Raw genomic sequence first — 57,671 nt, 5'->3', positions numbered from 1 at the left:
AAAAATTCAGCGTCAGCGCCTGGGGAGAAGCGGTGACTTCCGCATTCGCCGCCGGGCTTTGTTTTGTCAGGTGAGCATGCGCCAATGCAGCGGGTGTTGCGAGGAGGCTGGCGAGTACGATGATAGTATTACGTAGCGAAGATGCAGATGAAGCCATTTCAACTATTCCTTTTTGTTATGTCTAATCTATAGAGAATAACCTTCTACAATGATCGAGTCGAGAATCATCAATTCTGTCTTGCCATTAATGCGCGCTCTTAGTAACTTTGCGCGCCGGAAGACAGAGAAAAGGAGCAGCCTATGAACATCAATCTGGCCAAACTTGAGCAAGCCGAAATGGATAAGGTCAATGTTGACCTGGCCGCGGCGGGTGTCGCATTTAAAGAACGCTACAATATGCCGATCGTTGCCGAAGTGGTTGAACGTGAACAGCCCGAACATTTACGCGACTGGTTTCGTGAAAGACTCATCGCACATCGCCTGGCATCCGTCTCCCTTTCACGTTTACCGTACGAGCCGAAAGTTAAATAAAACTTATATTACGTTACGATTCCTTACATGATGCCTGCTACAGTATAAGTATATTCTTAATCTATACTTTAAAGATGGTTGTAGACACTATGAAAAGGAAATCATTATGTCACACTGGAAAATCGCAGCAGCACAATACGAACCCCTTCACACGTCAGTGACCGAAAACGTTGCCCATCACCTGCAATTCATTCAGGCAGCCGCACAATGCCAATGTGAATTGCTGGTCTTCCCCGCCCTCTCCTTGTTGGGCTGCGTTGATGAGAATGACTCCCTCCCAGCGCCACCTGATGAAGCGTTGCTGGAACCGCTGGCGCATGCCGCAGCGACTTACCGCATGACCATTATCGCGGGATTGCCGGTAGAGCATAACAATCGTTTTGTGAAAGGCATTGCGCTTTTCTCTCCCTGGATGACCTCACCATTAACGTTTCATCAGAGCCACGGGGCCTGTATTGCCAGACAGCGCAATACCATCAGCGTTGTGGATAGTCAGCCGGAAGGTATCGATATCGACCCGAATTTTTCGCTGTTTACCAGTAGCCAGTCCGTCAGCGAACCTGAATTGCTCTCCTCCACATCTCGTCTACAACGTTTCTCGCATAAATTCGCCATCGCAGTATTAATGGCCAATGCGCGCGGGAGTAGTGCGTTATGGGACGAGCGAGGCCAATTGATTGTCCGCGCCGACAGCGGTTCTTTGCTCTTAACCGGTCAACGCACGCCACGGGGTTGGCAAGGTGATATCATTCCATTACGCTAGTCGTTTTGGTCGGGAGCATGGCATGTTGCGCATAATAGATACAGAAACCTGTGGTCTGCAGGGAGGCATTGTTGAGATTGCTTCTGTCGATGTGGTTGATGGAAAGATAGTTAACCCAATGAGCCATCTGGTGCGTCCTGACCGCCCTATTAGTCCCCAGGCGATGGCTATTCATCGCATTACTGAAGCAATGGTGGCCGATAAGCCATGGATTGAAGATATCATTCCGCACTATTACGGTAGCGAGTGGTACGTGGCGCACAACGCAAGCTTCGACCGCCGCGTATTGCCAGAGATGCCCGGTGAGTGGATCTGCACCATGAAGCTCTCCCGTCGATTGTGGCCTGGAATCAAATACAGCAATATGGCGCTGTATAAATCACGTAAGCTGAGCGTTCAGACGCCCGCAGGCCTGCATCATCACCGTGCTCTGTACGACTGCTACATCACTGCGGCTTTGCTGATCGACATCATGCAAACTTCAGGCTGGACTGCAGAGCAGATGGTCGACATTACCGGTCGCCCCGCGTTACTCACGACCTTCACATTTGGTAAGTACCGTGGAAAACCGGTATCAGAGGTGGCTGAACGCGATCCGGGCTATCTGCGTTGGTTATTTAATAATCTCGACAGTATGAGCCCGGAGCTGCGATTAACGCTGAAGCACTATCTGGATAACGCCTGATCTGAAGACTTTCCAGGCAGCGTTCCCTGTGCCAGCCCAATCAAAAATGCGTACTCAAGGGCCACGCCTTCGTAAGATTTAAAACGTCCGGACTTGCCGCCGTGCCCGGAATCCATATCCGTGCACAGTAACAGCAAGCGATCATCCGTTTTTAACTCACGCAATTTTGCCACCCACTTTGCCGGTTCCCAGTATTGCACCTGGGAGTCGTGTAATCCTGTCGTGACCAGCAGATGTGGATAATCCTGCGCGGTGACGTTGTCATAGGGGCTGTAGCTTTTCATATACGCATAGTACTGCGGATCCTGCGGATTACCCCATTCCTCAAATTCACCGGTGGTCAGGGGAATTGACTCATCCAGCATCGTGGTCACCACGTCGACAAACGGCACCTGGGCAATCACGCCATGGAACAAGTCCGGGCGTTCATTAATGGCTACGCCCATTAACATTCCTCCGGCGCTTCCCCCCATGCCGTAGCATAACGATGGCGCACCATAACCCATTCTTAGCAGCGCATCGCAGACATCGAGGTAATCATTGAAGGTATTTTTCTTGTGCAGAAACTTACCGTCTTCGTACCATTGCTGACCCAATTCACCGCCGCCACGCACATGGGCAATGGCGTAAACAAAGCCGCGATCCAATAAGCTTAAACGGCTGCTACTGAAATCAGCATCCATGCTGGCACCATACGAGCCATAGCCGTAAACCAGTAGAGGATTTTTCCCTTTCAGGAAATACTTTTGATGATAAACCAGCGAGACCGGAACCTCGGTACCATCACGGGCGGTGATCCAGACATGTTCGCTGCGGTAATTCGCCGCATCAAATCCGGGGACCTCCGTCTGCTTAAGCACGCGACGCTCCCCGGTGTCCATATCGAGTTCAAACAACGTGTCCGGCGTGGTCATGGAGGAATAGCCATAGCGCAGGCGCGATGTCTCCGGTTCCGGGTTATAGGCAAGCCAGGTCACATACGCCGGATCGTCAAAGGCGATACCGATCACTTCGCGCGTTTTGCGATTGATCTGACGCAGACTGGTTAAACCCTGCTGGCGTTCTTCCACCACCAGCCAGTCGGTAAACAGGGTAAACCCCTCCAGCATGACGTTCTCGCGCGGCGGGATCAGCACCTCCCACGCTTGTTCATTGCGTACGCGCGTGCGGTACAGACCAAAGTTTTTACCTTCACGATTAGAACGCAGATAAAACTTGTGCTGATAGTGATCGAGGCTGTACTCGTGGTCTTTACGCCGCGCTAAAAAAAGCAAAGGTTCGGCGTCGGCCAGTTCTGCATCCAACAGCAGAACCTCGCTGGTCGTCGCGCTGGCGATATGGATCACCACATAATGTAACGAGGTGGTTTTATGCAGACTGACATAAAACATGTCATCGGCTTCTTCGTACACCAATTCGTCCAGTGACGAGGGAGATCCAACGGTATGCCGCCAGACCTGGTACGGCAGTAACGTCGTGGCGTGTTTGCGAACGTAATAGAAGGTCTGGGAATCATTCGCCCAGACCAGATCCGCTTCAACGTTATCCAGTACTTCCGGATACCAGTTGCCGCTTTCCAGGTTGCGAAAGCGAACGCCATATTGCCGACGAGAGAGGTAATCTTCGGCCAGCGCCATAATGCTATTATCGGGTGATATCGCCAGCCCTCCCAGCGTATAAAATTCACTGTGGGCTGCGCGCTGGTTGCCGTCCAGCAGAGTATTCCATTCATCCCACTCTTCGCTGAGAACCGACTGGCGCTGATAAATGGCATATTCACATCCCGGTTCATAAATATGGCGGTAACGATAACCATTTTTCACATAGGGAGCGGATGCATCCTGTGGGGGAATACGGTCGATAATTTCTTTCAGAACACGCTCCTGCAAAGCCTGCTGCGAAGCCATAACCTGATGGCCATACGCATTTTCCTGTTGCAGGTATTCGAGCACGTCCGGCTGCGAGCGGGTGTCGTCTCGCAGCCAGTAATAATTATCAACACGTGTATCGCCATGCTGCGTCATGGCGTGGGGAATACGAGAAGCTTTTGGTAGCATGTCATTGTTCTTTTGCTTAAACATCCTATAAGGGTGGCAAAAGACAGCGATGATGCAAGCGAAACATGCACCTTAGCGATAAGTAATTAACCCGGTAAAGCCTGTTTTTGCGCCTTGAGATCCTGTTCAATGCCGTCACGAACATCCAGTGGGATCTTCAACGCGTCACCCAGCGCATTCAGATAGCTGCGCTCCATAAAGTGGTCGATATCAATCGCCGCACAGCTCAGGAAGTATATTTCCAGCGCCTCTTCTTCGTTGCGGATCCCTTGCGCCAGGCGCTGAGGATCCAGCGGTTGTTCAATCGCCCGCTCAATCAGAACGCGGCCTTGTTCTTCAACACCCGCCTCACGAAGCTGCTGTTCAATGGCGGTACGCTCTTTAGCATCAATATGACCATCGCTTTTAGCCGCAAAAACCAGCGCCAGGATCAGGCGTTCAGTTCGCTCATCCAGCGGCGAGCTTTGTACGCCGAACTGCGGCTCATCCTGATGCGCGGCGCGAACTTTATCTTTGTATTTGTTCCACAGCACGGTTCCGGCAACTGCACCGCCACCCATCAGAAGCGCGCTGGTGCCATATTTACTCAGTAACTTACGTGAGGATTTGTTGGCAACCAGTAATCCCGCCAGACCGCCTAACGCGCCAGGGACCAGAAGTTTACTCAGCCCTTGCTCGGCGGAAGATGATGCGGAGGATCCTTTTTGCCCAAGAAGAGATTGTAGTTGGTTCAGCCAGTTAGCCATTTTGCCCCTCAAGTACAGACGAATAATCGTCAAAGCGTACCCGAGGGGATGTCAGGAAGTGTTCAGCTCATCAAAAGATGTGCAAATACGCTCGTTACTGCGGTTGATACTCCGCCGTTCCGGCTTTGCAGTCTACTTTTACCTGATAGTGAATATCCGCACTTTTCCCACGGACCGTCAGCGGGACCGACCACTTGCCATCTTTGCCCGTAATATCGGGGGTATTAACCCAGGCAACAGGATCGGCTTGCCCAACACGCTTTTGATCGTCAGCCCAGCGCGCGATGCGATTTTGCTGATAATCACGTTTCACGCTCGCCGCAATACCATCAGCATTCAGCCCTTCACACTTGGGAAACTGAACATTTTTGCTTTCCATATTTGCCGCAAGTACAGATACGCTGGCAGATAACAACAGCAGGCTTAACAACGCTCTTTTTTTATACATTCTTTTCTCCTTTATCTCCCCTTCGTCCTTCCGGTTGCATGTAGCAACGCGAAAGAACGTCAGGGATTGCACAATGATTCAGGGAAAAGCATGGTACAAAACGTCAGGAGCGCAAGTTGTTTCAGGCAGCCTGGGTATCATCCTCAGCGTGTGCGTCATTTTCAACGACCTGCGGAGAAGGCAGTTTGCCGTTTTTCAGGATGGCGCTCAGCACATCTTTTTGCTCAGCCAGCCACAGGGAAAGCGCTTCACGCTGCTCGTCTTCAAGCGCTACCGGTGACTGCTCCAGCCATGTGTCGAGCAAATCCGCTGTATCAAGCATTTTGTCATACGCATCGGCTTCCTTTTTGCTGGTAAACGACATTTTTTCCTCACCTTCCCGAATGACTACGTATTTAACTTCAACCGCCATTTTTGCAGCCTCTTAAATTACCTGTATTTATGTACAGTATATTCTTTTTGAACCCCAAAATCAACCTGGTAATAAAGACAGACGCAAACGTTTTCGTATATACTACGCCCAGATAAAACAGGGGATTAATTTATGACGTTATTAGGCACAGCGCTGCGTCCCGCAGCAACGCGAGTGATGTTATTAGGCTCAGGTGAACTGGGTAAAGAAGTGGCGATCGAATGCCAACGCCTGGGTGTGGAAGTCATTGCAGTGGATCGTTACCCCGACGCGCCAGCCATGCACGTTGCCCATCGCTCATACGTTATCAACATGCTGGATGGCGAAGCATTGCGCGAGGTTGTCGGGCGCGAAAAGCCACATTATATCGTGCCGGAAATAGAGGCGATTGCCACGGATATGCTGGTAAAACTGGAACAGGAAGGGCAACACGTTGTGCCGTGCGCACGAGCGACCCAACTGACCATGAACCGCGAAGGGATCCGTCGCCTCGCCGCAGAGGAGCTGTCTTTACCAACCTCTTCTTTCCGCTTTGCAGACAGCGAAACTCGCTTTCGCGAGGCCGTCGCCGAAATAGGCTTTCCTTGCATCGTGAAGCCAGTAATGAGTTCCTCAGGTAAGGGGCAAAGCTTTATTCGTTCAGCCGATCGACTCACCGAAGCCTGGAACTATGCTCTACAGGGAGGCCGGGCAGGCGCCGGGCGTGTTATCGTCGAAGGCGTGGTAGATTTTGATTTTGAAATTACCCTGCTTACCGTTAGCGCCGTTGATGGCGTGCACTTTTGCGCGCCAGTAGGGCATCGTCAGGAAGATGGCGATTATCGTGAATCCTGGCAGCCTCAGCAGATGAGCGACCTGGCGCTGGCGCGCGCGCAGGATATTGCCCGTAAAGTCGTGCTGGCGTTAGGTGGCTACGGTCTGTTTGGCGTGGAGCTATTTGTCTGCGGTGATGAGGTGATTTTTAGCGAAGTCTCCCCTCGCCCACACGATACCGGAATGGTGACCTTAATATCGCAGGACCTGTCTGAGTTTGCCCTGCACGTTCGCGCATTTCTCGGTCTGCCCGTTGGCGAAATCCGTCAGTACGGGCCTTCCGCTTCCGCCGTTATTCTGCCGCAACTTACCAGCCAGAATGTGTCGTTTGATAACGTACAGGCCGCCGTGGGCGCTGGTCTGCAAGTACGATTCTTTGGTAAGCCGGAGATCGACGGGAGTCGTCGTTTAGGCGTGGTACTGGCTACAGCGCAGACCATTGAAGAGGCGGTTGAACGTGCGAAAAATGCCGCCGCACAGGTGAAAGTTACAGGATAAAAACCAGATCCGTAGGCCGGATAAGGCGTTGACGCGCCTTATCCGGCCTACGGTATACGCATTAACGGCTTACTGCTTCGCGCCTTCTACTGCTTCACGCGCCAGTTTAGTAATGCGATCGTAATCACCAGCTTCCAGCGCATCTGCTGGAACCAGCCAGGAACCCCCGATGCACAGCACGCTTTTCAGCGCCAGGTAGTCACGGTAGTTCGCCGGGGAGATACCACCGGTTGGGCAGAAACGCACCTGAGAGAACGGACCCGCAATCGCCTGCAGCGCTTTAGTACCGCCGTTCGCTTCTGCCGGGAAGAATTTGAACTCTTTTAATCCGTAGTCCATACCCAACATCAGTTCAGAAACGGTGCTGATACCTGGGATCAGCGGAATAGTCCCTTCCGTTGCGGCTTTTAACAGCGGCTCGGTCAGACCCGGGCTGATAGCAAACTGCGCACCGGCTTCAGTGACTTCAGCCAGTTGTTGCGGATTCAGTACAGTACCTGCGCCGACGATGGCGTCCGGAACTTCTTTCGCGATCGCGCGAATGGCATCCATCGCACATGCGGTACGTAAGGTCACTTCCAGAACGCGCACGCCACCTGCAACCAGCGCTTTTGCCATCGGCACCGCATGTTCCAGTTTATTAACCACAATAACCGGTACAACCGGGCCAGTGGTCAGGATTGCTTCTGCACTTGTCTTCCAGTTTTTCATCAGAGTTTTCTCTCGCCTGATTACAAAATAAGTCTTAAAAAGTGATACAGGTTGCGCCCTGCTCCGCTCCGGACAGCTTCTCACGCAACGCGCTGAACATTTCACGTCCAGTACCCACGCGCGATACGCTAAGGTCTGGAATGTGAGGCTGACGTGAAGCAAGTTCTTCTTCGTCAACCAGCAGCGTCAATTCACCTGTCTGTCCATTCACACGAATGATGTCGCCATCACGTACTTTTGCCAGCAGACCGCCATCATAGGCTTCTGGGGTTACATGGATTGCTGAAGGCACTTTACCTGAAGCACCTGAAAGTCGTCCATCGGTAACTAACGCAATTTTGAAACAACGGTCCAATAATACACCAAGTGGCGGCATGAGTTTATGTAATTCTGGCATTCCGTTCGCTTTTGGCCCCTGATGACGCACAACAACTACGCAATCGCGGTCAAGCAGACCCGCATCAAAGGCCGGTAACACATCGTGCTGACTTTCAAAAACAACTGCCGGGGCTTCTATAACCTGATTTTCGACCGGTACTGCCGACGTTTTCATCACTGCACGCCCGAGGTTACCGCTCAGCACTTTGGTACCGCCGTGGTGGGAGAAAGGTTGGTCAAAAGAGGCAATCACGTTGCTGTCCAGCGATTTCGCCGCCCCTTCGCGCCAGTCCAGTTCACCGTTGTTGAGCCACGGCTCCATGGTGTAACGCGATAAACCGAATCCGGCAACGGTATTCACATCTTCGTGCAGCAAACCCGCGTTCAGCAGCTCACGCATTAGAACCGGTACGCCGCCCGCCGCCTGGAAATGGTTAATATCCGCCGGACCGTTCGGGTACAAACGCGCCATCAGCGGCACGATATCGGACAGATCGGAGAAGTCATCCCAGTTAATCAGAATCCCGGCCGCACGCGCCATGGCCACCAGATGCATCGTATGGTTAGTTGAGCCCCCGGTCGCCAGCAGCGCCACAATTCCGTTCACCACCACTTTTTCATCGATCATTTTACCGATCGGCATCCATTCATTGCCGTTCCCGGTAAGACGCGTAACCTGACGGGCTGCAGCAGCGGTCAACGCTTCACGCAGCGGCGCATCCGGATGGACGAATGAAGAACCTGGCAGTTGCATCCCCATGAACTCCACGACCATCTGGTTAGTATTCGCCGTGCCGTAGAACGTACAGGTACCCGGTGCGTGATAGGACGCCGCCTCGGACTCAAGCAGCGCCATGCGATCAACTTTGCCTTCCGCATAGAGTTGACGAATACGCACTTTTTCTTTGTTCGCCAGGCCACTCGCCATCGGGCCGGAAGGAATGAAGATTGACGGCAGGTGACCGAATGACAGCGCCGCCATTACCAGGCCCGGGACAATTTTATCGCACACGCCGAGGAACAGTGCGCCATCGAACATATTGTGAGAGAGACCTACAGCGGCTGACATCGCAATCACTTCACGACTCAGCAGCGAAAGTTCCATCCCATCCTGTCCCTGGGTAACACCGTCACACATGGCCGGCACACCACCGGCAACCTGACCTACCGCATTGGCTTCATGCAGTGCTTTGCGAATGATCGCCGGATAATGTTCATACGGTTGATGCGCGGAAAGCATGTCGTTGTAGGAGGTAATGATCGCGATATTGTTACGCAGCATGCTTTTCAGCGATGCCTTGTCGTCCGGCTGACACGCGGCAAAGCCATGCGCCAGGTTACCGCATGCCAGTTGCGAACGATGAACGGTGGTCGATTTAGCTTGTTCAATACGGGCGAGATAGGCAGAACGTGTGTCGCGAGAACGTTCGACGATACGCTGTGTTACGCGTAACAAATTCGGATTCATAGAGGCTCCTAAAATTTATCTGTCAGAGCGGTAGGATTAACAATGCTTATCAGTCAGATTAAAAGTGCTGAATCGCTTGTTTGCCGTAGCTCAGGGGCAAAATCGTTTCAGGCAGTGTAATAAAAAAAGCCCCGCGGGTGAATCCACGCGAGGCTTAAAAGTGCAAAAATTATTCTGCAATCTGTGTTAGATCATGTTACCGGTAAAATAACCACTATGGGCTAGATGATATTTTACTCGAATTCGTTCCAGGAACGGCCATCACGGGTGATCATTGCCACAGAGGCAACCGGTCCCCAGGTCCCTGCCTGATACGGCTTCGGCGCATCGTTGTCCATTGCCCATGCTTCGGTAATTGAGTCGACCCACTTCCAGGCTTCTTCAACTTCATCACGACGCACAAACAGTGCCTGAATACCGCGCATCGTTTCAAGCAGCAGACGCTCATAGGCGTCAGCCAGGTGCGTCTGGTTGAAAGTTTCGGAATAGCTCAGATCAAGCTTAGTAATTTGCAGGTTATGCTTGTGATCCAGACCCGGCACTTTGTTCAGCACCTGGATATCAACACCTTCATCAGGCTGCAAACGAATAGTCAGCTTGTTCTGCGGCAGATCCTGCCAGGACTCTCTGAACAGATTCAGCTCAGGCGTTTTGAAGTAGACCACGACTTCAGAGCACTTCGTCGGTAAACGTTTACCGGTACGCAGGTAGAACGGAACGCCCGCCCAGCGCCAGTTATCGATATCCACACGGATCGCCACAAACGTTTCTGTATTGCTGCTCTTGTTCGCGCCCTCTTCTTCCAGATATCCCGGGACTTTTTTGCCCTGGGCAAAACCCGCGGTGTACTGACCGCGAACCGTTTTTTCACGCACGTTCGAGCGATCGATGCGACGCAGTGATTTCAGTACCTTCACTTTTTCATCGCGGATGCTGTCGGCGCTCAGGTCCGACGGCGGAGACATCGCAATCATGCACAAGATCTGCAGTAGGTGGTTTTGGATCATGTCGCGCATTTGACCGGCCTGGTCAAAATAGCCCCAGCGACCTTCAATACCCACTTCTTCCGCGACGGTAATTTCAACGTGATCGATCGTGCGGTTATCCCAGTTGTTTACAAACAGGGAGTTGGCAAAGCGCAGTGCCAGCAGGTTCAACACCGTCTCTTTGCCGAGATAGTGGTCGATACGATAAACCTGACACTCTTCGAAATATTCGCCGACCTGATCGTTGATCTCGCGGGATGTTGCCAGTGATGTTCCTAACGGTTTTTCCATCACGACGCGGGCAGGTTTAGCATTCAGCTTTGCTTCACCCAAACCTTTGCAGATTGCGCCAAAAGTGCTTGGCGGCATCGCGAAATAGTTAATAGTGGTACGTGATTTCTGATCCAGCATTTCACCCAGACGGCTAAATGCGGCGGTATCATTGACGTCCAGATTACAAAATTCCAGACGACCGCTGAGGGTCTCCCACAAACCTTCATCAATTTTTTCTTTCATGAAGGTTTCGAGCGCTTCGCGCACAACCTTGGTATAGGCTGCCTTGTCCCAGTCGGCACGCCCTACCCCGATAATACGGGTTTCCGGGTTAATCTGGCCGGCCTTTTCCAGTTGATACAGGGAAGGCAGCAATTTCCGCCGCGCCAGGTCACCCTTCGCGCCGAAAATGACCAGGTCACATGCCTGGGCTGTTTGCGTTACCGCCATGTCATTCTCCTCAATTAAGTGTCTGGTGCTTTTGCCAGACACTGGTTGTAATTTTATTACAGTGCACTGTACTGCTTTTACGTGAATCCGGAAACCGTAAACGCTTATCCAGCCGTGCTGTTACCGCGAACAGGCGTTTGATTGGCGTTTACCTCTGCAAAATGGATAAAAAAGTCGCTTTTTTTCGTACCTATGAAGAAGTAAGAAAACCAGACTCCGATCATGTAATGAAAAAAAACAACAACTATTCTGTCCATTTTGCCCCGTTCCTTCCTTAGCAGGGGTAATATCTAACAAATGTATCTCCCGATTTCCCCGTATCGCTGAAATCGCTTTTTCCCATGAGCCATGAGTCGACCTACATCATGAATATGCTGGAAAAAATCCAGTTAAAACTGGAACATTTGAGCAAGTCAGAACGTAAAGTCGCTGACATTATTCTTGCCTCACCCGACCGGGCAATCCATTCAAGCATCGCCGCGCTTGCGCTGGAAGCCAATGTTAGCGAGCCAACGGTGAACCGATTCTGTCGCAGTATGGATACGCGCGGCTTTCCTGATTTTAAACTGCATCTGGCGCAAAGTCTGGCAAATGGCACCCCATATGTTAATCGTAATGTGGATGAGGATGACAGCGTAGAATCATACACGGGAAAAATCTTCGAGTCGGCGATGGCAAGTCTTGACCACGTACGCCAGTCTCTGGATAACACCGCGGTAAACAGAGCGGTGGATTTGTTAACCCAAGCAAAGAAAATTGCCTTTTTTGGCCTTGGGTCTTCCGCCGCAGTAGCGCACGACGCGATGAACAAATTTTTTCGTTTTAACGTACCGGTGATCTATTCCGACGATATTGTACTGCAGCGCATGAGTTGCATGAATTGTAGCGACGACGACGTTATTGTGTTGATTTCGCATACCGGAAGAACCAAGAGTCTGGTTGAACTGGCGCAGTTGGCGAGGGAAAACGACGCGATGGTTATCGCCTTGACCTCTCCCGGTACGCCGCTGGCGCGTGAAGCAACGCTGGCCATTACCCTCGACGTACCGGAAGATACTGACATTTATATGCCCATGGTCTCTCGACTTGCTCAACTGACCGTGATAGATGTGCTGGCTACAGGATTTACTTTGCGCCGCGGGGCAAAATTTAGAGATAACTTGAAGCGTGTCAAGGAAGCACTCAAGGAATCGCGTTTTGATAAAGAATTACTCATCAAGAGTGATGATCGCTAAAAGCAATAACAATGTTCTACCCTTTTATCATCCGGGTCGTTCATTTACCGTCAATGTTTGAGAACGGCCGGATTAATGTTCACGCAACACCTAGTTGTTTCAGTCAACGGAGTATTACATGTCCAGAAGGCTTCGCAGAACCAAAATCGTTACCACGTTAGGCCCGGCAACTGATCGCGATAACAACCTCGAAAAAATTATCGCTGCGGGTGCGAACGTCGTACGTATGAACTTTTCGCACGGCTCTCCAGAAGATCACAAAATGCGGGCGGATAAGGTCCGTGAAATTGCCGCAAAACTGGGACGTCATGTAGCTATTTTGGGTGACCTGCAGGGACCTAAAATCCGCGTATCAACCTTTAAAGAAGGTAAAGTTTTTCTTAATGTTGGCGACAAGTTCCTGTTAGATGCCAACCTCGGCAAAGGCGAAGGCGACAAAGAAAAAGTCGGGATCGATTATAAAGGTCTGCCTGCTGACGTTGTGCCAGGCGATATCCTGCTACTTGACGACGGCCGCGTACAGCTTAAGGTGCTGGAAGTTCAGGGTATGAAAGTCTTCACCGAAGTCACCGTCGGTGGCCCGCTGTCCAACAATAAAGGCATCAACAAACTGGGCGGCGGTCTTTCTGCTGAAGCCCTGACCGAAAAAGATAAAGCTGACATCGTCACTGCAGCGCAAATCAGCGTTGACTACCTGGCAGTCTCCTTCCCTCGCTGCGGCGAAGATCTGAACTATGCCCGCCGTCTGGCGCGCGACGCTGGCTGCGACGCGAAAATTGTCGCCAAGGTAGAACGTGCGGAAGCTGTCTGCGACCAGAATGCGATGGATGACATCATCCTGGCTTCTGACGTGGTGATGGTGGCGCGTGGCGACCTGGGCGTTGAAATCGGCGATCCTGAGCTGGTAGGTATTCAAAAAGCGTTGATTCGTCGCGCGCGTCAGCTGAACCGTGCGGTCATTACCGCCACACAGATGATGGAGTCGATGATTACCAACCCAATGCCGACCCGTGCGGAAGTGATGGACGTGGCTAACGCCGTTCTGGACGGTACCGATGCCGTTATGCTCTCTGCAGAAACGGCAGCAGGCCAGTACCCGGCAGAAACCGTCGCGGCAATGGCTCGCGTATGCCTGGGTGCCGAGAAGATCCCGAGCATCAATGTCTCCAAACACCGTCTTGACGTGCAGTTTGACAACGTCGAAGAAGCGATTGCTATGTCAGCGATGTATGCCGCTAACCACCTGAAAGGGGTAACCGCTATCATCGCGATGACTGAGTCTGGTCGTACCGCGCTGATGACCTCTCGTATCAGTTCTGGTCTGCCGATTTTCGCGATGTCTCGTCATGAGCGTACGCTGAATCTGACCTCTCTGTATCGCGGTGTCACCCCGGTTCACTTTGACAGCGAAACTGATGGCGTGGTTGCCGCCAATCAAGCGGTGAACCTGCTGCGCGATAAAGGTTATCTGGTCTCCGGTGATCTGGTGATTGTGACCCAGGGCGATGTCATGAGCACCATTGGCTCCACCAACACTACGCGTATTCTGACTGTCGAATAACGCCAGCGTTTGATGTAAAAAAGCCTCTCGTTTGAGAGGCTTTTTTTTATTTCTTCGGATAGAGATCTTTGCGTTTATATGGCTCAATTTCACCGGGTTTACGCGTCTTAAGCAGCTTTAAAATCCAGGTGTATTGCTCAAGGTGTGGCGCAACAAAAATTTCCACCTCTTCGTTCATTCGTCTGGCAATGGTGTGATCATCCGCAGTCAGAATGTCATCCATCGGAGGACGTACCTGGATCGTCAGGCGGTGCGTTTTACCATCATATACCGGGAACAGAGGCACCACGCGCGCATGGCACACCTTCATCAGACGGCCAATCGCCGGTAACGTTGCTTTATAGGTAGCAAAAAAGTCCACAAACTCGCTGTGTTCAGGACCATGGTCCTGATCCGGCAGATAGTATCCCCAATATCCCTGACGTACAGACTGAATAAATGGTTTGATACCGTCGTTACGCGCATGCAGGCGACCACCGAAACGACGGCGCACTGTGTTCCATACGTAATCGAATACCGGGTTTCCCTGGTTGTGGAACATCGCCGCCATTTTCTGCCCCTGAGAGGCCATCAACATCGCCGGGATGTCCACCCCCCAGCCATGAGGAACGAGAAAAATCACCTTTTCATCGTTGCGACGCATCTCTTCGATGATATCCAGGCCTTGCCAGTCAACCCGACTCTGAATTTTCTCCGGGCCGCGTATCGCCAGTTCCGCCATCATGACCATCGCCTGAGGCGCGGTCGCGAACATTTCATCGACAATAGCATCGCACTCGGCTTCACTACGCTCAGGAAAGCAGAGAGACAAATTGATTAATGCTCTGCGACGTGAGCTTTTTCCCAGTCTTCCGGCGAGCCGTCCGAGCTTCGCCAGAACAGGATCGCGGAATGATGCTGGCGTTAACGCAATCCCGGCTATCGCCGCCACGCCAAGCCAGGCGCCCCAGTAGCGCGGATGGCGAAATGATTTGTGAAACTCAGGGATATACTCAATATTCTTTTTTTTCGTTTCCATGCTCTTCCAGTGTCTGGTATCGCGAAAAGTAAATCTGCTGATAGTGTAGCGGCGCACCGTGCGCCGTACAAAATAAAAAAGCCGGCACGCATCGCGTACCGGCTCTGTCAGTGTGCTAATTAATCGAAACGCAGCTGAGGAACAACTTCTTTCACCTGTGCCAGGTAATCAGTGCGATCTGAGCCAGTCAACCCTTCTGTACGCGGCAGTTTCGCCGTCAGTGGGTTAACAGCCTGCTGGTTGATCCACACTTCGTAATGCAGGTGCGGACCCGTTGAGCGTCCGGTATTGCCTGACAGCGCGATACGGTCGCCACGTTTCACTTTTTGTCCTGGCTTAACCAACAGCTTACGCAAGTGCATATAACGTGTGGTGTAGGTGCGACCATGACGTACCGCAACATAATAGCCAGCGGCGCCGCTGCGCTTCGCGACAACAACTTCACCATCACCTACCGACAGCACTGGCGTGCCCTGCGGCATCGCAAAGTCGACACCTTTATGCGGTGCCACGCGTCCCGTTACCGGGTTCAGGCGACGCGGGTTAAAGTTCGAGGAGATGCGGAACTGTTTCGCCGTTGGGAAACGCATAAAGCCTTTCGCCAGTCCGGTACCATTACGGTCATAGAACTTACCGTCTTCAGCACGGATGGCGTAATAATCTTTGCCTTCAGAACGCAAACGCACACCCAACAGCTGGCTTTGCTCACGTTTGCCGTCGAGCATTTCGCGAGACATCAGCACCGAGAACTCATCGCCTTTTTTCAGTTTGCGGAAATCCATCTGCCACTGCATGGCCTTGATCACCGCACTGATTTCAGAGCTGGTCAGCCCGGCATCTTTAGCACTGGCGACGAAGCTCCCACCGACTATGCCTTTGATACGGCTGTTAACCCAGTCGCCCTGCTGCATTTCGCTACTCATTTTGAAACCCGTCGCGGTGCGATCGTAAGTACGGGTTTCGCGACGAGAGACTTCCCAGGTCAGGCGTTGCAGGTCACCTTCCGCACTTAGCGTCCAGGAAAGTTGCTGACCAATTTTCAGGTTACGCAACTCTTTATCGGAAGCAGCAAGCTGGCTGATGTCACCCATATCGATGCCGTACTGATTCAGAATACTGCTCAGCGTATCGCCCGTAGAGACGACATACTCATGCACACCGGCCTCACCAGACGTTTTGTCATCCAGTTCATCCTGGGGGATAGCTTCATCTTCCTGAGCGGCCTGATCGATAGGTTCGCTGGCCTCAGGCAACAGTGAACGAATCTCGCTTTTTTCCAGCTCGATAGTTTTGACGATGGGTGCAGAATCGGGGTGGTAAACATAGGGCCGCCACACAGCGACGGCCAATGTCAGTACAGTAAGCGACCCCAGCATAACGCGATGGGGTCGAGGCAGATTATTAAATGCCAGAGCGACAGAGCGGGCTATCTGTTGCACGTATTCACTTCCTCATTAATCTCCTTTCAGGCAGCTCGCATACTGGTTGGCTAATTGGTTCAAAAACGCTGAATAGCTTGTTTTACCCAGTTTGATATTCGTTCCGAGCGGATCCAACGTTCCCATTCGAACGGTTGTCCCTCTCGCGACGGCTTCAACGACCGCTGGCCTGAACTGTGGCTCAGCAAAAACGCAGGTTGCTTTTTGCTCAACCAACTGTGTTCTTATTTCATGTAAACGCTGCGCACCAGGTTGAATCTCAGGGTTCACGGTAAAGTGACCAAGCGGCGTTAGTCCGTAGTGTTTCTCGTAGTAGCCATAGGCGTCATGAAAAACGAAATAACCTTTACCCTTGAGCGGCGCGAGCTCGTTACCTACCTGCTTATCGGTTGCGGCTAATTGTGCCTCAAAATCCTTCAGGTTGGCGTCAAGTTTGGCTCGACTTTGCGGCATAAGTTCCACTAATTTTTCATGGATTGCAACCGCTGAGGCCCGCGCTATCTCTGGGGAGAGCCAAAGATGCATGTTGTAATCGCCATGATGGTGATGCTCGTCACTTTTTTCACCACCAGCATCATTGTGTCCATGATCGTCATCGTCGTCGTCAGCACCTTTCATGAGTAACGGTTTCACGTCATTAAGCTGCGCAATCGTTACCTGTTTCGCGTTAGGAATATTCTTGACTGACTTTTCCATAAACGCTTCCATCTCAGGTCCAATCCACACGACTAAGTCCGCGCCCTGTAAGCGTTTTACGTCTGAAGGACGGAGTGAGTAATCGTGTTCGGAAGCCCCGTCAGGCAGCAGAACCTGGGTATCAGTTACCCCATCAGCAATGGCTGAAGCAATAAATCCCAGCGGCTTAAGAGACGCCACGACAGCGGCATTTGCCACCTGTGTTGCACTACCCCAAAGAGCAGCGGATAATGCTGCGAAAAGAAGCGTATTTTTATGTAACATAATGCGACCAATCATCGTAATGAATGTAAGAAATGTGATATTATAACATTCTATAACTTCTGCAAGACTAAAATTGATATGACGACTTTGGTTTCACTGGAAAATGTCTCGGTCTCTTATGGTCAACGCCGCGTCCTTTCTGACGTATCGCTTGAACTTCGACCCGGTAAAATTTTGACGCTTCTCGGCCCGAATGGCGCCGGCAAGTCTACGCTGGTGCGCGTTGTTTTAGGGCTGGTAGCGGCTGATGAGGGAGTTATCAAGCGTAATGGTCAATTGCGGATTGGCTATGTGCCGCAAAAGCTATACCTCGATACCACGCTTCCGCTGACGGTAAGTCGTTTTCTGCGCTTACGTCCAGGCACCAAAAAAGAGGATATCCTTCCGGCGCTGAAGCGCGTTCAGGCCGGGCATCTGATGAATGCACCGATGCAAAAACTCTCTGGCGGGGAAACGCAACGCGTCCTGTTGGCCCGGGCTTTATTGAATAAGCCTCAACTACTAGTCCTTGATGAGCCAACTCAGGGTGTGGATGTCAATGGTCAGGTCGCACTGTACGATCTTATCGACCAGTTACGACGCGAACTGGATTGCGCCGTACTGATGGTTTCCCATGACCTGCATCTGGTGATGGCTAAAACCGATGAAGTGCTGTGCCTCAACCATCATATTTGCTGTTCCGGCGCGCCGGAAGTGGTTTCCATGCACCCGGAATTCATCTCAATGTTCGGGCAACGCGGCGCCGAACAACTCGGAATTTACCGTCATAATCATAATCATCGCCACGATTTACAGGGTCGTATCGTCTTACGCCGGGGAAATGGTCACTCATGATTGAATTGTTATTACCCGGTTGGTTAGCCGGGATCATGCTGGCCTGTGCCGCTGGCCCACTCGGCTCGTTCGTCGTCTGGCGTCGCATGTCTTATTTTGGTGATACGCTGGCCCACGCCTCACTGCTGGGTGTCGCTTTTGGTCTGCTGTTGAATGTAAATCCTTTCTATGCCGTCATTGCCGTGACCCTGCTGCTGGCGGCCGGTCTGGTATGGCTGGAGAAGCGCCCTCACCTCGCGATCGATACCTTGCTCGGTATTATGGCGCACAGCGCGTTGTCATTGGGGCTGGTTGTCGTCAGCTTGATGTCAAACATCCGCGTGGATCTGATGGCCTACCTGTTTGGTGATTTACTCGCCGTGACGCCAGAAGATCTCATCTCCATCGCTATTGGCGTGGTTATCGTTCTGGCGATTCTGTTCTGGCAGTGGCGCAACCTGCTGTCAATGACAATCAGTCCGGACCTGGCCTTTGTTGATGGCGTGAAGCTGCAACGCGTTAAGCTGCTGCTGATGCTGGTTACAGCTTTAACTATCGGTGTGGCGATGAAGTTTGTCGGGGCGCTGATTATCACCTCGCTGCTGATCATCCCTGCGGCAACCGCCCGTCGTTTCGCCCGTACGCCGGAACAGATGGCCGGCGTCGCCGTTGGTGTGGGTATGATAGCGGTTACAGGGGGTCTGACCTTCTCAGCCTTTTATGATACCCCAGCAGGGCCATCCGTTGTGCTGTGTGCCGCGCTGCTGTTTATCTTCAGTATGATGAAAAAGCAGGCAAGCTAAACGTGTGTTGCCCGGTGGCATTGCGCTTACCGGGCCTACAAAATCGCCCAGGCCTGATGAATGTAGCGACTTCAGGCGTTAAGGCATCTCTGGCGGCGTGATCCCGAAATGGTTCCAGGCGCGCACCGTTGCCATTCTTCCGCGCGGCGTACGTTGCAGAAAACCTTGCTGAATCAGATACGGCTCCAGCACATCCTCAATGGTTTCACGTTCTTCCCCGATTGCCGCTGCCAGGTTATCCAGGCCGACCGGTCCACCGAAGAATTTATCGATCACCGCCAGCAGCAGCTTGCGGTCCATATAATCGAAGCCTTCCGCGTCGACGTTGAGCATATCCAGCGCCTGAGCGGCGATATCCGCCGAAATGGTGCCGTCATGCTTCACCTCGGCAAAATCACGTACCCGGCGTAATAAACGGTTGGCGATACGCGGCGTACCGCGGGCGCGACGCGCCACTTCCAACGCCCCTTCATCGCTCATTTCAAGTCCCATGAAGCGGGCGCTACGTCCGACAATGTGCTGCAGATCGGCAACCTGATAGAACTCCAGGCGCTGCACAATACCAAAGCGATCACGCAGCGGGGACGTTAACGACCCGGCGCGCGTCGTCGCCCCAATCAGGGTAAACGGTGGCAGATCGATCTTAATTGAACGTGCAGCAGGCCCTTCGCCAATCATGATATCCAGCTGATAATCTTCCATCGCCGGATACAGCACCTCTTCCACCACCGGTGACAGGCGATGGATCTCATCGATAAACAGCACATCGTGGGGTTCAAGGTTAGTGAGCATAGCCGCCAGATCGCCCGCTTTCTCCAGTACCGGTCCGGATGTGGTACGCAGGTTGACGCCCATTTCATTGGCAACAATATTGGCAAGCGTGGTTTTACCGAGGCCAGGAGGGCCGAAAATCAGCAGGTGATCGAGGGCATCACCACGCAGCTTAGCCGCCTGGATAAAAATCTCCATTTGCGAGCGTACCTGAGGCTGGCCAATATACTCTTCCAGCAATTTAGGGCGGATCGCACGATCCACCAGGTCTTCAGGTGTCGTGCTGACAGCCGAAATCAGGCGATCTGCTTCAATCATCCTTTACCTCACAATGCCGCGCGAAGCGCTTCACGAATCAGGGTTTCACTGCTGGCATCAGGGCGGGCAATTTTGCTCACCATGCGGCTGGCTTCCTGTGGTTTATAGCCTAACGCCACCAACGCAGCAACCGCTTCCTGCTCGGCGTCCTCCGTTGCCGGACTTGCCGGAGAGGTAAGGACGAGATCTGCCGCCGGGGTGAAGAGATCACCATGCAGACCTTTAAAGCGGTCCTTCATTTCAACAATCAAACGCTCGGCAGTTTTCTTTCCAATACCAGGTAGCTTCACCAGCGCGCCAAGCTCTTCACGTTCAACGGCATTCACGAACTGCTGGGCAGACATACCGGAAAGGATCGCCAGTGCCAGCTTCGGGCCTACGCCGTTGGTTTTAATTAACTCTTTAAATAGCGTGCGTTCTTGCTTGTTGTTGAAGCCATACAGCAACTGCGCGTCTTCACGAACTACAAAATGGGTGAAGATAATCGCTTCCTGTCCGGCTTCCGGCAGCTCGTAAAAACAGGTCATGGGCATATGCACTTCATAGCCGACGCCGCCGGTTTCCAGAAGGACCAGCGGGGGTTGTTTTTCAAGAATGATGCCTCTGAGTCTGCCTATCACGTGACGCTCCTGCGTTAAGGGCTAAAAGGTAATGCGCTATCATAAAAAAAGGCTGGATAGATATCCAGCCTCATTTGTCACTAACGTAACCGACCTCGCGCCAGATTCAGCCTCGACTCGCTCATTTGCATGGCATTCTGACTGACATGGCAGTGGGTAATGGCAATCGCCAACGCATCCGCGGCGTCCGCCTGCGGGTTGGCGGGCAGCTTCAGCAGCGTACGCACCATGTGCTGTACCTGGCTTTTTTCCGCACTACCGATACCAACCACGGTCTGTTTTACCTGGCGGGCCGCGTATTCAAAGACCGGAAGTTCCTGATTGGTCGCCGCAACGATTGCCACGCCGCGCGCCTGCCCCAGCTTTAGCGCCGAGTCGGCATTCTTCGCCATAAAAACCTGCTCAATGGCAAAATAGTCCGGCTGGAACTGGGTGATGATCTCCGTCACGCCCGCATAAATTAGCTTCAAACGTGACGGAAGATCGTCGACTTTGGTGCGAATACAGCCGCTGCCGAGGTAGGTCAGTTGCCTGCCGACCTGACGGATTACGCCATAACCGGTAATGCGTGACCCCGGGTCAATGCCGAGAATAATAGACATCACGCATCTCCTGTTACTTTATGGCTTAACCACATCATTCTAAGGTCGCAGCGACCTCATCGGAGATTTCACCGTTGTGGTAAACTTCCTGTACGTCGTCGCAGTCTTCCAGCATATCGATCAGACGCATCAGTTTCGGTGCCGTTTCAGCATCCATGTCCGCTTTAGTGGATGGGATCATCGTCACTTCAGCGCTGTCTGCTTTCAGGCCAGCCGCTTCCAGCGCGTCACGCACTTTGCCCATCTCTTCCCAGGCAGTGTAAACATCAATCGCGCCATCATCATAGGTCACAACATCTTCCGCGCCAGCTTCCAGAGCTGCTTCCATGATGGTGTCTTCATCGCCTTTCTCAAAAGAGATCACGCCTTTTTTGCTGAACAGGTAAGCCACGGAGCCGTCGGTGCCCAGATTACCGCCGGTTTTGCTGAACGCATGACGCACTTCAGCCACGGTACGGTTACGGTTGTCAGACAGGCATTCAATCATCACGGCGGTGCCGCCAGGACCGTAACCTTCATAGATGATGGTTTCCATGTTCGAGTCTTCATCACCGCCCACGCCACGCGCGATGGCACGGTTCAGGGTGTCACGGGTCATGTTGTTGGACAGCGCTTTATCCACCGCCGCGCGCAGACGCGGGTTAGCATCCGGATCGCCACCGCCCAGTTTAGCCGCCGTTACCAGCTCGCGAATGATTTTGGTAAAAATTTTACCGCGTTTAGCATCCTGAGCGGCTTTACGATGTCTGGTGTTGGCCCATTTACTATGACCTGCCATAAATAATATCTCCAAAAAGCGCGCCTTCTCAGGCGACGTTAATCACAAATTCTTCAATCGCCTGCCGATTACTCCACGACTTGGTTAACTGGGCGGCTTCAACCGCATTAACCCAACGATAGGTCAGATGTTCGGTGAACACGATCTCTCGTTCTGAGGGAAGAGCCAGGCAAAACCAGGATTCAGTATTACGCTCAATTCCCGGCGCATAGCGATGACGTAAATGGCGAAAAATCTCAAACTCCACCGTGCGCTGACAGTCAATTAAGGTCAGTTGCTCAGTCGCAACATCAATGGCGACCTCTTCCTTTACTTCGCGCATGGCGGCCTGCGACGCGGTTTCACCCTCTTCCAGGCTGCCGGTGACCGACTGCCAGAAGTCAGGATCGTCGCGTCGCTGTAACATCAGCACTCTCCCGGTGTCCTTTGCATAAATCACGACCAACACCGAGACAGGCTGTTTGTACTTCATATCAGTTATTCTCGGCCTTCTTCACAACCTGAATGCTCAGTTCCGCCAGCGCAGCTTCGTTAGCGAAACTTGGCGCTTCAGTCATCAGACACGCGGCTGCCGTCGTTTTCGGGAAGGCAATAACGTCTCGAATGTTATCAGTACCCGTCAGCAACATGGTCAGACGATCCAGACCAAATGCCAGGCCCGCATGCGGCGGTGTACCATATTTTAGCGCATCCAGCAGGAAGCCGAATTTCTCGCGCTGCTCTTGCTCGTTAATGCCCAGAATACCGAATACGGTCTGCTGCATATCACCGTTGTGAATACGGACGGAACCACCACCTACTTCATAGCCGTTGATAACCATATCGTAAGCGTTGGCAACCGCATCTTCCGGCGCAGCTTTCAGCTCAGCAGCGGTCATGTCTTTCGGCGAGGTGAACGGGTGGTGCATCGCGGTCAGACCGCCTTCACCATCGTCTTCAAACATCGGGAAGTCGATGACCCACAGCGGCGCCCATTTCGACTCGTCGGTAATGCTCAGATCTTTACCCAGTTTCAGACGCAGCGCGCCCATCGCGTCGGCAACCACTTTCTTGTTGTCGGCACCGAAGAAAATCATGTCGCCGTCTTGCGCACCGGTACGCGCCAGAATCGCTTCCACGATTTCTGCGTTCAGGAACTTAGCCACCGGGCTGGTGATACCTTCCAGACCTTTCGCGCGCTCGGTGACTTTGATGTAAGCCAGGCCTTTCGCGCCGTAGATCTTAATAAAGTTACCGTAATCATCGATCTGCTTACGGCTTAAGCTCGCACCGCCCGGTACGCGCAGGGCTGCGACACGGCCTTTCGGATCGTTCGCCGGACCAGAGAACACCGCGAACTCAACGTCTTTTACCAGATCGGCGACGTCAACCAGCTCCATTGGGTTACGCAGGTCTGGTTTATCGGAGCCGTAACGGCGCTCAGCCTCGGCAAAGGTCATGATCGGGAAATCACCGAGATCCACACCTTTCACTTCCAGCCACAGATTACGCACTAACGCTTCCATCACTTCTCGCACCTGCGGCGCAGTCATGAAGGATGTCTCCACATCGATCTGGGTAAATTCAGGCTGACGGTCAGCACGTAAGTCTTCATCGCGGAAGCATTTTACGATCTGATAGTAGCGGTCAAAGCCAGACATCATCAGCAGCTGTTTGAACAGCTGAGGAGACTGCGGCAGCGCGTAAAACTTGCCTTTATGAACGCGGGAAGGCACCAGATAGTCGCGCGCGCCTTCCGGCGTCGCTTTGGTCAACATCGGGGTTTCGATGTCGAGGAAGCCGTGATCGTCCATAAAACGACGAACCAGGCTGGTAATTTTGGCGCGTGTTTTCAGGCGCTGCGCCATTTCAGGACGACGCAGATCCAGATAACGATACTTCAGACGCGCTTCTTCGGTATTGACGTGGTTAGAGTCCAGCGGCAGTGAGTCTGAGCGGTTGATGATGGTCAGATCGGACGCCAGTACTTCAATTTCGCCAGTCGCCATATCGGCATTGACGTTTTTCGCATCACGCGCACGCACGGTGCCCGTAACCTGGATGCAGAACTCATTACGCAGTTCGGAGGCCAGCTTTAACGCGTCCGCACGGTCCGGATCGAAAAATACCTGCACGATACCTTCGCGGTCGCGCATATCGATAAAGATCAGGCTACCAAGATCACGACGACGGTTGACCCAACCACACAGAGTCACCTGCTGCCCCTCGTGGGACAGACGTAGCTGCCCGCAATATTCTGTACGCATGAGATATCCCTTAACTTTGCCGCAGGCGGATTGTCACCTGTCTCGCAGATGACGAAGTCGCAGCTTTAGCTGAATGTCACAACTGAATGAAAAAAGGCGGCTATTATACTGGAAATTCTGCCGCACGATAAGTCCGGTACTGACTGTACGCCTGTTTCCTCGACGGGCATTGCGTAATCTCACAAAAAATAACAAAAATTGTCGTCCCTTTCACACTGATTCGCGATTAAGGTGTAACGGAATTCTTATTTTTTACTGGAGTGACCATGCTGGAACTGAACGCAAAAACAACCGCCCTTGTCGTTATTGACTTACAGGAAGGGATCCTGCCTTTCGCTGGCGGACCACATACGGCACACGATGTGGTTACCCGCGCCGCACGGTTGGCGGAAAAATTTCGTGCTAAGGGTTCTCCAGTAGTAATGGTACGCGTTGGCTGGTCTGACGATTACGCCGAAGCGCTGAAACAACCGGTTGATGCCCAGGCCCCGGCCAAAGCGTTACCCGACAACTGGTGGGATTATCCGCAAGCTTTGGGCAAATGCGCCAGCGATCTGGAAGTCACCAAGCGTCAGTGGGGAGCGTTCTACGGTACCGATCTCGAGCTACAGTTGCGCCGCCGGGGTATCAATACCATCGTTCTGTGTGGCATCTCCACGAATATTGGCGTGGAATCCACCGCACGAAACGCGTGGGAGCTAGGTTTTAATCTGATCGTTGCGGAAGATGCCTGTAGCGCCGCCAGTGCTGATCAGCATCAGGGCAGCATGACACACATTTTCCCACGTATTGCGCGCGTTCGCAGCGTGGACGAGATCCTGCAAGCGTTATGATCTATATCGGCTTACCCCAGTGGTCGCACCCGAAATGGGTGCGACTTGGGATCACCAGCCTGGAAGAGTATGCCCGCCACTTTAACTGCGTTGAGGGCAACACCACGCTGTATGCGCTGCCAAAAGCCGAGATTGTCACCCGCTGGCATGCACAAACCACCGATGCGTTTCGATTTTGTTTTAAGTTTCCGGCCACTATTTCACATCAGGCCGCGTTGCGTAACTGTGATGATTTGGTACAGGAATTTTTCACGCGCATGTCACCGCTGGAAGCGCGCATCGGGCAATACTGGTTGCAATTACCCGCCACCTTCGCCCCACGCGACCTGTCTGCTCTGTGGCCGTTTCTCGACGCGCTCCCCAAATCCTTTACCTACGGTGTCGAAGTTCGCCATCCGGATTTCTTTGCCAAAGGCGAAGCCGAGCAGCAACTGAACCGCGGCCTGCATGAGCGAGGTGTAAATAGGGTTATCCTGGACAGTCGCCCGGTGCATGCCGCCATCCCGCATACTGAAGCGATACGCGAAGCACAACGTAAAAAACCGAAGGTTCCGGTTCATGTAGTGGTAACGGCCAATCATCCGATGGTGCGTTTTATCGGTAGCGATGATATGGCACAAAACCGGCAGTTATTTGCAGTTTGGTTAACCAAACTGGCGCTGTGGCAACAGTCCACCACACCGTATTTATTTTTGCATACGCCGGATATCGCGCAGGCCCCGGAGCTTGTAGACACGTTATGGGCGGATTTACGTAACGCCCTGCCAGAGATCGGATCAGCACCGTCTATTCCACAGCAATCTTCTCTTTTCTGAAATTGCCACCTATCATAGACAGTGCCATCTGCCATTTTAAAGGGAGTTTGTATGGTAAGCGCGCTTTATGCCGTATTGGGTGCGTTATTGTTAATAAAGTTCTCATTTGACGTCGTTCGCCTGCGTATGCAGTACCGCGTTGCTTATGGTGACGGTGGTTTTAGCGAACTGCAAAGCGCTATCCGTATTCATGGTAATGCGGTGGAGTATATTCCTGTCGCGTTAGTGCTGTTGTTATTTATGGAAATGAACGGCGCAGAAACGTGGATGGTGCATATTTGCGGACTGATGTTGATTGCCGGACGACTGATGCATTATTACGGATTCCACCACCGGCTTTTCCGCTGGCGGCGTTCAGGCATGAGCGCGACCTGGTGTTCGCTGTTGCTAATGGTGCTGGCGAATCTTTGGTATATGCCCTGGGAGTTGGTTTTCTCCCTGCATTAGCGCACAATACGCCACTTTATTTTTCCCGGATTTTTACGTTATGTCTCACCGCGACACGCTTTTTTCTGCGCCTATCGCCAGTCTGGGTGACTGGACCTTTGATGAACGGGTAGCTGAAGTCTTCCCGGATATGATCCAGCGTTCCGTTCCCGGCTACTCCAATATCATTTCGATGATTGGCATGCTGGCCGAACGTTTCGTCCAACCCAACACGCAGGTCTACGATCTCGGCTGCTCTCTGGGCGCGGCGACGCTCTCAGTGCGTCGCAATATTCATCACGAGAATTGCAAAATTATTGCCATTGATAATTCCCCGGCGATGGTGGAGCGCTGCCGTCGCCATATTGACGCTTATAAGGCCCCTACTCCGGTTGAAGTCATCGAAGGCGATATTCGCGACATTACTCTCGAAAACGCCTCGATGGTGGTGCTGAATTTTACCCTGCAGTTCCTTGAGCCAGCTGAGCGCCAGGCATTGTTGGATAAGATTTATCAGGGACTGAATCCCGGTGGCGCGCTGGTGCTGTCGGAAAAATTCAGTTTCGAAGACGCTCAAGTTGGCGAGCTGCTGTTCAACATGCACCACGACTTCAAACGCGCAAACGGCTATAGCGAACTGGAAATCAGCCAGAAGCGCAGCATGCTGGAGAACGTGATGTTGACCGACTCCGTAGAAACACACAAAGCGCGCCTGCATCAGGCTGGTTTTGAGCACAGCGAATTGTGGTTCCAGTGCTTCAACTTTGGTTCCCTGGTGGCGCTGAAAGCTGAGGTCAGCGCATGATCGACTTTGGTAACTTTTATCAACTGATTGCCAAAAATCACCTTTCCCATTGGCTGGAAACGCTTCCGGCGCAAATCGCTGCCTGGCAGCGCGATCAGCATGGCTTATTTAAGCAGTGGTCGAATGCGGTGGAGTTTTTGCCAGAGTTAACGCCGTATCGTCTGGACTTACTGCATAGCGTCACCGCAGAAAGCGAGCAACCGCTCAGCGACGGTCAACTCAAACGCATCGACACTCTGATGCGGAACCTGATGCCATGGCGGAAAGGGCCATACTCGCTGTACGGCGTCAATATCGATACCGAATGGCGCTCAGACTGGAAATGGGATCGCGTCCTGCCGCATTTATCGGATCTTACCGGGCGTACCATTCTCGATGTCGGCTGCGGCAGCGGATATCACATGTGGCGTATGATTGGCGCGGGGGCGCACCTGGCGGTTGGCATCGATCCTACGCAATTGTTCCTGTGCCAGTTTGAAGCGGTGCGTAAACTGCTGGGCAACGATCAGCGTGCGCATCTGCTGCCGCTGGGTATTGAACAGCTTCCGGCGCTCAACGCCTTTGATACCGTGTTTTCCATGGGCGTGCTGTATCATCGACGTTCCCCGCTGGAACACCTGTGGCAGTTGAAAGATCAGTTGGTTAAAGAGGGTGAACTGGTACTGGAAACGCTGGTAGTCGAGGGTGATGAAAATACCGTACTGGTGCCGGGTGACCGCTACGCGCAGATGCGTAACGTCTATTTTATCCCGTCTGCGTTGGCGCTAAAAAACTGGCTGGAAAAATGCGGATTTGTTGATGTACGCATCGCCGATGTCTGCGTCACCACTACCGAAGAGCAGCGTCGCACCGAGTGGATGATAACCGAATCGCTGGCCGATTTCCTCGACCCGAACGACCACAGTAAAACGGTAGAAGGCTACCCCGCCCCATTACGTGCGGTATTGATTGCGCGTAAACCGTAATGGATTGCCGAATGACCGTTACGTATAGCACCGTTTCTCCAAAATAGTTCAAGTTGCAGCATGGCGGCAACGCAGCAAATCCCCGGGAGCGTAGATAACTACGTGACCGGGGTGCGCGAGGCGGCCAACGCTGCTGCGGCCTGAAATATGAAGGAGAAAAAAAGGCCCCTGTTGAAATTGCAGGGGCCTGGTACGAGCAAGCATCATATTGGGCGACATGATGCAACGGTAAAAATCAGCTGGCCTGATGGCGTGCCATGATTGCTTTCATTTCAGCAACCGCCGCTCCGTCTACCGCATAGCGAGAATACTCATCCGCCTGCGTATCCGAAGACATTGACAACCCCGAATTGCGATAACGCATTGGGGAAGCCAGCCATACTCCGGCAGAACTATGGACTTCCTGCACTCCAGCATCCAGGAACAGGGACAAATTCGAGGCGCGAACCCCCGCTCCGGCCATAATGATTGGAGCACCCGCCAGCGCAATAAGTTCCATTATTTTTGTTAAACCTTGCACTGCATCTGATTTTTGCCCGGAAGTCAGTACCCTGGCGATGCCCAATTCAGATAATTTTTGTAACGCATTGAGTGGGTTAGCGCACATATCAAACGCCCGATGAAAAGTAACATTCAGCGGACCGGCAGCAGCCATTATTTTTTCCATGCGCGGCATATCGACATTGCCATCCACATCTAAAATACCGGTCACCAGCCCTGGAAATCCCAGTTCTCTGACCATCGCAATATCATCCAGCATTGCCGCGAATTCACCGTCGGTATAACAAAAATCCCCTCCACGTGGGCGGATAATGGGGTTGACGGGAATAGCCACATGCTGGCGAACCGAACGCAATACGCCCAGTGACGGCGTTAAGCCCCCTTCTTTGGGCGCCGCGCAAAGCTCAATGCGATGCGCGCCGTTTTGCTGCGCCGTAAGCGCGCATTCCATGCTGTAACAGCAAACTTCCAGTAAGGCCATGTTCACTCCTGTCGCTCACTTGCCACAATGGTTTCAATCGACCACGGATGAAACTTTATCGTCACACTGCCATCGCTGACCGCCAGCGTAGGATTCGGTAAACGCTCCCGCTCTCCTTTCGGTGAGCTGGTTTTCACAAAGATGCCCGGCTGACTCAGGCCTTGATCGGAAAGCAGCGCCAACGCTCGCGCATTCAGCGTCTCCGCATCTCCCGGCAGGACAATCTCAATATGTTCCCAACCTTCATGTGGATAACGCTTTTCTCCCGGCCACGGCAGCTCTACGATAGAAAATGTCCAGTGCAGGACGCAAACCGGCTCATGGAGTTTGAACAGGCAAATGGGTCTGCCATTGATGATGTTCTCTGACAATAATTCACCGCACTGCTCAAATCCACGACGCCAGCGCTCTGCGGTAGTATTTTGATGACAACGCAAAGAAATGTGATCGGCTTCAAGCGGTGTGACATCCAGACCAAGACGGGTGGAAAGTTCCGTTAACGCCTGCGCGAAATGCGGTAAATCTGCGGAAATATCATGCAGTTCTGCAACTGTTTGCCAGTTCGCCATAATAAAAGCTCATATCTATGTTCAAAGCCGCTAATTTACTCTGTTGCGCTGCGCCATCCAACCGCTGTTTTTTTCGAACGCAATATGCATAATTATACGTAATTGCGTTGCTTTCATTTCCGACAGCGCACAGTACTCGCGATGCTGACGACAACGGGCATTTGCAGTATACTCCCGCCCTAAATTCTTAAACTGGCGCGGTGAATTTTATCCCGCTTCATAAATGTAAGGTATTCCGGTGAATATTCAGGCTCTTCTCTCAGAAAAAGTCAGTCAGGCCATGATTGCTGCAGGCGCGCCTGCAGATTGCGAACCGCAGGTTCGTCAGTCAGCAAAAATACAGTTCGGTGACTATCAGGCCAACGGCATGATGGCTGTCGCTAAAAAACTGGGTATGGCGCCGCGACAACTGGCTGAGCAGGTGCTGACTCATCTGGATCTCAACGGGATTGCCAGCAAGGTTGAAATTGCTGGCCCGGGCTTTATCAATATTTTTCTCGATCCGGCATTTCTGGCGCAGCATGTTCAGCAGGCGCTGGCCTCCGATCGTCTGGGCGTAACTCAACCGGCTAAACAAACCGTTGTTGTTGACTACTCCGCGCCTAACGTGGCGAAAGAGATGCACGTGGGTCACCTGCGTTCCACCATCATCGGTGACGCTGCGGTGCGTACGCTGGAGTTCCTCGGCCACAATGTTATTCGTGCTAATCACGTCGGCGACTGGGGTACTCAGTTCGGTATGCTGATCGCATGGCTGGAAAAACAGCAGCAAGAAAACGCCGGAGAGATGGCGCTGGCTGACCTTGAAGGTTTCTACCGTGACGCGAAAAAGCATTACGACGAAGATGAAGCCTTCGCAGAACGCGCCCGTAGCTATGTTGTTAAACTGCAAGGCGGCGACGAATATTTCCGTGAGATGTGGCGCAAACTGGTCGACATTACCATGTCGCAGAACCAGTTAACTTACGATCGCCTGAACGTCACGCTGACCCGTGACGACGTCATGGGTGAAAGCCTGTACAACCCGATGCTGCCAGGTATCGTGGCCGATCTGAAAGCTAAGGGCCTGGCCGTTGAGAGTGAAGGCGCTACCGTCGTATTCCTTGATGAGTATAAGAACAAGGAAGGCGAACCGATGGGCGTTATCATTCAGAAAAAAGATGGCGGCTATCTCTACACCACCACCGACATCGCCTGCGCCAAATATCGTTACGAAACGCTGCATGCCGACCGCGTTCTCTATTACATCGATTCCCGTCAGCATCAGCACTTAATGCAGGCCTGGACCATCGTCCGTAAAGCCGGCTATGTGCCGGATTCCGTGCCGCTGGAACACCACATGTTCGGTATGATGCTGGGTAAAGACGGTAAGCCGTTCAAAACCCGCGCGGGCGGTACGGTTAAACTGGCCGATCTGCTGGATGAAGCGCTGGAACGCGCTCGTCGTCTGGTGGCTGAGAAGAACCCGGATATGCCTGCCGATGAGCTGGAAAAGCTGGCGAATGCGGTCGGTATCGGCGCGGTGAAATATGCGGACTTGTCCAAAAACCGTACCACTGACTACATCTTCGACTGGGACAATATGCTGGCGTTCGAAGGCAACACCGCGCCGTACATGCAGTATGCCTACACCCGCGTACTGTCCGTGTTCCGTAAAGCGGATATCGACGAGAACGCGCTGGCAAATGCGCAGGTCATTATCCGTGAAGAGCGCGAGGCCCAACTGGCTGCGCGTCTTCTGCAGTTTGAAGAAACGCTCACCGTCGTTGCCCGTGAAGGTACTCCGCACGTGATGTGTGCCTACCTGTACGACGTAGCGGGTCTGTTCTCCGGCTTCTACGAGCATTGCCCTATCCTCAGCGCTGAGAACGAAGAGATTCGTAACAGCCGTTTGAAGCTGGCGCAGTTGACGGCGAAAACCCTGAAGCTGGGTCTGGATACGCTGGGTATCGAAACCGTAGAGCGCATGTAAGTTCGCAAGGATTGAGGCCTGAGTCTGTAACGCGGACTCAGGCCTTTTTTATTTCCGTAACAGGCTATCTGTAACAACTCACAAGGAATGACACATTTCCGTAGAGATATGGAACATATTTGGCCTGTCATCCCGTTTGAGCCTCCGTATCATTAGGCGGCGAATTAATCGGGTACGGGTCAATGACATTCAGAGATTTTGAGGCGGAAGAAAAACTCTTCCAGCGGCGTGTAATAGTGGCCTTTGGCGTGGTGGTCATCTGTTTTGGCATCCTGATTTACAATCTCTACAACCTACAAATCCGTCAGCACCAGTATTACACCACCCGGTCGGATGCAAACGACATCAAAATGCTGCCAGTCGCCCCAACGCGAGGCATGATTTACGATCGCAACGGCATCCCGCTGGTGCGCAACGTGACCTGGTACGACATATCCGTTACACCTTATAAAATCAGCGATATGGATGCCCTAATCAGGCAGTTAACGCCGATCGTTGACCTTACCCCGGATGACATTGACCAGTTCCGCCATGAGCTAAAATCCAGCAGCCGTTATCGCCCGGTAGTGCTAAAAAATGCGCTGACCGATGTAGAAATCGCCCGTTTCTCGGTTAACCAGTTTCATTTCAGTGGCGTCAATATCAATAGCTATGAAGACCGCCAGTATCCCTATGGCGCCGCACTGGCGCATGTCCTTGGCTATGTTTCAAAAATCAACGACAACGATCTGAAAGCACTGGATAAAAAAGGTCTGGCAGAAAACTACGCCGCCGATCACAACATCGGCAAGCAGGGTATTGAGCACTATTACGAAAACGAACTGCATGGAAAAACCGGTTATCAGGAGGTGGAAGTCGATAACCACGGACGCATCGTCCGCTTGATCAAGGATGTGCCGCCCGTTGCCGGAAAAGATATCCATCTGACGCTGGATTTACATTTACAGCAATACATTGAGAGTCTGCTGGCGGGCCAGCGTGCGGCAGTACTGGTGGAAGATCCGCACGACGGTTCCGTGCTGGCGATGGTCTCAAACCCCAGCTATGACCCCAATCCGTTTGTCAAAGGCATCAGCTATCAGGACTATAACAAGCTGCTGCAGGATAAAGACCTGCCTTTAATCAACCGCGTCACGCAGGGGCTGTATCCTCCCGCCTCCACGGTCAAACCTTACATGGCGATGTCTGCTTTACTGGACGGAGTCATCACCCCGCAGACCAGTTTCTTCGGTGCCCCCACCTGGACGCTCCCCGGCACCGAGCGGCATTATCGTGACTGGAAAAAAACCGGTCACGGTATGCTGGACGTCACCAAAGCGATTGAAGAATCCGCCGATACCTTCTTCTATCAGGTGGCGTATATGATGGGGATCGACCGGATTAACAGCATGCTCAGCCAGTTTGGTTACGGTAAACCGACCGGTATCGATCTTGATGAGGAGTATAACGGCCTGCTCCCGAGCCGCGAATGGAAGCAGAAAGTACATAAAAAAGCATGGTATCAAGGGGATACCATTTCTGTCGGTATCGGCCAGGGCTACTGGATTGCCACGCCAATCCAGATGGTAAAGGCTATGGTAGCACTGATTAACAACGGCAAAGTCATCGCCCCTCACCTGCTACTTGATGAAGAAAGCGGCAAAACCCACACACCGTACCAGGCTCCTGAAGCACCGTCGCAAATCGCCTCTGCATCGTCACCCTACTGGGGGCTGGTGCGTCAGGCGATGTTCGGCATGGCAAATGAACCAAACGGCACCGGGTATAAGTTCTTTCACACCGCACCTTACGGCATTGCGGCGAAAAGTGGCACATCACAGGTCTTCAGCCTGAAAGAAAATCAGACCTACAATGCGAAAATGATTCCGGTCCGTTTGCGCGACCATGTGTTTTATACCGCGTTTGCGCCCTATAAGAACCCGAAAGTCGCCGTGGCATTAATCCTCGAAAATGGCGGTAGCGACGGCGTAACCGCCGCGCCGGTCATGCGGCAAATCATGGATCATCTGTTTGCGCCGCAGGATAATGCCGCGCAAACAGAGGCGCCCCAACAATCAGGTCCGTTAGCGGCGGCTCCATCTGCCAACGAGTTCAAAAATACTTACGCAAGTATTCGGTAAGGCACAGTATCGCCATTGCCTGTCCATATGGCATGGAGGTTCGCGGGATATTGCGGTAAAAATCGAGATTGTGCCCCATTCCGGTACCAAACGAGGTGTGTAACAATTCTCCTTCTGGTGAGATATGTTGCACAATGCCTCTGATAGCTTTTTCGGCCACCGCAGCATACTCGTGGCCGACATAGCGTTTACGTACCGCTTTGAGGATCCCATACGCAAATCCGGCGGTGGCTGACGCTTCCAGATATGACTGCGGATCGTCCAGCAGCGTGTGCCACAATCCACTTTCATCCTGGCACGTAGCCAGCGACGCGATTTGCGCGTGCAGAACCTGCACCAGATAGCGGCGAACGGCACTTTTTTCTGGTAAATCGAGCAGTTCGAGGAAGTCCGGGATCACGATAGTTAACCAGCTGTTGCCACGCGCCCAGCGAGCGTTGGCAAAATTATGCTGTCCTTCATAACTCCAGCTGTGGAACCACAGCCCCGTCTCTTTATCCATCAGGTTCTGCACATGCAGCAGGAACTGATAGGTTGCTTCTTCAATATATTCTGGACGGTTGAGCAACTTGCCGATTTTCGCCAGTGGCAAAACCGTCATCATCAGCGTGTCATCCCACATTTGCTGGTGATTCTCTTCCGCCAGCGTAATGTGCTGCATACCGCCGAATCTGGTACGCGGCATCTCATGCATTGCCCACTCCGCCCAGCTGTCGAGCCACGGCAGATACGCGGGGTTACGCGTCTCTTCATAGCGATATGCCAACGTTAAAAACGGTGCCATCGTGTTGACGTTTTTGGTGGTTGCACCTTCGGCAAAACGATCGGCAAACCAGCTGTCGATGATATCGCGCATCGTTTCATCGCCGGTTTGCTGATAATACTGATACATCCCATACAAGCCGACGCCGTGCGTCCACTCCCATCCCGCCCAACCTTTGGTATCAATAACGCGTCCATCGTCCAGACGTAGCAAGAACTCGCCGGTCTCGTCATGAATATTGACCAGGTTATGCGTCACCTTTTTGATCAACGCTTTTAATTCATCCCTGGCAATAAAATGGTCTGGTTGGCGCAACAATGGGCTGTATTTAACCGGGTAAACAATCATTTACTTCACCTCTGTCAATGTCGAATTCAATGCGGCGCCCTTTTCCAGTTTCGGTGCCGCTGGTTTATTACGATTCAGGTAACCAATATTGTTGTTACCCCAAAGTGATTCATATGGCATGCCGGACAGCATCTCTACGGTGGCGCGTCCCTCAGCGGAAAGTCCTTCCAGCACAGGCCGCCCGGACTCACGCATTTTTGCGGTCTCTTCACGTAGGGTGCTGTGGGTTTGCAGGTTCAGTTTGAAGCGCAGGGAAACCAGGAAACCCAGCGCCAGAACAATTAGCGTACCGCAGCTCAGAATTAACAGAATGGTATGGCTGACCGCCGCGGGTTGTACGTTGTGACCGGAGACAAAACCGGACATCTGCATGACAATCCCTACCAGCATCACCGCTCCCGCCTGCGACGCCTTACGCGTTAACGTCATGATGCCAGCGAAAATTCCTTCCCGGCGCTGGCCGGTAATCACTTCATCAACATCGGCAATATAGGTATAGGTATTCCAGGGAACATAATTGATCCCTCCGCGTCCCAGGCCCGCAATGGCAGAGACCAGCAGCAACAGAGAATAAACATCGCTTAACCCGGCATAATAAAGCAGCGCATAAGAGAGAGAACTCGCGCCAAACAGGACAACGACCATCCGGTATGATGGCGCGGGTCCAAAGCGGATACACAATGGGATCATGGCGATAACGGCAATAAACTGGAAGATAGCCATCGTTCCCAGCAGGTTTGACGCCATCGAGGCTTCCTGCATCAGCACAAACACCACATAGTAGGTAAAGACGGCGTTAAAAACGTCCTGCGCTATATAGCCGCCGAGATACATTCCTAGATGCTGACGGAAGATACGGATGCGCAGTGTTGAGCTCAGTTCAACGAACAGGCGGTTCATGCTTTGGCTAAAGGTCAGCTTTTTCTTCTCTTCTTCGGCTCGCAGCGCGGCTTCAGTCCACTCAGCACGTGGGCGCTCCCAGGTAAAGAACCAGACGAAAGTCAGCATCAGCGCGCACAGCACAGAGAACACCAGGCTGGCATAGAAAAAAGACACCGGGTTATCTTTGCCAAACAGCGTTAGCAGAACGCCGGGTAAGAACGAGGCCAGAATAGCTGACATTTGCGCCATCGAAATACGTGCGCCAGAAAACTTGGTTTTCTGTTTAAAGTCATCGGTCATTTCGGGCACCAGCGTTTCATAAGGCACCAGAATCATGGTGTAGACCACGTCAAAAATCAGATAGGTCAGCAGGTAATACCAGAATCCCATGTCACCCACCCACATCAGCGAGTAGCTAAAGACGCAGGGGATCCCCAACAGAATAAAAAACTTACGTCGCCCGAAGCGTTTACCGAGCCAGGTGGAACCAAAGTTATCGGTTAAAAAACCCATTAACGGGCTAACCACGGCATCCAGCACCCTGGCGGTGGCAAAAATGAAGGTCGCCTCGATAGGCGTCAGACCACAAAACGTAGTGTAAAAATAGAGCAGCCAGGCGGCGGTTAATGCCGTGGTGCCTGCGCCTAAAAAATCCCCCGAACCGTAGGCAAAATAGTTAACCAATCCGATTTTACGTGTCTTCATTGCCGTTACCCCTGCACATTATTGGGAGGCCCCGCAATCCTCGCATTGATATTGGGCGTCCTTTCAGGGTCACAGTAAAAGCTAACAGCAAGTGAAACCTTTCTGTTTCTGCCAGGGATGTTCGCGAAATGGCAACAGCACAAAGAGTCCGGCAACGTATGTCACCAATTTTATAAAACAGCGTTTCTTTTTAATCAAAGCGGAGGGCTAAAATTGCGAAGCAGCCAGCAGTTTCTGCTGCTGGCCTAATGAAGAGAGGCGTTAACGATAGTTCACAATCACCTGATTGCTCTGTACTTGTAAGGCGGGGATCAGGCGACCGCCGCCAGGAACTTCCCAGACAAAATGCATAGGTTCAATGGCAGGAACATTATTGAACCCGTTGGTGGTGCCACTTTGCCCGTCCAGCTCGACACAACGAGACTGAGAGCATAAACGCACACGTAACCCTGCAGGAGTTGGGCCATTAAGCTCATAGCGCCACGCCACTAAGGTCATCAAACCCGAGACTGGTTGGCTCGGAACCAGAGGTGCAGACGAAGCTGACTGACCACGGTGGTTTAAGGTGATCCCCATCCCGCTTGCCTGCCATGCCCCTTCTCCGGCTGCCTGCGCCACCAAAGGAAAAACCAACAACCACAGTAAGTTACGCATTATTTACCTCCAATGGTCGCCGTCATACGAATATGGCGGTTATCGGAAAGCTCCATGTTCGATAACACCACCAGCTGCGGTATGCTGCGGCGTAAAAAGCGTGCCAGTAACGGACGCAACGCGTGATTAACCAGCAATACCGGCGGCGCGCCCAACATTTCCTGGCGGGAGAGCGCTTCCTGGGTTTGGGCCAGCAGCCGGTCCGCCAGACCAGGCTCCAGACCGCCGCCGCCCTGTAATGCTTGCAGCAGCAGACGTTCAAGCGGGGTATCCAGGCCAATAACCTGAACCTCTTCATTACCCGGGAACCATTGCTGGGTGATGGCGCGCCCCAGCGCAACACGGACTACCGCAGTAAGCTCATGCGGATCGTTTTGCAGCGGCGCATGTTCAGCCAGCGTTTCGAGAATGGTGCGCATATCGCGAATCGGTACTTTTTCGTCCAGTAGGTTCTGCAGCACTTTGTGCAGTGTGGTCAGCGTCACAACCCCAGGGACCAGATCTTCGGTTAGCTTTGGCATCTCCTGTGAGACGCGGTCCAGGAGCTGTTGCGCTTCCTGGCGCCCGAACAGCTCCGCGGCAAACTGACCAATCAGGTGATTCAGATGCGTAGCGACAACGGTACTCGCTTCAACCACCGTAAAGCCCTGAATCTGCGCCTGTTCCTTCAATGCGCTCTCAATCCAGATAGCGTCCAGACCGAAAGCCGGATCGACCGTTTTCTCACCCGGCAACGAACCTGCCGCCGTCCCTGGATTAATGGCCAACCAACGTCCGGGATAAGCGTCCCCGCTGCCGATTTCCACCCCTTTCATCAGAATGCGATAGCGGGCGGGTTGCAGATCCATATTGTCGCGGATGTGGACCACCGGCGGCAGGAAACCCATATCCTGGGCAAATTTCTTACGAATACTGCGAATGCGCCCCAGAAGCTCGCCATCCTGCTGAAAATCCACCATTGGGATCAGGCGGTAACCCACCTCCATTCCCAGTGAATCCTCCAGTTGAACATCGTTCCAGGTGGCTTCCACCACAGAGTTATTTTCCGGCATTTTCACCGGCTGAGGCTCAGCAGGCGCTTTAAGTTCGCGACCACGCATCCACCAGGCCAGACCCAGTAACGCAGCGGTAAACATCAAAAATACCAGGTTTGGCATACCAGGTACCAGGCCCAGCAAACCCAGCACCGCTGCACTAAGCAGCATAACGCTTGGATTACTGAACAGTTGGGTCACCATCTGTTCGCCTACATCCTGGTCGGTACTCACGCGGGTCACAATAACACCCGCCGCTGTTGAGATGACCAGCGCGGGGATCTGCGCGACCAGGCCGTCACCGATAGTCAGCAGGGTATAACTTTCCGCTGCGCTTCCCATGCTCATGCCATGCTGTAACACCCCGACCAACAGGCCGCCGACGACGTTGATCACCATGATCAAAATACCGGCGATGGCATCTCCGCGTACGAATTTACTCGCACCGTCCATCGAACCGTAGAAGTCCGCTTCCTGCGTCACTTCCGAACGTCGTTTTTTGGCTTCATCTTCGCCAATCAGTCCGGCATTCAAGTCGGCATCAATCGCCATCTGCTTGCCGGGCATACCATCCAGCACGAAGCGCGCGCCAACTTCAGCAATACGACCTGCGCCTTTGGTGATAACCATAAAGTTAATGATGACGAGAATAACGAAGACCACGATACCGATGGCAAAGTTACCGCCCACCAGGAAGTGACCAAAGGCTTCAACCACCTTCCCCGCCGCCGCCGCACCGGTATGTCCTTCCATCAAAATGATACGCGTCGACGCGACGTTCAGGGCCAGGCGCAATAATGTGGTGAACAGCAAAATCGTCGGGAATGCAGCAAACTCAAGCGTGCGCTGTGTAAACATCGCGACCAGCAGCACCATAATCGACAGCGCAATGTTAAACGTGAACAGCAGATCGAGGATGAAAGCCGGCAGCGGCAGTACCATCATCGACAGGATCAGCAGAATGAGGATCGGCCCGGCAAGAATTTGCCATTGCGTGGATTTCATGTTGCCGGGCAGGCGCAGCATCGCGACCAGATTAGCCATCAGTATTCTTCTCGTTCATAAAATCCAGTGCGTCAGGCACCGGAAGGTTTTCAGGTTGTGGTGGCGGCTTGCCGCCTGCCAGACGCCAGCGTTTTAACTGCCATACCCATGCCAGCACTTCGGCAACGGCGGCATATAATTGACCCGGTATTTGCTGACCAATCTCCGCATGGCGATATAATGCACGCGCCAGCGGTGGTGCTTCTAACGTTGGAACACGATGCTCGGCGCCAATCTCACGAATACGCAGCGCCACCAGCCCCGCGCCTTTGGCAACAACTTTCGGCGCACTCATTTTGTTCTCGTCATACTGCAACGCCACCGAGTAGTGCGTTGGGTTGGTCACAATGACGTCCGCTTTCGGTACATCCGCCATCATGCGACGCTGTGCCGCCGCGCGCTGCATTTGGCGTATTTTGCCCTTAACGTGCGGGTCGCCTTCGCTTTGCTTAAATTCGTCACGGATATCCTGACGCGACATGCGCAACTTTTTCACATGGCTATAAATCTGGAAAAACACGTCGAATCCGACCATGGGAATGACGCCCAGCACCACCAACAGCGCGCACATACCGACTAAATCCAGGGCGTTGCCCATCGCCGTAATCGGAGATTCCGCCATCAGCCGCATCATCGCTGGCCAGTTATGCCAAAGATAAAATCCGGCCACGCTTCCCACCAACGTGGACTTCAGTATCGCTTTGAGTAGTTCGGCACCGGTTTGCGCGGAAAACATGCGTTTAATGCCCGGCAGCGGATTCAGCTTAGAGAACTTGGGTTGCAGAGATTTACCACTGAAGATCAAGCCACCAAGCATCACGGGTGAGATCAATGCCACCAGAACGACGCCAGTAATCAACGGCAACAGCGCAATCATCGCGTCTTTAATCAGCAGGATGATTTGGCTGAGGATCAGATTTGGGTCATTGACCATACTGTGGTCAAACCGTAGCCCAGCCGACAGCATGCCAGCCAGTCTGCGGGCCAGCGACTCCCCGCCAATCCAGATAATGCATACTCCCACCAGCAAAATAAGCAGTGAAGTCAGCTCTTTGGATCGGGGGATCTGCCCTTCCTCCCGTGCTTTTTCAAGTCGGTGGGGTGTGGGGGCTTCTGTTTTGTCGTCGTCGCTTTCTTCTGCCACGCATCAGACCCTGGATAGACGTATAGGCGAGAATGATGCCAGAACAGCTATCCGGCAATGGGCAGAGTAAGCGGTAAAAAAGACGGGATTTATGGCTTTAAGCAGAATTGCGCGTAAGCCGGATGAGAGGTCACGCCCCACATCCGGCAAATACTCATCAGAAACCGAGGCTGTCCAGCAGGTCGTCAACCTGATCCTGACTTGCCACCACGCCAGCTTTTGAGGTGTCAACCTGCGGGCCGTTCAGCAAGCTTTCGTTTTCGCGTTTTGGACGAGTACCCTGCTCCGGAATGTTTTCCAGCAGAACCATCAGCAACTGACGTTCAATCTCCTGAATAACATCCATCATGCGCTTGATGACCTGACCAGTGAGGTCCTGGAAATCCTGCGCCATCATGATGTCCAGCAGCTGGGCATTAGTAAAGCTGGTATGTCCAGGCACGTCACCAAGGAACTGACGGGTGTCGGTAACCAGTTCACGGGCATCAGACAGCTCGATCGGATTTTCGAACCATTCATCCCAGCGTTTGGTCAGGTCTTTGGCACCTTTTTCCATCGCGTCCTGGTGCGGCTGCGAAGCTTCCACGCTGTTCAGCGCGCGCTCTGCCGCCTGCGCGGTCATTTGCACAACGTAATCGAGACGATCGCGGGCATCAGGAATCGCTTCCGCCGCTTCGGCAATGGCCTGATCCAGCCCCAGTTCGCGCAGGCTGTCGCGCAGCATTCGGGTCAAACTGCCGATGCGCGCGATGATGTCCCCTGCTGAGTGTTCGTCAGCAGGTTTAATTTGTGGTTGCATCATCATTATCACACCCTCACATGCCCAGTTTCTCAAAGATCTTATTGAGTTTTTCTTCCAGCGTCGCCGCAGTAAACGGTTTCACGACATAACCACTGGCTCCTGCCTGTGCTGCCGCAATGATGTTTTCTTTTTTCGCTTCTGCCGTAACCATCAGCACCGGCAGGGAGGACATTCCGCCATCTGCGCGAATGGTTTTCAGCAGTTCCAGGCCGTCCATGTTCGGCATGTTCCAGTCGGAAATGACAAAACCAAATCCCCCAGCCTGCAGCTTATTCAGCGCATCCACGCCGTCTTCCGCTTCTTCAACATTGTTGAACCCCAGCTCTTTGAGCAGGTTACGCACGATGCGACGCATGGTGGAAAAGTCATCCACAACCAAAAACTTAAGCTCTTTATCCGCCATAAAAAATAGACTCCTGATTCAAATACGTATTGCCTGTCCGGCACTGATTTTCGCCAACATTTGCTGGCTTACCTGGCTAAGATCGACCACTTCGCTTACGCCACCCATATTGATGGCCTCGCGCGGCATGCCGAACACCACACAACTTGCTTCATTTTGCGCAATGGTCCAGGCGCCAGCCTGGTTCATCGCTAACATTCCGGCGGCGCCATCGTTGCCCATACCGGTCAGGATCACTCCCACGGCATTGCGCCCCGCATGTTTTGCCACCGAATGGAACAGCACATCCACTGAAGGCCGGTGCCGGTTAACCGGCGGGCCGTCATGAATTTTGATTTGGTAGTTCGCGCCGCTGCGCGCCAGTTCCATATGTTTGTCACCGGGCGCAATATACGCATGCCCCGGGAGAACGCGTTCCCCGTCTTCTGCTTCTTTCACCGTGATCTGACACAGTTTGTTCAGACGTTCGGCGAACGAGCGGGTAAATCCTGGCGGCATATGCTGGGTGATAAGAATACCCGGACTTGAAAGCGGCAATGGCTGGAGTACATGGCGAATTGCTTCTGTTCCTCCGGTTGAGGCGCCAATCACCAGCAATTTTTCCGAACTGAGTAACGGCCCTGCCTTCAAGGTCGTCGGTGCAGCCATGGGCTTATGGGCCGCCAGTTTTGCCCGCGACGCGGTGCGGATCTTCTCCGCGATCATTTCGCTGTAGGCCAGCATCCCTTCACGGATCCCCAGTTGTGGTTTGGTGACAAAATCAATTGCCCCCAACTCCAACGCCCGCAGCGTGACCTCTGAACCTTTACCGGTCAGCGAAGAAACCATCACTACCGGCATCGGACGCAGACGCATCAACTTCTCAAGAAAGTCGAGGCCGTCCATGCGCGGCATTTCCACATCCAGCGTCAGGACGTCGGGATTGTATTTTTTGATTAAATCCCGGGCGACCAATGGATCCGGTGCCGTCGCCACCATTTCCATATCGCTGTGGCTATTAATAATTTCGGTCATGATTTGACGCATCAATGCAGAATCATCAACCGACAACACCCTGATTTTACTCATGCTTTATCCTTACCTGGCGCATGCGCATACACGGTCTGTCCACGCAGGCTAAACTCGCGCACGAGGTTGCTAAAGTTTTCTGAATGACCTGCAAATAGCAGCCCATCGGGTTTAAGAAGTGGAACAAAACGGTGCAAAATATCCTGTTGCGTCGTTTTATCGAAGTAGATCATTACGTTACGGCAAAATATGGCATCGAAGGGCCCTGGCACGTTGTACTGCTTATCCAGTAAATTCACGCTGGAAAATTCAACATGCCCCGCCAGCTCCTGCCGGACGCGTACCAGCCCTTCATGCGGTCCGGTGCCGCGCATGAAATAACGCTGCAACTGCTGGGGTGACAGCGTCTTCAGCTCATCAAGACGGTAAATGCCGCTTCTGGCCTTTTCCAGCACTTCGGTATCAATGTCGCTGGCAAAAACACGCCAGCGACCCGGCGCCATACCTAAGGTATCGGCGAGCGTAATGGCAATGCTGTACGGCTCTTCTCCGGTTGACGCTGCCGCACTCCAGACACGATATTCACCGCTACGCCGACGAGCATGATCTGACAGCACCGGAAAATGGTGCCCTTCGCGAAAAAACGCGGTCAGGTTGGTGGTCAGAGAATTAATAAAAGCCTGCCACTCAGCACTGTTCTGGTTAGCTTCCAGCATGCTGAGATAGCGACCAAAGTCATCCAGACCCAGGGTTCGCAGGCGGCGGACCAGGCGGTTATACACCATGTCCCGTTTATGGTCGGCCAGTACGATCCCCGCACGCTGGTAGATTAATTGACATATCCGACGAAAATGCGCGTCAGACAGCGCGAGGCGCTGTGTCATCTGTAACAATAATGACGTTTGCCCGGAGGGCAGAGATGATGTCATAGCGCCTTCTCAATCACATTCAGGATACAACGGGCACAACCTGCGGCTGCGCCAACTCTTGTTTTGCTACGTTTTGCTCTTCAAGCTTAAAAAATGCGACACAGGCAGAAAGATGATCGGCCTGCGTCGCGAGTTGTCCGGTGGCGGATGCGGCTTCTTCCACCAGCCCGGCGTTTTGCTGCGTCACGGAGTCCATCTGGCTGACGGCCTGCGCCACCTGTTCAATGCCTCTGCGTTGTTCATCGGACGCCGAGGCAATCTCCCCCATGATGTCGTTCACCCGGGTAACGGAGCTGACAATTTCTGTCATCGTGCGCGCCGCCATATCCACCAGTTGCGATCCCTGCTGAACCCGGGTGACAGACTCCTCAATCAGTCCCTTAATTTCCTTTGCTGCCTGTGCGCTCCGGCTGGCCAGATTGCGCACTTCTCCAGCAACAACGGCAAAACCGCGCCCCTGTTCCCCCGCTCGGGCAGCCTCTACTGCGGCATTCAGCGCCAGGATATTGGTCTGAAAGGCAATGCTGTCAATCACCCCGATAATGTCGCCAATTTTCTGCGAGCTGGCGGAAATCTCATGCATCGTACTGGCGACCCGCGAGGTCTGCTCCCCACCTTTATGCGCTGTATCTGCCGCACTTTTGGCAATTCCTGAAGCCTGGCGCGCGTTATCAGCATTCTGCCCCACGGTGGCAGTGAGTTGTTCCATACTGGCGGCCGTTTGCGCCAGTGCAGCCGCCTGCTGTTCAGTTCGTGAAGACAAATCGTTATTGCCCATCGCGATCTCTGAAATGCCGCTATGCATGGCTGAGCTACCCTGGCGAACTTCACTCACCGTTTCACGCAGCGCCTGCTGCATCTTCTTCAGGCTGGCAAAAATGGCCGAGATCTCATTGCGACCATAAACCGCTACCGGCCGTGCCAGGTTACCCGCGGCAATACTGTCGAAATGGCTGCCGATAATCGCCAGCGGCTGGACAATCATCTTGCGCGACCAGTACAACGCCGCACTGGTTAAGAGCACCGCCAGTACCACCATGACAGCGAAAATCACCCCCGACATATGATAATTTCGCTGGCTGAGATCCCCTGCTGTTTGCAACACGCGGTCGATGTTGCTCTGCCACGCATTAACATTCGCATCAAAAGCAGCCTGCGAAGCCTGCACCGGCGCGGTCAGAAAATCCGACAATTGGTTGTTCTCAAGCCAGGTTGCCTGATGAACCAGATCGCTATGCCATTGGCTAAAGCTTTTCTCCGTCGCGCCAATCAGCGCCTTCCCTTGTTCTGTGGTATCCGACGTCGCCATAAAGCGTTTAAACATTGACTCGGACTGCGCCAGGCTATCGCGCGCAAGCGTCATCAAGGCTTTGATATCCTCTGGCGGATAGCTCAGGGCAGTCAGCGTTCCTGCCTTATTAAGGGCCGTACTGGCCTGTAATAACACAGCACGGGTTTGGGCCAGCGCAGCGCGTTGCTGGTTACTCCGTTCGACCTGATTCAGGTTTTGAAAACCGTCCCGAAATGCCCAGAAGGACAAGCCATTACTGCCAATCTGCAAAACACCGCAGAGGATTAAAATCAAAAACAGCGTGGTCGAAATTCGAATACGATTAAACATCAACGCTCCCATCAGGCGGCGCAGGCCGCGGTTTAACTACCAGTCAAAATGTTTCCCAATTCGTATCTTGTTCAATATTCTGGCGCGGAGATGATGCAGTCACAGTCGCCGCCACAGGTAACCGTGTATCACGGGGTTTAGCCGACGCCGGGCGTGACGCGAGACGGAAAATCGACACCGACTGGGTTAGGCGACTGGCCTGTTCTTCGAGCGCTGCCGCTGCGGCGGCCGATTCCTGAACCAGCGAGGCGTTCTGTTGCGTCACACGATCCATTTCAGATACTGCGAGCGCAACCTGATCTATCCCGCGGCTCTGCTCGTCTGAAGCGGAGGCGATTTCCCCCATAATGTCGGTCACCCGCGTCACCGCGTTGACAATGTCATTCATGGTTTCCCCGGCGCTCTCTACCAGTACAGAACCGGTATCCACTCGGGAAACAGAGTCTTCAATCAATGCTTTGATCTCTTTCGCCGCCTGCGCACTACGGCTCGCCAGATTACGCACTTCACCTGCGACTACGGCAAAACCACGCCCCTGCTCACCGGCACGCGCAGCTTCAACCGCCGCATTCAGTGCGAGAATGTTGGTCTGGAAAGCAATGCCATCGATGACGCTGATGATGTCGGCAATTTTCTTCGAACTATCGGCAATTTCATGCATGGTGTTCACCACGCTATCAACCACTTTGCCGCCATGCTGTGCGGTATCGGAGGCGCTTTTCGCCAATTGAGAAGCCTGACGCGCGTTATCCGCATTTTGCTTCACGGTTGCGGTCAGTTGTTCCATGCTGGCTGCGGTCTCTTCCAGCGCAGACGCCTGTTGCTCAGTACGGGAGGAAAGATCGGTGTTACCACTTGCAATTTCGCTGGTACCGGAATAAATCGCATCAGAGCCTTCACGTACCAGGGTGACAGTTTCCGTCAGCGAACGTTGCATATGGTCAACCGTACTGGCCAGCTCACCAATCTCGTTACGTCCATGGACCGTCAGCGTCGCGGTTAAATTACCGCTGGCGATCTCACGGATATGAGCAATAACGCGCGCCAGAGGGTTGAGCAAGGTATGACGGATGCCGTACCACACCACCACCAGAATCAGCACCAGCACCACGGCCAGAATGCCGAGCTGCCATTGAGCGAAGTGGTAATCACGCGCGCTTTGATCGAATGCCTGCACGTAAAGCTTCTCGCTAACGCTGGCATACTTACCCAACGCCTCGCCGAGCGCGTTTTGCATTCCCTGAGTAGGTTGCGCGAAATAGGCGTCCATATTGCCGTTTTCCAGAAACTGGACCAGTTCTGATAAGGCCGCATGGTACTGCTGATACTTCTCATCGACACTGCCGCTGGCTTCTGCCATCTCCGGCAACGGCGTGATGTTTTTAAATTTTGCGTAATGCGTTTCTGCCTGCGCCAGCGATGCTTTCGCATTCTTCAGCAGATCGTTTTTCGCGCTGCTTTGCTGATTGGACGCATCCATCATCATACGCGCGGAAGAACGGCTTAAATTAATTCGTGTCTGCAGCATCAGATCCCATGTCGAGGTGAGTTCGCTTTGCTGCTGTCGAAGATCGTTAGAAATAACAAAACTTTGCTGATTCTGCTGCAATGAAGAAAACAACAGACCACCGGAAACAAGCTGTAGCAGTGCGAAAACCCCCAGCACCATCATCAGCATTGTGACAACGCGGATACGGTTAAACATAAGGCACCTTCCTGAAAACGAGTTATCAACGTTATCGGCACTCGCTGAGATAACTTTACGTTTGCGAAAGGGAAATACAGGAAGGAAATAAAGTCAGGCAGAACCACTGAACAGCAGTTGAACGGCCACTACAAGCCATTCACATAAAAACATCATAATTATCATGTAAATAACATTTATTTCTGCCTGTTCTTGTGGCCAGATGAGAACAATCATGCATTTTATCGTGACAGAGATCACATATTGACCTTGTAAATACCACAACAAAATGAATAAAAAATTAAAAAAAGTTGTATCCGCTTACGCTTTAATTCAATTTATATGATGAATATTTAGTTACCACTTAATAAGTATAAAAAATGAATAACCGAACAATAAATGTTAAATCCTTACTGAGGGCTTTTTAGTGGCAAATGCAAACAAACTCACGTTGTTTATTGTGATCTTCATGCTGGCGGGGATCCTGTCGGGTGCAGTCATCCACTCTTATGCCTCCCCCGGCATTGTTACCGCCTGGGCTGATAATATTACGCTTCTCACTGACATCTTTTTACGCCTGATTAAGATGGTGATTGCGCCTTTAGTCTTCAGCACCCTGACCGTGGGTATTATGCGCCTGGGCGAAACCTCAACCATCGGGCGCGTGGGCGGCAAAGCGATGATCTGGTTTATCAGCTCTTCTATTCTGTCTATTCTGGTCGGTCTGTTTGTGGTCTCGCTCGAACAACCTGGCAGCGGCCTGAATCTGGCGATTCCGCTGGAAGCCACTGATACCGGCCTGGCTGTGGGCGGTATGAGCCTGAAAGGTTTTCTGACTCACACCATCCCCACCAGCATCGCCGAGGCGATGGCCAATAATGAGATCCTGCAAATCGTCGTGTTCTCGATGTTCTTCGGTATTGGTGGAGCATCGCTCGGCGAAAAATTTAACGCCCCGCTGGTTGCCGCGCTGGATGTCGTCTCCCACATTATGTTGAAGGTAACCGGTTACGTGATGTATGTTGCGCCGCTGGCTATTTTTGCCGCCATTTCCTCCGTTATCTCTACCCAGGGCCTGGGGATCCTGCTCAACTATGCGTCGTTCATTGGTGGTTATTATGTGGCCATTTTGCTGACCTGTCTGGTCCTGCTGGCCGTGGGTTATGTGATGCTGAAAAAAGAGGTGTTCCGCCTGGTCAGCATGCTGAAAGACCCGGTTCTGGTCGCCTTTACCACCAGCAGTTCCGAAGCCGCTTATCCGAAAACGCTGGAGCAATTAACCAAATTTGGTTGCTCGCCCAATATCGTGTCATTTGTACTGCCTATCGGTTATTCGTTTAACCTGGTGGGTTCTATGGTCTACTGCTCATTTGCATCTATGTTTATCGCACAGGCCTACAATATCCATCTCTCCTTTGCAGAAATCACCGTCCTGATGTTGACCCTGATGCTGGCGTCCAAAGGGATTGCCGGTGTGCCGCGTTCTGCGCTGGTGGTGCTGGCGGCAACCATCCCAAGCTTTAATATTCCGGTTGCAGGAATTTTGCTACTGATGGGTATCGACCATTTCCTCGATATGGGTCGTTCAGCGATTAACGTATTGGGTAACGGGATTGCAACGGCGATGCTGGCACAGGATGAAGGTTTACTGGAAGAAGAACCGGAGCTGGTTGAGCGGAAAGCGTAAGAAGGAAAGTTGCCGGATGCGCTACGCTTATCCGGCCTACAACAGCAATTATTGTAGGCCGGATAATATGTTTACTTGTTTATGCCATATGAGCGGCGGCAATATCTAACAACGCCATCTCTTCACTGTTCAGCAGTTTCTCAATGTTGACCAGAATCAGCATCCGGTCTCCCAGCGCGCCCAGTCCCGTCAGATATTCCGTTGACAGCGTAACCGCGAATTCCGGTGCCGGTCGGATTTGATCGGTTGTCAGCGACAGCACGTCAGATACGCCATCCACCACAATCCCAACCACTCGTTGTCCCAGATTCAGCACAATCACCACGGTGTTTTCGTTGTAATCCACATCGCTCTGGCTAAACTTCACGCGCAGATCAACAATCGGCACAATCACACCGCGCAGATTCGTGACGCCTTTGATGAACGCTGGCGTGTTAGCAATGCGGGTTACCTGATCGTAACCACGGATTTCCTGCACTTTCAGGATATCGATACCGTACTCTTCATCCCCCAGCGTAAACACGAGGAATTCCTGACCTGACGGTTCGCCGGCCAGTTTAGTTACATTACTCATACCGGTCATATTATTCCCTTTCTTACTCAATCAGGCGGCTGTGATCGCCACACGTTGTTCGCGGTTTAAACCCTGCAATGCAGACACATCAACAATCAACGCGACGCTACCGTCGCCGAGAATTGTTGCAGCAGAAATACCTGGCACTTTGCGGTAGTTACTTTCCAGGTTTTTTACCACCACCTGGTGTTGGCCAATTAACTGATCGACAAGCAGCGCATAGCGACGACCTGCGCTTTGTAAAATCACCACGATGCCCTGCGTTGCTTCGGTTTTTGCGCCTTCAACTTCGAAGACTTTCCACAACTCAACCAGCGGCAAATATTCGCCACGCACTTCCAGAACGCGCTCTCCTCCGGCCAGCGGATGGAGATCTTCTTCGCGCGGCTGCAGTGACTCCATCACGGCATTCAGCGGCAGAATAAAGACTTCGTCCGCCACGCGTACGGACATCCCGTCAAGGATCGCCAGCGTCAGCGGCAGCAAAATTCGGATGGTCGTTCCCTGCCCTTGCTTCGATTGGATCTCAACATGGCCGCCCATCTCCTGAATATTTCGTTTCACCACATCCATGCCCACACCGCGACCAGAGACATCCGTCACCTGCTCGGCCGTTGAGAAGCCCGGAGCGAAAATCAGCATACCGACTTCGTCATCGCTCATATTTTCGTGGATCGGCATCCCCTGGGAGATCGCTTTGGCGAGGATTCGTTCGCGGTTCAGACCAGCGCCATCATCGGTCACTTCAATACAAATATTCCCACCCTGGTGTTCGGCGGAAAGCGTCAGATTGCCAATGGGGCTTTTTCCGGCTTCGAGACGTTTTTCCGGCAGTTCAATACCGTGGTCCAGGCTGTTACGCACCAGATGCGTCAATGGATCGATGATGCGTTCAATCAGGCTTTTATCGAGTTCTGTTGAACTCCCCACCTGCGTCAGCTCAACCTGTTTACCCAATTTACCGGCCAGGTCGCGGACCAGGCGTGGGAAACGGCTGAACACGTACTCCATCGGCATCATACGAATCGACATCACCGACTCTTGCAAATCGCGGGCGTTACGTTGTAACTGGCCCATACTGGTGATCAGATCGCCGTGATTAACAGGATCCAGTTCATTAGAACGCTGGGCCAGCATTGACTGGGTGATAACCAGCTCACCGACCAGGTTAATGAGCTGATCAACCTTCTCAACCGCTACGCGGATACTGGTTGATTCACTGGCGCGGGCTGGTTTGTCACGCTCTGCGCGGGCGTGTGGCGCTTCACTGGCGGCGGCTTTAGCCGCAGGCGCAACGGCAACCGGCTGCGGCGTCGCAACCATGGCTACCGCTTCAGTTTCCGCTTTTGTATCAACAGCCACGGGCGCTGCGCTGACGGTTTCGAATTCAATCTGGTCAGCTTCAATTACGAAGCAGAGCACCGCAATGATGTCATCTTCCGCGAGGTTGCCATCCAGCGTTGCTGACAACGTGTCGCTCCCTTTCACTACATCGGTTAAGGTCGCCAGATTCCCCAGTTCCTCTTCCAGCAGATCGACTTCACTGGATTTCAGACGCGAGAGAATAATGCGTTTCTTGATCTCTTCGCTGGCCGCAGCGGGATTGGCAACGGCTTCTTCCTGTATCGCCGCGCTGTCAACAACGCTCAGCTTTGCGGTATTGACGAGCGCGGGCGAGGTTTCACCTTTTGCTTCAAGCGCTAACTGTCGTAACGCATTACAAATGTACTCAAAGCTGGCGGCATCCGGCTCTTCTGAGTTTTTATAGGCGTCGAGCTGTTCCTGCATAATATCTTTCGTTTCCAAAAACAGGTTGATAATGTCGGCATTAAGCTGCATTTCGCCACGCCGCGCTTCATCCAGCAGGTTTTCCATCAGATGGGTCGTTTCCTGCAAAATGGTAAAGCCGAAGGTGCCCGCGCCGCCTTTTATCGAGTGCGCGGCACGAAAAATGGCATTCAGCTGTTCGGAATCCGGGGCTTCAGGAACCAAATCAAGCAGGTGTTGCTCCATGTCGGCCAACAGTTCGTCGGCTTCATCAAAAAAAGTCTGATAAAAATCGCTAATATCCATGCTCACGCTATCACCTCGGATTGGCTGGTGGCGATGTGGGAACGCTTACCGGCGGAAGTTCCGCTGGCTGTTGTAAGACACTTACCGGCTCATTCTGGCTTTCAGCGTTTTCATGCAAAATGGCCTCTTCTGCCTGCTTATTGAGAACCAGCAGGCTAATACGGCGGTTGATGGCGTCCTCAGGACCGCGATCGCTCAGACGCATCGTGGCGGCCATGCCTACCACCCGTAATACTTTTCCATCATCCAGACCGCCGCTAACCAGCTCGCGACGCGACGCATTAGCGCGATCGGCAGACAGTTCCCAGTTGCTGTACCCTTTCTCACCGTTGGCGTAAGGGTAATCATCCGTATGTCCGGAAAGACTAATTCGGTTAGGGATGCCGTTGAGCACCGGCGCAATAGCCCGCAGGATATCGCGCATATACGGTTCAACTTCAGCGCTGCCGGTCTTAAACATTGGTCGGTTCTGACTGTCGATAATCTGGATCCGCAGCCCTTCCTGGACTAAATCAATTTTCAAATGCGGACGCAGCGCACGCAGTTTGGGGTCCGATTCAATCAGTTGATCGAGATCGCCGCGAAGTTTGCTTAAACGGCTTTGCTCCATGCGTTTTCTCAAATCATCAATATTCGGCTGCTTGTGCACCTCTCCCTGCTGCTGGGTGTAATCATCACCTCCACCTGGAATGGGGCTTTCGCTATTCGAAATGCGATTACCACCAGTCACCGCGGTAGCCAGTGGGGTACGGAAATATTCGGCAATCTGGATCAATTCTTTAGGGCTGGAGATGGAAATGAGCCACATCACCAGAAAGAAGGCCATCATCGCGGTCATAAAATCGGCGTAGGCGATTTTCCACGAACCATGCGCCCCACCACCGTGACCTTTATGTTTGCGTCGCTTTACGACGATAATGGGATGGGCCTGATTTTTCATGCGTCCTCGGTCGTCTGCTGCGCAGCTGGATTTCTCACCGCACGAACATGCTCTTCCAGTTCGATAAACGAAGGACGTTCGCTGGAATACAATGTTTTACGACCAAATTCGACGGCAATCGGCGGGGCGTAACCATTCAGGTTGGAGAGCAGCGTGATCTTCACACACTGCATCATCTTGGTTGTTTCAGCACTTTTCTGACGCAGGACGCTGGCAAGTGGAGAAATAAAACCATAGGCCAGTAAAATACCGAGGAATGTCCCCACCATCGCATGCGCAATCAGCGAACCCAGCTCAGCTGCCGGACGATCGGCAGAAGCCAGCGCGTGGACAACGCCCATAACCGCCGCCACGATCCCGAAGGCCGGTAGCGAGTCGCCAACCATCGCCAGACTATTAGCCGGCACTTCGGCTTCGCTCTCATGAGTCTCAATTTCTTCGTCCATCAGCGCTTCAATTTCAAACGTATTCATGTTGCCGCTGATGATCAGACGCAGATAATCGACAATAAAATCAAGCATCACGGCATCCGCAAGAATGCGTGGATAGCTGGCGAAGATTTCACTCTCTTTAGGATTTTCGATATCACGTTCGAGAGAGAACATGCCCTGCTGACGTGACTTAGCCATCAGGCGATAGAGCAGCGCCAGCAGATCCATATACATCGCTTTGGTGTATTTCGAACGGCGAAAAAGCATCGGGATCGCTTTCATCGTCCCTTTGATGGCTTTTCCGTTATTGCCGACGATGAACGCCCCAATACCCGCGCCACCGATAATCACCAGCTCAGCCGGTTGATAGAGTGCCCCAAGGTGTCCGCCGGTCATCATGTAGCCGCCGAAAACTGTACCAATAACAACCAGGTAACCTAATAAGATAAGCACGACATCATCCTTTCGCAATTGACTATGACAGGATGCGCAGTCGGGTAGTTAACTTGAGGTCAGGACAAAAAAAAGCAGCGGTAATCGCTTACCGCTGCTGGAGTGTTTATCCACACCGTATCAGTTAAACAGCCTGTTCGATCTGTTCATCCAGCAGTTGTGGAATAATATCGGCAGCATTCTGAGAAAGTTTACGTCTTTTTACGGCCCGTGATGGCGGCTGGCATAAACTGCAGGCAAAGCTGCCTGCGGGTTGATGTGCGTGAGTGATAAAGTTCCCGCCGCAGCAGTTGCATGTGGACAATTCCAGCAATCCGCTGTCTACAAAACGAACCAGCGTCCATGCGCGAGTTAACGCCAGCAGGGGGCCTTCTTCCGGCTGCGGACACTGCTCAAGATATAAACGATACGCTTTAATTACGGCATCCACACCGCTACACAACCCTGTTTTGAGCAAAAATTGCCAGGCATTGCAAAACATCGAAGCATGGATATTTTGTTCCCACGTCATAAACCAATCGGTGGAGAAAGGAAGCATCCCTTTTGGCGGAGGACTGCCGCGTAATTCTTTGTACAGCTTGATAAGTCGACCACGGCTTAATTGCGTTTCGCTTTCCAGCATTTGCAAACGGGCGCCCAATGTGATTAATTCCATTGCCAACTGGATATCACGCGCTTCCTGAACAATGCTTTTTTCGCTCATCATCAAGCCCTTTTCTTGCGCGCTGCATCATCGATGTCGCTTAACAGTCGCGTAGAAAGCATGATGCCGGTATGAATTTGCTGGAGATCGTCAACGCGGGAGTCTTGCGTCAGGCGAGTAACAGTCTGGTGATCGTCGAAACGGAAATGACACACCAGTTGGTTTGTTTCAGCCAGTTTGACCATTTGAGGAAGTGTTAATGTTGCCAACGTGTCCGCCATCTCTTCGCTGATACCAAGGCGAAACATCGCAGATGCTTTGTCCTGAACGATCAAACGCTGTGCAAGCAATAAATATGACAAATTGATGTCATAAATGTGTTTCAGCAACTCGGATGTATGCATTATTTGCATCCATAATAACCAACATTATTTTCATGCGGTAAAACCGCACCCCGTGATGTCGCCGGGAAGCCCCGGTAAAAAAAAAGCAAAAGGTCAAATACATAGCAGCGTGATGACACATACACGTTGTGTAAACCAGCCCTTTTGAAGAATGCGCACTTCTTACAAGCTCACATCAATTCTTACAATTGTCTAAGATTTTTCCTAATTCGACGCAACTCTACCCGCCGCCAGTTACACATACAACGGAACCGTGCTGCGAATTTAAAGAATATGTGACACAGATCACATAAATCAACTAAACACTTAACATAAATCCATCAGCGTAGCTTTTACTTTGCTTATTTTTTAAACCAAGATTCATCTTTTCAATTCCTGGCTAACGAATATTCTTGCAATAAAAGCGAATAGTATTTTGTTCACAAACGTTAATATCACACTATGAAATAGCGAGCTGGATCACATATTTCATGCAAAACACTTTTTCAATTAAATTGTTTATAAACAAGAACTTAAATATTAAGGGTGATTAACTAATACCGCGTGGTGATAACTCGCCAAATGTTAATTTTTGTTTGTTTTTTATTAACGCATTGTTTTCATTAGCGGCGAGTTTTACTTAAGTTCGCTGAACGTATTTGCAAATGATGTGAAGCAATTATTCTATTTATAAGAATAATTAATGAATAATCATGATGGCATTCACACTATGTGAAGAGGAAACGTTGCAGTATGGAGTAAGCTGAGTAAAGCAGAAAAGTTCTCTCATAATTCTTGAAAAAAAGGAGCGAGTTATGAGCTATGCGCACATTCTGGTGGCGGTTGCCTCCACCCCTGAAAGCCAGCAGTTGTTAGCCAAGGCAGTTTCTATCGCTCGCCCTGTCAACGCTCGTATTAGCCTGATCACATTGGTCTCAGACCCTGAAATGTATAACCAGTTTGCCGCCCCCATGCTGGAAGATCTGCGTGAACTAATGCAAGAGGAGACCCAGGATTTTATCGATAAACTCAGCAAAGAAGCGCAGTACCCCATCGAACATACTTTTATTACCTATGGGGCACTGAATGAACATATTCTCGACGTTTGCCGTAAACACGCAGTCGATCTGGTCATTTACGGCAACCATAACCAGAGCTTCTTTTCGCGCGCTTCGTGCTCAGCAAAAAGCGTGGTCGGTGCCAGCCTGGTGGATGTTCTGCTGGTTCCTCTGGCTGGAGATTAATACCGCCTTCAGGTCTTCACGCCAGTTTCGAACAGGGAGTCACATTGTCTGACAACTGGCGTTTGCTCTGGCGCGACGTAACTTTTCTTAGATCGCATATAAATCTCGCCTGCCAGTTGTCGATATCGTTTTTAACAATAGTCTCGAGCATTTCAGCATGTCGAGAGACACGTTCAGCAAGCGACATTGTCAGCGCCTGGTTTAGAGCGCCAGCCACTTCATCCCGATCATAAGGATTCACGATAAGCGCAGAAGTTAGCTCATTTGCTGCCCCGGCAAATTGCGATAACACCAGAACGCCAGGGTTGGCAGGATCCTGTGCAGCCACATACTCTTTCGCCACCAGGTTCATACCATCGCGCAAAGGCGTTACCAACCCTACGTCCGAATAGCGGAATATTTTCATCAGCAATTTGCGGTCAAAATACTGGTTCAGATAGTAAAGCGGCGTCCAGCCCAACTGCCCATATTTACCGTTAATCCGCCCAGCCTCTGTCTCCAGTTGGTGGCGAATGTCCTGGTAGGCCTGCACTTCTCCGCGCGAGGTTGGCGCTATCTGCGTATAGCGAATTTTGCCATGGTGCTGCGGGTAATGCTCCAGCAGTGCCTCATAGGCCTGGAAGCGCTCTGGCAAGCCCTTGGAGTAATCCAAACGCTCAACAGAGAATATATTCTTCACATTTTTAAGCTCATCCTTTAACTGCGCCATTTTCGGCGGCAAAGGACCAGAAGCCTGGCGTGCGATTTCCTCCGGCTCAATGCCGATGGGATACACTTCTGTGCGAAACGCTTTATCCCATGCTTTGTGGTGCTTATCGCTCCGGGTAGTGACCTGAGTCTGGACTGCCAGACAATCCAGAAAAGCCTGGCGATCGTTTTCGGTCTGGAAACCCAGTAAATCAAAATCACACATCTGCTCAAGCAGGGCCTGATGTGGAGGTAGCGCGTTAAAAATTTCCGGCGTCGGGAAAGGGATATGCAGGAAAAAACCGATGCGATTATTCACTCCGCGTTTACGCAACTCATAGGCAAACGGTAACAGGTGGTAATCATGAACCCAAATAATGTCATCTTCGCTCAGTAGCGGCAGTAGCTTATCTACCAGCAAAGCATTAACCCGCTGATACCCTTCCCAGGCCGGGCGCTGAAACTGAACTAAATCCAACCGGTAGTGGAATGCAGGCCATAAAACGGCATTCGAAAACTGGCAGTAATACTCTTCGTAATCCTGCTCGCTCAAATTAAACGAGGCCCAGGTAATATTGCCACGAGTGACTTTTTTTAACGGTTTATCTTCATTACCGGTATCACCACTCCAGCCAAACCACAGTCCACCAGCAGTTTTTAATGCGCCCAACACACCGACCGCGAGCCCACCTGCGCTCCCTTTGTCATCTGGCGAGGCGATACGATTAGATACTACGACTAAACGACCCATAGTCACCTCTTCTGTTGTTTGTTGTATTCGATTGTTGCTGCGAAGAGTTAATTTGCTCCAGCCAACGCCAGACATCCCTGACGCCATCCAGACGCCATGTCGCCTGCGTCGCCCCGCTCCCCACCTTCACTGAAATACCGCCTGCGCGGTTAACTACCTCGAAACCTGTTTCATCCGTTAGATCATCACCGAAAAATACGGGGATCCGTCCGGCAAAAGGCGCTTCCTGCATAAATGCAGCAATCGCGTCGCCTTTATTCGCACCTTTAGGTTTTATTTCAACGACACATTTTCCATGCTGCAATGCAAGCTGCGGCCATGTATGCGTGATGCATTCAGCCAGCGTTATCAGCGCCGCTTCATGCTCTGGCGCCTGACGATAGTGCAGCGCGAAGGCCATACCTTTTGCTTCCAGCGTCGTGCCAGGCAGCTTCGACAGCGCCGTCTGTAACAACGCGCCTGCTTCACGTTCAATACCTGCGGCCAGGCGTACTATATGGGTTTGACCATTGATGTCACGGCGTTCTGCCCCATGCACTCCGGCGAGCGGAAAACGAAAGGGAGTGGTGAGACCGTCAAGCTCAGCCATCGAGCGCCCTGAAATCAATGCCAGCGCACCCGCGTTACGCGTCGCCAACTGATGTAATAATTGCAGGATTGTCTTAGGGACAACGACCTGGTCAGGATAGGGCTTGATCTCAGCCAGAGTCCCATCGAGATCAAAAAAATAAGCACAGTTTGCAGATTGTTCAGGGGGTAATGTCAGTGATGCTGTCACCCGGTTATCCTCCTCATCATGGTTTGTACGCCGCGCGGATCGCGCCGTATAGATGATGTATGACGGATATAAGTATAGACAGTGTGACCATGCTCGCCATTTGGAAAAACAATCGCCAGCCGGGTAGCGGCTGGCG

The 57,671-nt window shown here is 52.3% G+C and carries 55 protein-coding genes (1 of these 55 only partly in view); 17 read left to right on the top strand and 38 right to left on the bottom strand.

Annotation, left to right across the window (positions count from 1 at the left end; translation table 11 throughout):
* On the bottom strand, window positions 1-157 hold the 5' portion of the coding sequence (gene yobA / locus FDW92_RS08830; RefSeq protein ID WP_042307832.1) for a CopC domain-containing protein YobA. 218 nt of this gene lie to the left of the window's left edge; 157 of the gene's 375 nt are visible here — the first part of the coding sequence; the start codon lies at window positions 155-157; its stop codon lies off the left edge, out of view.
* Window positions 158-300: 143 nt separating this feature from the next.
* On the opposite strand from yobA, the gene FDW92_RS08825 reads away from it, so the two are divergent.
* From FDW92_RS08825 to exoX, 3 genes are all read left to right on the top strand, one after another.
* Entirely contained in the window at window positions 301-531 is a 231-nt protein-coding gene (locus FDW92_RS08825; RefSeq protein ID WP_038641397.1) for a DNA polymerase III subunit theta, read from the top strand.
* A 106-nt stretch (window positions 532-637) separates the two neighbouring features.
* On the top strand, window positions 638-1,294 hold the full coding sequence (locus FDW92_RS08820; RefSeq protein WP_042307831.1) for a carbon-nitrogen hydrolase family protein: 657 nt from the start codon (window positions 638-640) through the stop codon (window positions 1,292-1,294).
* A gap of 22 nt (window positions 1,295-1,316) precedes the next feature.
* The gene (exoX, locus tag FDW92_RS08815; RefSeq protein WP_042307829.1) at window positions 1,317-1,979 is read left to right on the top strand and encodes an exodeoxyribonuclease X; all 663 of its coding nucleotides are present in this window, start codon (window positions 1,317-1,319) and stop codon (window positions 1,977-1,979) included.
* Here exoX and ptrB read toward each other — a convergent pair.
* The 4 genes from ptrB to yebG form a co-directional block, all read right to left on the bottom strand.
* Complete coding sequence (ptrB, locus tag FDW92_RS08810; RefSeq protein ID WP_170976157.1) at window positions 1,961-4,036, bottom strand: oligopeptidase B; 2,076 nt, start codon at window positions 4,034-4,036, stop codon at window positions 1,961-1,963. The genes exoX and ptrB overlap by 19 nt on opposite strands.
* Window positions 4,037-4,122: 86 nt before the next feature.
* Window positions 4,123-4,782 carry a tellurite resistance TerB family protein gene (locus FDW92_RS08805; protein WP_042307825.1) on the bottom strand — a complete coding sequence of 220 codons (660 nt, stop codon included), beginning with the start codon at window positions 4,780-4,782 and terminating at the stop codon, window positions 4,123-4,125.
* A 94-nt stretch (window positions 4,783-4,876) separates the two neighbouring features.
* Entirely contained in the window at window positions 4,877-5,230 is a 354-nt protein-coding gene (gene yebF, locus FDW92_RS08800; RefSeq protein WP_042307823.1) for a protein YebF, read from the bottom strand.
* Window positions 5,231-5,351: 121 nt separating this feature from the next.
* The gene (gene yebG / locus FDW92_RS08795; protein ID WP_042307822.1) at window positions 5,352-5,642 is read right to left on the bottom strand and encodes a DNA damage-inducible protein YebG; all 291 of its coding nucleotides are present in this window, start codon (window positions 5,640-5,642) and stop codon (window positions 5,352-5,354) included.
* Window positions 5,643-5,774: 132 nt separating this feature from the next.
* Between yebG and purT the strand changes: the two genes are divergently transcribed.
* The gene (gene purT, locus FDW92_RS08790) at window positions 5,775-6,953 is read left to right on the top strand and encodes a formate-dependent phosphoribosylglycinamide formyltransferase (protein WP_042307820.1); all 1,179 of its coding nucleotides are present in this window, start codon (window positions 5,775-5,777) and stop codon (window positions 6,951-6,953) included.
* Window positions 6,954-7,022: 69 nt separating this feature from the next.
* Here purT and kdgA read toward each other — a convergent pair whose 3' ends face one another.
* The 3 genes from kdgA to zwf all read right to left on the bottom strand — a co-directional run bounded on the left by kdgA (window position 7,023) and on the right by zwf (window position 11,219).
* Window positions 7,023-7,664 carry a bifunctional 4-hydroxy-2-oxoglutarate aldolase/2-dehydro-3-deoxy-phosphogluconate aldolase gene (gene kdgA, locus FDW92_RS08785; RefSeq protein WP_003034901.1) on the bottom strand — a complete coding sequence of 214 codons (642 nt, stop codon included), beginning with the start codon at window positions 7,662-7,664 and terminating at the stop codon, window positions 7,023-7,025.
* A gap of 34 nt (window positions 7,665-7,698) precedes the next feature.
* Window positions 7,699-9,510: a phosphogluconate dehydratase gene (edd, locus tag FDW92_RS08780; protein ID WP_042307818.1), complete on the bottom strand. Its 1,812-nt coding sequence runs from the start codon at window positions 9,508-9,510 to the stop codon at window positions 7,699-7,701.
* A gap of 233 nt (window positions 9,511-9,743) precedes the next feature.
* A complete protein-coding gene (gene zwf / locus FDW92_RS08775) occupies window positions 9,744-11,219 on the bottom strand; it encodes a glucose-6-phosphate dehydrogenase (RefSeq protein ID WP_003034896.1) in 1,476 nt (491 codons plus the stop codon).
* Window positions 11,220-11,584: 365 nt separating this feature from the next.
* Between zwf and FDW92_RS08770 the strand changes: the two genes are divergently transcribed.
* Entirely contained in the window at window positions 11,585-12,454 is an 870-nt protein-coding gene (locus FDW92_RS08770) for a MurR/RpiR family transcriptional regulator (RefSeq protein ID WP_042308002.1), read from the top strand.
* Window positions 12,455-12,572: 118 nt separating this feature from the next.
* Entirely contained in the window at window positions 12,573-14,015 is a 1,443-nt protein-coding gene (gene pyk, locus FDW92_RS08765; RefSeq protein ID WP_042307816.1) for a pyruvate kinase, read from the top strand.
* Window positions 14,016-14,061: 46 nt separating this feature from the next.
* On the opposite strand, the gene lpxM is transcribed toward pyk, so the two are convergent.
* The 3 genes from lpxM to znuA all read right to left on the bottom strand — a co-directional run bounded on the left by lpxM (window position 14,062) and on the right by znuA (window position 17,432).
* Complete coding sequence (gene lpxM, locus FDW92_RS08760) at window positions 14,062-15,033, bottom strand: lauroyl-Kdo(2)-lipid IV(A) myristoyltransferase (protein WP_042307815.1); 972 nt, start codon at window positions 15,031-15,033, stop codon at window positions 14,062-14,064.
* A 119-nt stretch (window positions 15,034-15,152) separates the two neighbouring features.
* Window positions 15,153-16,472 (bottom strand): murein DD-endopeptidase MepM, encoded by a 1,320-nt coding sequence (mepM, locus tag FDW92_RS08755; RefSeq protein ID WP_137400604.1) that lies wholly within the window; start codon window positions 16,470-16,472, stop codon window positions 15,153-15,155.
* A 15-nt stretch (window positions 16,473-16,487) separates the two neighbouring features.
* Complete coding sequence (gene znuA / locus FDW92_RS08750; protein WP_042307999.1) at window positions 16,488-17,432, bottom strand: zinc ABC transporter substrate-binding protein ZnuA; 945 nt, start codon at window positions 17,430-17,432, stop codon at window positions 16,488-16,490.
* Window positions 17,433-17,510: 78 nt separating this feature from the next.
* Here znuA and znuC point away from each other — a divergent pair, with 78 nt between their 5' ends.
* Window positions 17,511-18,266: a zinc ABC transporter ATP-binding protein ZnuC gene (znuC, locus tag FDW92_RS08745; RefSeq protein ID WP_006684140.1), complete on the top strand. Its 756-nt coding sequence runs from the start codon at window positions 17,511-17,513 to the stop codon at window positions 18,264-18,266.
* On the top strand, window positions 18,263-19,048 hold the full coding sequence (gene znuB, locus FDW92_RS08740) for a zinc ABC transporter permease subunit ZnuB (protein WP_042307812.1): 786 nt from the start codon (window positions 18,263-18,265) through the stop codon (window positions 19,046-19,048). Before znuC ends, znuB begins: the two co-directional genes overlap by 4 nt.
* Window positions 19,049-19,126: 78 nt before the next feature.
* Here the strand turns inward: znuB and ruvB are convergent, their stop codons facing one another.
* The 6 genes from ruvB to aspS all read right to left on the bottom strand — a co-directional run bounded on the left by ruvB (window position 19,127) and on the right by aspS (window position 24,383).
* Window positions 19,127-20,137 (bottom strand): Holliday junction branch migration DNA helicase RuvB, encoded by a 1,011-nt coding sequence (gene ruvB / locus FDW92_RS08735; RefSeq protein ID WP_005120696.1) that lies wholly within the window; start codon window positions 20,135-20,137, stop codon window positions 19,127-19,129.
* 8 nt (window positions 20,138-20,145) lie between these two features.
* Window positions 20,146-20,757, bottom strand: a complete 612-nt coding sequence (gene ruvA, locus FDW92_RS08730; RefSeq protein WP_038641428.1) for a Holliday junction branch migration protein RuvA — start codon at window positions 20,755-20,757, stop codon at window positions 20,146-20,148.
* 80 nt (window positions 20,758-20,837) lie between these two features.
* Window positions 20,838-21,359 (bottom strand): crossover junction endodeoxyribonuclease RuvC, encoded by a 522-nt coding sequence (gene ruvC / locus FDW92_RS08725; protein WP_042307809.1) that lies wholly within the window; start codon window positions 21,357-21,359, stop codon window positions 20,838-20,840.
* A gap of 34 nt (window positions 21,360-21,393) precedes the next feature.
* Window positions 21,394-22,137 carry a YebC/PmpR family DNA-binding transcriptional regulator gene (locus FDW92_RS08720; RefSeq protein WP_006684137.1) on the bottom strand — a complete coding sequence of 248 codons (744 nt, stop codon included), beginning with the start codon at window positions 22,135-22,137 and terminating at the stop codon, window positions 21,394-21,396.
* Window positions 22,138-22,165: 28 nt separating this feature from the next.
* Window positions 22,166-22,609: a dihydroneopterin triphosphate diphosphatase gene (gene nudB / locus FDW92_RS08715; RefSeq protein WP_042307807.1), complete on the bottom strand. Its 444-nt coding sequence runs from the start codon at window positions 22,607-22,609 to the stop codon at window positions 22,166-22,168.
* 1 nt (window position 22,610) lies between these two features.
* Window positions 22,611-24,383: an aspartate--tRNA ligase gene (gene aspS, locus FDW92_RS08710; protein ID WP_042307805.1), complete on the bottom strand. Its 1,773-nt coding sequence runs from the start codon at window positions 24,381-24,383 to the stop codon at window positions 22,611-22,613.
* A 266-nt stretch (window positions 24,384-24,649) separates the two neighbouring features.
* Between aspS and FDW92_RS08700 the strand changes: the two genes are divergently transcribed.
* The 5 genes from FDW92_RS08700 to cmoB are packed head-to-tail and all read left to right on the top strand — an operon-like array spanning window position 24,650 to window position 28,227.
* Window positions 24,650-25,216 carry a hydrolase gene (locus FDW92_RS08700; protein WP_042307803.1) on the top strand — a complete coding sequence of 189 codons (567 nt, stop codon included), beginning with the start codon at window positions 24,650-24,652 and terminating at the stop codon, window positions 25,214-25,216.
* Window positions 25,213-26,031: a DUF72 domain-containing protein gene (locus FDW92_RS08695; protein ID WP_042307801.1), complete on the top strand. Its 819-nt coding sequence runs from the start codon at window positions 25,213-25,215 to the stop codon at window positions 26,029-26,031. Before FDW92_RS08700 ends, FDW92_RS08695 begins: the two co-directional genes overlap by 4 nt.
* A gap of 51 nt (window positions 26,032-26,082) precedes the next feature.
* Entirely contained in the window at window positions 26,083-26,478 is a 396-nt protein-coding gene (locus tag FDW92_RS08690; protein WP_003833847.1) for an MAPEG family protein, read from the top strand.
* A gap of 40 nt (window positions 26,479-26,518) precedes the next feature.
* Window positions 26,519-27,262: a carboxy-S-adenosyl-L-methionine synthase CmoA gene (gene cmoA / locus FDW92_RS08685; protein ID WP_042307799.1), complete on the top strand. Its 744-nt coding sequence runs from the start codon at window positions 26,519-26,521 to the stop codon at window positions 27,260-27,262.
* On the top strand, window positions 27,259-28,227 hold the full coding sequence (gene cmoB, locus FDW92_RS08680; RefSeq protein WP_038641441.1) for a tRNA 5-methoxyuridine(34)/uridine 5-oxyacetic acid(34) synthase CmoB: 969 nt from the start codon (window positions 27,259-27,261) through the stop codon (window positions 28,225-28,227). The genes cmoA and cmoB overlap by 4 nt, the downstream gene beginning before the upstream one ends.
* A gap of 235 nt (window positions 28,228-28,462) precedes the next feature.
* Here cmoB and cutC read toward each other — a convergent pair whose 3' ends face one another.
* Window positions 28,463-29,209: a copper homeostasis protein CutC gene (gene cutC, locus FDW92_RS08675; protein ID WP_042307796.1), complete on the bottom strand. Its 747-nt coding sequence runs from the start codon at window positions 29,207-29,209 to the stop codon at window positions 28,463-28,465.
* A gap of 2 nt (window positions 29,210-29,211) precedes the next feature.
* Complete coding sequence (locus FDW92_RS08670; RefSeq protein WP_042307793.1) at window positions 29,212-29,778, bottom strand: VOC family protein; 567 nt, start codon at window positions 29,776-29,778, stop codon at window positions 29,212-29,214.
* Between the two features lie 238 nt (window positions 29,779-30,016).
* Between FDW92_RS08670 and argS the strand changes: the two genes are divergently transcribed.
* Together argS and mrdA are read left to right on the top strand one after the other, a co-directional pair.
* Window positions 30,017-31,750, top strand: coding sequence for an arginine--tRNA ligase (gene argS, locus FDW92_RS08665; RefSeq protein ID WP_042307791.1), 1,734 nt, complete (start codon window positions 30,017-30,019; stop codon window positions 31,748-31,750).
* A 182-nt stretch (window positions 31,751-31,932) separates the two neighbouring features.
* The gene (mrdA, locus tag FDW92_RS08660; RefSeq protein WP_042307790.1) at window positions 31,933-33,870 is read left to right on the top strand and encodes a penicillin-binding protein 2; all 1,938 of its coding nucleotides are present in this window, start codon (window positions 31,933-31,935) and stop codon (window positions 33,868-33,870) included.
* Here mrdA and FDW92_RS08655 read toward each other — a convergent pair.
* The 11 genes from FDW92_RS08655 to tar all read right to left on the bottom strand — a co-directional run bounded on the left by FDW92_RS08655 (window position 33,842) and on the right by tar (window position 46,912).
* Window positions 33,842-34,981: a glycoside hydrolase family 105 protein gene (locus tag FDW92_RS08655; RefSeq protein ID WP_137400602.1), complete on the bottom strand. Its 1,140-nt coding sequence runs from the start codon at window positions 34,979-34,981 to the stop codon at window positions 33,842-33,844. The genes mrdA and FDW92_RS08655 overlap by 29 nt on opposite strands.
* Window positions 34,982-36,568 (bottom strand): MFS transporter, encoded by a 1,587-nt coding sequence (locus tag FDW92_RS08650; protein WP_042307785.1) that lies wholly within the window; start codon window positions 36,566-36,568, stop codon window positions 34,982-34,984. It lies immediately after the preceding gene.
* Window positions 36,569-36,829: 261 nt separating this feature from the next.
* Window positions 36,830-37,222, bottom strand: coding sequence for a flagellar protein FlhE (gene flhe / locus FDW92_RS08645; RefSeq protein ID WP_042307783.1), 393 nt, complete (start codon window positions 37,220-37,222; stop codon window positions 36,830-36,832).
* Window positions 37,222-39,300, bottom strand: coding sequence for a flagellar biosynthesis protein FlhA (gene flhA / locus FDW92_RS08640; protein ID WP_042307781.1), 2,079 nt, complete (start codon window positions 39,298-39,300; stop codon window positions 37,222-37,224). Before flhA ends, flhe begins: the two co-directional genes overlap by 1 nt.
* The gene (flhB, locus tag FDW92_RS08635) at window positions 39,293-40,444 is read right to left on the bottom strand and encodes a flagellar biosynthesis protein FlhB (RefSeq protein ID WP_042307779.1); all 1,152 of its coding nucleotides are present in this window, start codon (window positions 40,442-40,444) and stop codon (window positions 39,293-39,295) included. Before flhB ends, flhA begins: the two co-directional genes overlap by 8 nt.
* Window positions 40,445-40,601: 157 nt before the next feature.
* Entirely contained in the window at window positions 40,602-41,246 is a 645-nt protein-coding gene (gene cheZ / locus FDW92_RS08630; RefSeq protein ID WP_042307997.1) for a protein phosphatase CheZ, read from the bottom strand.
* A gap of 13 nt (window positions 41,247-41,259) precedes the next feature.
* Complete coding sequence (gene cheY / locus FDW92_RS08625) at window positions 41,260-41,649, bottom strand: chemotaxis response regulator CheY (protein WP_042307777.1); 390 nt, start codon at window positions 41,647-41,649, stop codon at window positions 41,260-41,262.
* 18 nt (window positions 41,650-41,667) lie between these two features.
* The gene (locus FDW92_RS08620; protein ID WP_038641470.1) at window positions 41,668-42,717 is read right to left on the bottom strand and encodes a chemotaxis response regulator protein-glutamate methylesterase; all 1,050 of its coding nucleotides are present in this window, start codon (window positions 42,715-42,717) and stop codon (window positions 41,668-41,670) included.
* On the bottom strand, window positions 42,714-43,586 hold the full coding sequence (gene cheR, locus FDW92_RS08615; protein WP_038641472.1) for a protein-glutamate O-methyltransferase CheR: 873 nt from the start codon (window positions 43,584-43,586) through the stop codon (window positions 42,714-42,716). Before cheR ends, FDW92_RS08620 begins: the two co-directional genes overlap by 4 nt.
* A 19-nt stretch (window positions 43,587-43,605) precedes the next feature.
* On the bottom strand, window positions 43,606-45,207 hold the full coding sequence (gene tap, locus FDW92_RS08610; protein ID WP_042307774.1) for a methyl-accepting chemotaxis protein IV: 1,602 nt from the start codon (window positions 45,205-45,207) through the stop codon (window positions 43,606-43,608).
* A gap of 43 nt (window positions 45,208-45,250) precedes the next feature.
* Window positions 45,251-46,912: a methyl-accepting chemotaxis protein II gene (gene tar, locus FDW92_RS08605; protein ID WP_042307772.1), complete on the bottom strand. Its 1,662-nt coding sequence runs from the start codon at window positions 46,910-46,912 to the stop codon at window positions 45,251-45,253.
* A gap of 406 nt (window positions 46,913-47,318) precedes the next feature.
* Between tar and FDW92_RS08600 the strand changes: the two genes are divergently transcribed.
* On the top strand, window positions 47,319-48,578 hold the full coding sequence (locus FDW92_RS08600; RefSeq protein WP_042307769.1) for a dicarboxylate/amino acid:cation symporter: 1,260 nt from the start codon (window positions 47,319-47,321) through the stop codon (window positions 48,576-48,578).
* Window positions 48,579-48,657: 79 nt separating this feature from the next.
* Here the strand turns inward: FDW92_RS08600 and cheW are convergent, their stop codons facing one another.
* From cheW to flhD, 6 genes are all read right to left on the bottom strand, one after another.
* Window positions 48,658-49,161 carry a chemotaxis protein CheW gene (cheW, locus tag FDW92_RS08595; protein ID WP_042307767.1) on the bottom strand — a complete coding sequence of 168 codons (504 nt, stop codon included), beginning with the start codon at window positions 49,159-49,161 and terminating at the stop codon, window positions 48,658-48,660.
* A 21-nt stretch (window positions 49,162-49,182) separates the two neighbouring features.
* Window positions 49,183-51,231 (bottom strand): chemotaxis protein CheA, encoded by a 2,049-nt coding sequence (gene cheA / locus FDW92_RS08590; RefSeq protein ID WP_042307765.1) that lies wholly within the window; start codon window positions 51,229-51,231, stop codon window positions 49,183-49,185.
* A gap of 4 nt (window positions 51,232-51,235) precedes the next feature.
* Window positions 51,236-52,165 carry a flagellar motor protein MotB gene (gene motB, locus FDW92_RS08585; protein ID WP_042307763.1) on the bottom strand — a complete coding sequence of 310 codons (930 nt, stop codon included), beginning with the start codon at window positions 52,163-52,165 and terminating at the stop codon, window positions 51,236-51,238.
* Window positions 52,162-53,049, bottom strand: a complete 888-nt coding sequence (gene motA, locus FDW92_RS08580; protein ID WP_032939611.1) for a flagellar motor stator protein MotA — start codon at window positions 53,047-53,049, stop codon at window positions 52,162-52,164. Before motA ends, motB begins: the two co-directional genes overlap by 4 nt.
* A 124-nt stretch (window positions 53,050-53,173) precedes the next feature.
* Window positions 53,174-53,752, bottom strand: coding sequence for a flagellar transcriptional regulator FlhC (gene flhC, locus FDW92_RS08575; protein WP_042307995.1), 579 nt, complete (start codon window positions 53,750-53,752; stop codon window positions 53,174-53,176).
* A gap of 2 nt (window positions 53,753-53,754) precedes the next feature.
* On the bottom strand, window positions 53,755-54,096 hold the full coding sequence (flhD, locus tag FDW92_RS08570) for a flagellar transcriptional regulator FlhD (protein WP_003034622.1): 342 nt from the start codon (window positions 54,094-54,096) through the stop codon (window positions 53,755-53,757).
* Between the two features lie 794 nt (window positions 54,097-54,890).
* Here flhD and uspC point away from each other — a divergent pair.
* The gene (gene uspC / locus FDW92_RS08560) at window positions 54,891-55,319 is read left to right on the top strand and encodes a universal stress protein UspC (RefSeq protein ID WP_137400601.1); all 429 of its coding nucleotides are present in this window, start codon (window positions 54,891-54,893) and stop codon (window positions 55,317-55,319) included.
* 16 nt (window positions 55,320-55,335) lie between these two features.
* Here the strand turns inward: uspC and otsA are convergent, their stop codons facing one another.
* Window positions 55,336-56,757: an alpha,alpha-trehalose-phosphate synthase gene (otsA, locus tag FDW92_RS08555; RefSeq protein ID WP_042307759.1), complete on the bottom strand. Its 1,422-nt coding sequence runs from the start codon at window positions 56,755-56,757 to the stop codon at window positions 55,336-55,338.
* On the bottom strand, window positions 56,732-57,535 hold the full coding sequence (gene otsB, locus FDW92_RS08550; RefSeq protein WP_042307757.1) for a trehalose-phosphatase: 804 nt from the start codon (window positions 57,533-57,535) through the stop codon (window positions 56,732-56,734). Before otsB ends, otsA begins: the two co-directional genes overlap by 26 nt.
* Window positions 57,536-57,671 lie beyond the last annotated feature (136 nt).

The sequence above is a fragment of the Citrobacter sp. wls706 genome (assembly GCF_005281305.1).
Lineage (GTDB): Bacteria > Pseudomonadota > Gammaproteobacteria > Enterobacterales > Enterobacteriaceae > Citrobacter > Citrobacter werkmanii.
Note: the sequence above shows the minus strand (reverse complement) of the source record. Positions and strands in the feature narration are given on the sequence as shown.

Bases quoted from the DNA above. Each gene is read 5' to 3' on its own strand.
- ruvB (WP_005120696.1), bottom strand. From the start codon at position 20,137: ATGATTGAAGCAGATCGCCTGATTTCGGCTGTCAGCACGACACCTGAA.
- cmoB (WP_038641441.1), top strand. From the start codon at position 27,259: ATGATCGACTTTGGTAACTTTTATCAACTGATTGCCAAAAATCACCTT.
- aspS (WP_042307805.1), bottom strand. From the start codon at position 24,383: ATGCGTACAGAATATTGCGGGCAGCTACGTCTGTCCCACGAGGGGCAG.
- zwf (WP_003034896.1), bottom strand. From the start codon at position 11,219: ATGGCGGTAACGCAAACAGCCCAGGCATGTGACCTGGTCATTTTCGGC.
- kdgA (WP_003034901.1), bottom strand. From the start codon at position 7,664: ATGAAAAACTGGAAGACAAGTGCAGAAGCAATCCTGACCACTGGCCCG.
- FDW92_RS08620 (WP_038641470.1), bottom strand. From the start codon at position 42,717: ATGAGTAAAATCAGGGTGTTGTCGGTTGATGATTCTGCATTGATGCGT.
- mrdA (WP_042307790.1), top strand. From the start codon at position 31,933: ATGACATTCAGAGATTTTGAGGCGGAAGAAAAACTCTTCCAGCGGCGT.
- nudB (WP_042307807.1), bottom strand. From the start codon at position 22,609: ATGAAGTACAAACAGCCTGTCTCGGTGTTGGTCGTGATTTATGCAAAG.
- flhA (WP_042307781.1), bottom strand. From the start codon at position 39,300: ATGGCTAATCTGGTCGCGATGCTGCGCCTGCCCGGCAACATGAAATCC.
- cheY (WP_042307777.1), bottom strand. From the start codon at position 41,649: ATGGCGGATAAAGAGCTTAAGTTTTTGGTTGTGGATGACTTTTCCACC.
- purT (WP_042307820.1), top strand. From the start codon at position 5,775: ATGACGTTATTAGGCACAGCGCTGCGTCCCGCAGCAACGCGAGTGATG.
- lpxM (WP_042307815.1), bottom strand. From the start codon at position 15,033: ATGGAAACGAAAAAAAAGAATATTGAGTATATCCCTGAGTTTCACAAA.
- tar (WP_042307772.1), bottom strand. From the start codon at position 46,912: ATGTTTAACCGTATCCGCGTTGTCACAATGCTGATGATGGTGCTGGGG.
- yebF (WP_042307823.1), bottom strand. From the start codon at position 5,230: ATGTATAAAAAAAGAGCGTTGTTAAGCCTGCTGTTGTTATCTGCCAGC.
- cheR (WP_038641472.1), bottom strand. From the start codon at position 43,586: ATGACATCATCTCTGCCCTCCGGGCAAACGTCATTATTGTTACAGATG.
- FDW92_RS08720 (WP_006684137.1), bottom strand. From the start codon at position 22,137: ATGGCAGGTCATAGTAAATGGGCCAACACCAGACATCGTAAAGCCGCT.
- ruvC (WP_042307809.1), bottom strand. From the start codon at position 21,359: ATGTCTATTATTCTCGGCATTGACCCGGGGTCACGCATTACCGGTTAT.
- cmoA (WP_042307799.1), top strand. From the start codon at position 26,519: ATGTCTCACCGCGACACGCTTTTTTCTGCGCCTATCGCCAGTCTGGGT.
- edd (WP_042307818.1), bottom strand. From the start codon at position 9,510: ATGAATCCGAATTTGTTACGCGTAACACAGCGTATCGTCGAACGTTCT.
- exoX (WP_042307829.1), top strand. From the start codon at position 1,317: ATGTTGCGCATAATAGATACAGAAACCTGTGGTCTGCAGGGAGGCATT.
- pyk (WP_042307816.1), top strand. From the start codon at position 12,573: ATGTCCAGAAGGCTTCGCAGAACCAAAATCGTTACCACGTTAGGCCCG.
- motB (WP_042307763.1), bottom strand. From the start codon at position 52,165: ATGAAAAATCAGGCCCATCCCATTATCGTCGTAAAGCGACGCAAACAT.
- cheW (WP_042307767.1), bottom strand. From the start codon at position 49,161: ATGACCGGTATGAGTAATGTAACTAAACTGGCCGGCGAACCGTCAGGT.
- FDW92_RS08770 (WP_042308002.1), top strand. From the start codon at position 11,585: ATGAATATGCTGGAAAAAATCCAGTTAAAACTGGAACATTTGAGCAAG.
- FDW92_RS08670 (WP_042307793.1), bottom strand. From the start codon at position 29,778: ATGGCGAACTGGCAAACAGTTGCAGAACTGCATGATATTTCCGCAGAT.
- uspC (WP_137400601.1), top strand. From the start codon at position 54,891: ATGAGCTATGCGCACATTCTGGTGGCGGTTGCCTCCACCCCTGAAAGC.
- flhC (WP_042307995.1), bottom strand. From the start codon at position 53,752: ATGAGCGAAAAAAGCATTGTTCAGGAAGCGCGTGATATCCAGTTGGCA.
- FDW92_RS08825 (WP_038641397.1), top strand. From the start codon at position 301: ATGAACATCAATCTGGCCAAACTTGAGCAAGCCGAAATGGATAAGGTC.
- flhe (WP_042307783.1), bottom strand. From the start codon at position 37,222: ATGCGTAACTTACTGTGGTTGTTGGTTTTTCCTTTGGTGGCGCAGGCA.
- znuC (WP_006684140.1), top strand. From the start codon at position 17,511: ATGACGACTTTGGTTTCACTGGAAAATGTCTCGGTCTCTTATGGTCAA.
- FDW92_RS08805 (WP_042307825.1), bottom strand. From the start codon at position 4,782: ATGGCTAACTGGCTGAACCAACTACAATCTCTTCTTGGGCAAAAAGGA.
- FDW92_RS08690 (WP_003833847.1), top strand. From the start codon at position 26,083: ATGGTAAGCGCGCTTTATGCCGTATTGGGTGCGTTATTGTTAATAAAG.
- tap (WP_042307774.1), bottom strand. From the start codon at position 45,207: ATGTTTAATCGTATTCGAATTTCGACCACGCTGTTTTTGATTTTAATC.
- FDW92_RS08695 (WP_042307801.1), top strand. From the start codon at position 25,213: ATGATCTATATCGGCTTACCCCAGTGGTCGCACCCGAAATGGGTGCGA.
- ptrB (WP_170976157.1), bottom strand. From the start codon at position 4,036: ATGCTACCAAAAGCTTCTCGTATTCCCCACGCCATGACGCAGCATGGC.
- znuB (WP_042307812.1), top strand. From the start codon at position 18,263: ATGATTGAATTGTTATTACCCGGTTGGTTAGCCGGGATCATGCTGGCC.
- FDW92_RS08655 (WP_137400602.1), bottom strand. From the start codon at position 34,981: ATGATTGTTTACCCGGTTAAATACAGCCCATTGTTGCGCCAACCAGAC.
- cheZ (WP_042307997.1), bottom strand. From the start codon at position 41,246: ATGATGCAACCACAAATTAAACCTGCTGACGAACACTCAGCAGGGGAC.
- FDW92_RS08700 (WP_042307803.1), top strand. From the start codon at position 24,650: ATGCTGGAACTGAACGCAAAAACAACCGCCCTTGTCGTTATTGACTTA.
- znuA (WP_042307999.1), bottom strand. From the start codon at position 17,432: ATGTTACATAAAAATACGCTTCTTTTCGCAGCATTATCCGCTGCTCTT.
- cutC (WP_042307796.1), bottom strand. From the start codon at position 29,209: ATGGCCTTACTGGAAGTTTGCTGTTACAGCATGGAATGCGCGCTTACG.
- FDW92_RS08820 (WP_042307831.1), top strand. From the start codon at position 638: ATGTCACACTGGAAAATCGCAGCAGCACAATACGAACCCCTTCACACG.
- otsA (WP_042307759.1), bottom strand. From the start codon at position 56,757: ATGGGTCGTTTAGTCGTAGTATCTAATCGTATCGCCTCGCCAGATGAC.
- yebG (WP_042307822.1), bottom strand. From the start codon at position 5,642: ATGGCGGTTGAAGTTAAATACGTAGTCATTCGGGAAGGTGAGGAAAAA.
- flhD (WP_003034622.1), bottom strand. From the start codon at position 54,096: ATGCATACATCCGAGTTGCTGAAACACATTTATGACATCAATTTGTCA.
- FDW92_RS08650 (WP_042307785.1), bottom strand. From the start codon at position 36,568: ATGAAGACACGTAAAATCGGATTGGTTAACTATTTTGCCTACGGTTCG.